Raw genomic sequence first — 57,671 nt, 5'->3', positions numbered from 1 at the left:
TTGCCGAGCGCCAGAGATAGCCCTTGCCGTCCCAGAAGGTGCCCGAGCCCTCGAACGGCATCAGCCGCGGCAGATGCTGGTCGCTGAACGGGGCGGAGCCGCCATCGACCAGGAACACCACCGGCGCCTCCAGGCCCTTGGCGGCGTGCACGGTCATGACGCGGACCTCGTCGCGCGTCTGGTCCATCTCGCGCTTGATCTCTGGTCCGGCATTTTCCAGCGTCGACAGGAAGGCTTCCAGCCCGGGCAGGCCGGTCCGTTCCTCGGCAAGGCAGAAGCTCAGGAATTCATCGAGAATATCGCCGGCTTCGGGCCCGAGCCGCGCGATCATTTTTCGGCGCACGCCGTCGCGCGCCAGCAGGCCGGCATAGAACTCGAACACCGGCTTGAAGGCGGCCTCGTTAGCCCAGACGTCGAGTTGCGCGACAATCTCCGCTAGGCGCTCGTTTTCTTCGGCGTGCTGTCGCAGCGACGCGGCCACAGACAAGCCCGGCGGCCTCTGCGCGGCAAGCGTGAACAGCGTCTCCTCCGGCAGGTCGAAGATCGGGCTGCGCAACACGGCGGCGAGCGACAGATCGTCCTGCGGCTGAAGCAGGAGATGACCGAGCGCGATCAGGTCCTTGACCGCGATGTGGCCGGGCAGGCTCAGCCGGTCGGCACCGGCGACCGGAATGTCGCGGCGTTTCAAGGCGCGGGTCAGCGCGTGAACAAAACTGTCGCGCTTGCGCACCAGCACCAGCACGTCGCCCGGGCGCAGCCGCGTGCCACGGCCTTCGATGATCTCGCTTCTGCCGATCCAGCCGGCAATCGTCGCCGCGACAGTCTCGGCAACGCGCACCGCCGGCGCGTGGGCGTGGTCGATGGCCTGCGTCCAGTCGTCGGGCTCGTCGACGACATCGGCGCCGATCGATGGCCAGACCTCGACATAGCCCGGCGCATCGGTGCGGATGGCCTTGTGGCTCAACGGATCGGGATCATGGCTGATGCCGCGCCGCACGACAGGATCGGCAAAGACGCGGTCGACGGCGGCCAGGACGTCGTCGGTCGAGCGGAACGACCAGGTCAGCTTGAGGTCGGCGAAGGTCGCCTCGGCATCGCGCACCCGGCCGGAGAACAACAACCGGCTGTCGGCGAAGGAATCCGGCGCGGCTCCCTGGAAGGAATAAATCGACTGCTTCTCGTCGCCGACGGCAAAGACCGTGCGGTGGACCCTGTCGCGCGCGCCGAAGCCGGCGAAAAATTCCTCCGCCAGCCGCTTCACCACCTCCCATTGATCCGGGCTGGTGTCCTGTGCCTCGTCGAGCAGGATGTGGTCGATGCCCTGGTCGAGCTTGTATTGCACCCAGGGGCCGGCGTCGGGCCGCGCCAGGAGGTTGACCGTGCGGGTGATCAAGTCGTTGAAGTCAAGGAAGCCGCGGCTGCGCTTCAGCACGTCGTAGCGGGCGATCAGCCAGTCGGCGATGGTCAGTGCCGCGCGTGTGCCTTCCAGCATGCGGAACAGCGCCAGCCGGTCTACGGTTTCGATGATGGCGCTTGCCGCCGAGAGATAGCGCTCGGCCAGGTCCGGCAGCCGGTCGGTCAGGGCTTTCTTGAAGGCCTTTGCCGGGTCGTAGGGATCGCCATCGGTCTTGAGGAAGGTTCTGGCCAGCAATTGCAGGCGGCGAATGGGATCGCTCTCGGCGAAAGCCTGGCGCGCATAGGGCAGGATGTTGTTCAGCACCGATCTGGCATCGGTGGATTCGGCGGCCTGGGCGAAGCCGGCGAAATAGTCGGGCAGGAAGCCGGGCAGCGGCCAGGCCGACGCTGCAATCCCTTCGGCGGTCTGGCCAGGGCGGAAATGGAATTCATCGAACAAAGGCTGGAAGCCGTCACGCCCGACCGCGTCGAGGAACTGGCGCAACCCGTCGCGCTTGCGCACGATCTCGCCGAGCAAGACGTCGAGACCGGCCTCGCCGCCGCGTTCCAGCACGGTGGCGAAGGCGTCGGCCAGATCCGGATTGCCGGCAGCCGTGCCGGAGATCATCTCACGGCGCGCGGCGGCGAAAAGCGATGCCTCCATCTGGCCGTCGAGCATCTCGAAATGGGCCGGAATATTGGCTTCGAGCGGGAACTGGTGGAGCACCGATTCACAGAAGGCGTGGATGGTCTGGATCTTCAGTCCGCCCGGCGTCTCCAGCGCCTCGGCGAACAGGCGCCGCGCCCGGCGCATGGTGTCGCGGTCGGGCCGCCGCCCCTCAAGCGCCTCGATCTTCGCGGCCAGTTCGGCATCGCCGAGCACCGTCCAGTCCGACAGTGTGGAAAAGACCCGGTTCGACATGTTGGCGGCGGCGGCGCGCGTATAGGTTAGGCACAGGATCTTCGACGGGTCGGTGCCGTTGAGCAACAGCCGGATGACGCGCTGCGCCAGCACATGGGTCTTGCCGGAGCCGGCATTCGCCGACACCCAGGCCGAATTCTGCGGATCGGCGGCGCGGGCCTGGCTGTTGGCGGTATCGCTCGGGATGGGATAGGCCTTCTTCATGCCTCCCCTCCCTCGTCGCCGGCATCGCCGCCGGCCGACCATTCGAGCACACGGGCGAGATGGTCGTAATCGCCATCTGTCTCGCCCTCGCGAAACGGCAGCGCGCGCGACAGATAGCCGGTCTGCGGGTCGGCATAGTGGATCAGCAGCTTTTCCAGCCGCGCCCAAGCCTCTTCGGCAAGATCTGCGGCGGTCCGTGGCTGGCGGTTGTGCTCGAGGATGGACTCCTCGAACACCTCGCCATTCGGCTTCAGCCTGATGAAGGCCAGCTGCGACGGCTCGCGCGCGCCCAGATCCTTGAACGCGCCACGCCGCAGCAGCGCGCCTTCCAGCGCCAGCTGCGGCGCCAGCAGCGTGTGCGCCTGCGCCTTGGAGGGCGAGGAACCCGTCTTGTAGTCCAGGATATCGGCCATGCCGCCGGCCAGCAGATCGACGCGGTCGGCATAGCCGGACAGCGTCACGCCGGACTGGCCGACGAGGGTCTTGCCGGCACGCTCCTCGGCATGGCGCCGGACCACCGCATCGGCACGCGTGCGCTCCCATTCGACGATGTTGGCGGCGAGCTTTTCGAAGCGCGGCCACCACACCGCCTCGACATCGGCCGGAAGGGCGGCGTCGGCAAAGCAGGCGCGGCCGGCGGCAATGAGATCGGCCAGCGCGTCGGCTGCGCGCGGATCGGCAACCCGCGACGAGAACAAATGCAGGATGGCGTGGAACAGCGTGCCGCGCTCGGCCGCACCGGGATCACGGATGAGCGCATCGAGCGGCATCAGGCCGAGGATACGTCTGGCATAGACGGCATAGGGATCCCGGCGCAACGTCTCGATCTCGGTGACCGAGAAATGCGTTGGGCGCACCGCCAATGGCGGCTTCGGTTGCGGCCGCGGCGCGAAATCCTGCTTTGGGCCGGTGTCGAGCGCGCGTGCCCAGGCGAGCAGTTCGTCGCCACGTCGGCGCAGGGTTGCCGCCTGGTCGTTGCCGATGAAGGTAAGCAGCCGCTGCAGCCAGCGCGACGGCACGGCGGGGGCGTCGCCGGAACGCGCCGAGCGGGCCAGAACGACGTGTCTCGCGCCCATCGCCATCTGGAAATCATGCGCGGCAAGGCCGATGCGCCGCTCCGGCGGTTCGAGATCGATGCCGGTCTTCATCAGTCGCGACATGAAGCGGTCGCTCTCCGGCTTGCGCGGCCACACGCCTTCGTTGAGCCCGCCAATGACCAGCGTGTCGACATCCTGCAAGCGCGCTTCCAGCGCCCCCCAGATGGCGATGTTCCTGTCGGTGCCTTGCGCCGGCTTGACCGTCTCGGGCGCGATCAGCGCGTCCATCACATCGGGCCACTCGCTGGCGGCGAACGACAGCGAGGCCGAAGCGGCGACCAACCCGCGCAGCAGTTCCGCGAGCTTTTCACCGGCATCGCCGGCATAGAGGTCGCCCAGGCCGCCATCGGCGGCGCGCCCGAGGCTTTCCAGGGCCACCACGCTGGCTTTAACCAGCGCGGCAAGATCGGCGTCCGCCTGGTCGCGAAACGCCGAAAGCGGTGCCAGCGCTTCCGTCAGTCGTACGAGGAGGCTTCGAGCATCCTCGATGGAGCGCACGGTGAGACGGGAAAGCCAGAAGGGCGGCCGGCTGTCATCGCCGAGGCTCGTCAGTCGGGCCTCGAACAAGTCCGGCAGCGAAACGATGTCGGGGCGGCCGGTGCCGCCGCGCAGCGCCACCAGTTCGACCAGTTCCGCCGCGTGGCGCACATCGGCGCGTTCGAGGCCGAGGCCGAGCAGCGGATGCTTGAGCAGCGACAAAAGGCCGACCGGATCGCCCTGCCGGAACACTGCTTCGAGCGCCAGCCGGAGCAGGCTGGCCGCCGGGCTGTTGGCGAGCGGCGTGCCGCCGGAATCGTCGGCGACCACGCCGAAGCGCCTGAGCTCCACCGCGACGCGCCGCGCCAGCGCGCGGTCGCCGGTGACGAGCGCGGCCCTTTGGCCGGGCTGTTCGACGGCCTGCTTAAGCGCGACGGCGATGGCGACGGCTTCGTCGCGCTCGCTGGCGGCTTCCAGCAGCGTCACGTCGGCAAAGGCGCCGGCAATATCGGACGCCGAATACCCGCTGCGTGTTTCGGCCCACAATTCCGTGGTTTCGGCCGGCCGCAGCGCCTCGCCGACAAGCGCGGCGCGAAGCGCCAGCCGCGGTTCGGCCGTGCCGAGTTCTTCGACATCGGCGCGCAGCACGCCGATCTTGCCGATCAGCCTTGCCAGGCCATATTGCGGGTGCCCAAGCACGGCCGGCCGCGTGCCGGGGGCGACAAGCGCCTGGAAGGACGCTTCGTCCAGCGTCCGGTCGAGCCCGGGCAGCACGATGGCGCCGCCGGGCAGGCGGGCGATCGCCGCAAGCAGCTCCGCCGTCGCCGGGATGGAGCCGGTGGACCCGGCGGCGATGACAGGTCCGGCCGGCGGATTGCGCCGCAGCCGCGCCGCCTCGGAGCGGATCAGCGCGCCGCGATGCGCGGCCGGATTGGAGCGGTCGCTTTCCCTGAGGAATTTCGGCCAGGCATCGGTGACGATGCCAAGGAATTCGAGCGTCACCTGCCACCAGCCGGCAAGGTTGCCAGTCACCAGATCGGCGAGCTTGGTCCAGTCGGTGCCTTCCGTCTCGATCTCGTCCATCAGCCCTGCGAGATCGCGCGCCAGCCAGATTGCGTCGGCGGTGGAGGCCGGGATGACGATTTCCTCGGCGAAAAGCTTGGCCACATGCTCCGGCAACCGGCGTTTCCAGGCACGCACCAGCGGCGTCAGCAGCAACAGGCGTTCGGTAGCCGAGATCGGCGGCGCGAGATCGATCGCCGCTGCCGGCTCGGCGTCGAACAGGGCTTCGTCCTCGTCGAATTCGCCGAGCGGGCGGACCACCGGCAGGATCGCCGAACCGCCGCCGCCGCGTGCCTTCAAACTGTCGACGAAGACACCGCGCAAGGCGCGCGCGGCGCGGCGCGTCGGCACATAGATGGTGACATCGGCCAGCGCGAGCGGATGGCCGTCGAAACGAAATCCCGGGACCAGGCGGCCGGCAAGCAGCGCCTCGGCCAGCGTCGGCAGGAACGGCGCTCCGGGGGGAATAGAGAAAACGCGGCTTGAGCCGCTCATTGCATCTCGGCTAGCGCGCCGGCGACGGCTGCTTCCGCCTGCGGGATGGCATCGGGCGTGCCGACGGTAATCCAGTGGCCGTGCATCGGCATGCCGAACAGCCGGCCGGCGGCGATGGCTTTGTCGAAATAGGCATTGAGCGAATGCGGTTCGGCCGGGACATCCTTGAACAGGCGCGGGTGGACGATCGCCGCGCCGGCATAAATCAGCCCGGCCGGATCGCCTTTCGAGCGCCGCAAGGCACCGTCCGGCGCCACCAGGAAATCGGTGCTGCCACAGTGACCTGTCGCTTGATGGAGATCCGCCAGCATCAGCAGAATATCCATTTTCGCGGCGTCCCACGCAAGGGCAAGCCGGCCGAGATTGAGCGGACCGTGGTCGATCCAGAACGTGTCGGCATTGAGGATATAGAAGGGTTGTTGGCCGAGTTCCGGCAGCGCCTTGACGATGCCGCCCGCCGAATCGAGCAGCCGGTCGCTCTCATCGGAAATGATGATCCGCGGAGCGCTGCGCGCCGCGACATGGGCGACGATCTGCTCGGGAAGATAGTGGACGTTGACCACCGCCTTGGCGACGCCGGCGGCTGCGAGGCTGTCGAGCCCCCAGTCGAGCAAGGTCTTGCCGGCGATCCTGACCAGCGGCTTGGGGATCGTATCGGTGATCGGCCGCATGCGCTTGCCAAGCCCGGCGGCAAGCACGATGGCAGTGTTCGGTCTTGTCACAGTGTTCGTTCCTTGAGCAGCCCGTGCGCATTGTAGAAATCCCGCAGGCTGGCAAGCGCCGGATGGGACAGCGCCCGGCGCAGATAGTCGCGGATGCGCGGCAGGTGCTTCAAATAATAAGGTTTGCCGTCGCGCTTTTCGAGACGCACGAAAATGCCGAGGATCTTGGAATTGCGCTGCGCGGCCATGATTGCATAGGCTTCCAGGAAGCTTGCTTCGTCGAAGGCGCCCGCCGCATGGCGCGCCGCGACATAGGCATCGAGCATTTTCTTCTCGATCTCTGGCGAGATGGTGACACGGGCATCCATGGCCAGCGAGGCGACGTCATAGGCTGCAGGCCCGATCAGCGCATCCTGGAAGTCGACGATGCCCAACCGGTCATGGCCGGCGCGGTCGTCGCGCCAGATGATGTTGGGCGAATGGAAGTCGCGCAGCATCAGCGTGTATTCGCTGCCTTGCAGCCGGTCGAAAAGCGCGTTCCATTCCCCGGCGTAGCCCGAGCGCAGATCGTCGCTTGGCGGGCCGCCCGATATCGCCGGCACATACCAGTCGACCAGTAGATCGGCTTCGATCATCATCGCGTCGCGGTCGAAGGGCGGCACCTCGTGGAAGCTGCCGGGTCCGGCTTGCAGGCGCTGCGGCCAGGTCCTGCCATGCATCATGGCCAACAGTTCGGCTGCCGCCGCATAGCGCTCGGCCACCGGCTCGCCGTCCTTGCCGAGAAACCCCTCGGAACCGAGATGTTCGAGCAGCAAAAAGCCCTGGTCCTGGTCCTCGGCATGGATTTGCGGGACGCTGACGCCACCAGCCTTCAAGGCGCGGTCGATGGCGACGAAGGCGGAGACCGACTGGGCGGTGTGGGCAATCACGGCATAGGGTTTGCCGTCGCGAACGGGCGGGCCGAGCACCAGCCGCGGCGAGTTCATCAGCACGCGCGGCTCCTGGCCGGCGAGCGTCACGATCTCGTAGGAACGGGCGGAGGCGTCGCCGATGAAATGGCGCCGCCGCGCTTCGCCCCAGCCGGCATTTTCGAGAAAACCGCGCATGGCCAGCGATCGCGCCGCGCGGTCGAAGGCAGAGCCTTGCCCCGACAGCCGCGCCAGCCGACCCTCGCCATGCTGGACGAGTTCGATCGAGAGCGTCGTCTTCGGCAGATAGCCCTCCGCCCGCTCGGGCCATTCGACCAGGGCAGCCCCTTGCGTCAGCGCTTCGTCGAAGCCGAGTTCGTCGAGCTCGGCTGCCGAGGCCAGGCGGTAGAGGTCGAAATGGTGCACCGGAAGGCGCGTGTCGTAGCTCTGCACCAGGGTGAAGGTCGGGCTCGGCACGTCCAGGCTGGCATCATCGGCCAGCGCCCTGATCAGTGCCCGCGCCAACGTCGATTTGCCGGCGCCGAGATCGCCCTTGAGCGCCAGCACGTCGCCGGCGCGCAGGGACAGCGCCAGATCCTCCCCCAGCCGCGCTGTCTGTGTCTCATCCGCGAGCAAACGCTCCAGCACAGGTCCCGTCATCGAGCGCGCTACTCGGCCGCGGCGCGGATGCCCGGCATGTCGGGGAAGGTGCAGATGACGGTGGTGCCCTTGTCCTTGCCGGTTTCGATGCGAACATTGCCGCCATGCAGTTCGACAAAGCTCTTGACGATCGACAGGCCGAGGCCGGCGCCCCGCCGGCGGCCGCCATTGGTACGCGGTTCGAAGCGGCGGAACACCGAGTCCAGCACGTCCGGCGGCATGCCGGGTCCATCGTCGTGAACGGAAAATTCCACCCCGCCCGCCAGATGGCGGCAGGCAAGCCGGATGGTGCTGGCTTCCGGCGCGTAGTTGGCGGCGTTGCTGAGCAGATTGTAGAGGATCTGGCGGATGCGGGTCTCGTCGCCGTGGAACGTCTTCGGCGCGGCAGCGGCATCGACCTCGAGCCGGATCGAATGCTCCTGCAGCCGGTCGGCGACGAGTTCCGCGGCCGCCGCGATGGTGCGGTCGACATGCACCTCGGAAATGTCGAGCTGCATGATGCCGGCATCGACGGTCGCAAGGTCGAGTATGTCGTTGACGATGGTCAGCAGCACAGACGAGGACGAGCTGACATGCTCGACATATTCGCGCTGCTTTTGATTCAGCGGTCCGGTCGTCGGCAGTGAAAGCAGTTCGGTGAAGCCGATGATGTTGGTCAGCGGCGAACGCAGTTCGTAGGACACGTGCTGGACGAAGTCGTTCTTGAGCTGGTCCGACTTCTCCAGCGCCTCGTTCTTGTCCTTCAGCGCACGTTCGACATGCACGCTGTCGGTGACGTCGACGAAGGTCATCATCACTTGCCCGTTGGGCAGCGGGATCACGGCGTAGCGCAGCACGGTGCCGTTGTTGAGCTCGCTCTGGCCGTGCCGGTCGCGGCGTTCGTCGTCGAAACCGGTGATGGCGGCGACGAAACCCGGCCACGGGCTGTCGACCGCCTGGCGGTCGCAAAGATCGCGTATGGTGGAGACGTGCACATTGGGCTTGGCGGCTTCGCCGCTCAATCCCCAGAGCGTCGCAAAGGCCGGGTTCGACAGGCGCAGCCGCCCATCGGGGCCGAACACCGCCACGCCTTCGGCGAGATTGTCGAGCGTTTCGCCCTGGACACGCACCGCGGTGCGATAGCGGCTTTCCAGGTCCATCTTCTCGGTCAGGTTCTCGAACACCCAGGTGACCCCGCCCTTGGGCTGCGGGTTGGCGACGACGCGGATGGTTTTGCCGTCGGGCAGATGCCACCAATGTTCCTGCGATTCGACCGCGCGATAGGCGCCGAGCAGGCCTTCCTTCCAGCGGCGCCATTCGGGTTGCTCGGCGATCTTGCCTTCGCTGCGTAGCCGGTCGAGCAAAAGCGCATTGTCGGGCGCGCTGTGCAGGAAGCCGCTGTCCAGGCCCCACAGTTTCTGGAACGCCTGGTTGAAGAACCGCAGCTTCTCGTCGGTGTCGAAGATGGCGACGGCGGTGTTGAGCTGGTCGAGCGTGTCGGCGTGGCTGCGCACCGTCCGCTCATATTCGCCGCGAATGGTCTCTATGGCGCTGGTGTCGGCGGCAAGGCCGGCCGAACCGTCGGCGCCGGCGAAGTCGGTCACCGCGAAGACGCGGCGGTCGCCTTCGATCACGGTGGAGAGGGACTGCTCGAAGACCGGATGCGTCTTGTGCTGGGCGTCGATCGCCTCGCGTGCCTGGCCCCCGAGGAATTCCTTGGCGTCACGCACGGCGGCTTCCGCGCTTTCGGCTTCAACCGCGTCGGCATAGGCCCGGTTGACCCATTTCAGGCGTCCATGCTCGTCGCGCAGCCATGCCGGCATCTTCAGCGCTTCGAGCAGGCCGATCATCGTGTCGTGGTCGGCGGCCAGTCGCTGGTTGTCGATCTTCAGCCGGGCCTGGTTGCGCTGGGTCTCGGAAAGCGACACAAACCGCACCAGTATGTGCGCGGCGCTCTTGCGGCCATGCACTTCGAGCGGGGCGCCGGCCTGCGATTCGATGACGAGGTCGAAGGGCCTCGCCTTTTCGCGCAAGCCCGCGATGGCGTGCTCGAGCGCCGCCGCCGAGCGCGGCATCAGCCAGCGGCCAAAGGCGAGGAAAGCCGCCCGCTCCTCCGGCGCGCCGCTTTCGACCGGCAAGGTGCCGATGAGTTCGGGTTTCTTGTTCTCCGAGGACCAGACCGCCACGCGCTGGTCGCGCAGATTGAGCAGTGCTTCCGAACGGCGCAGCGCCGCATTGATGTCGGCGACACGGCTTCTCAGTTCGACATTCTCCGCCGAGGTGCGGGCCCGTTCGCGGATGAGAACGATGGCCGACAGGAATGCGGCGCCCGTCACGCCGACGAACACGGCAAGCTGCATGACTTCGACCGTGTTGATCGACAGGCCGCCGGTGGCCACGGCGGCGTTCTCGGCATGGGCCACGGCGCTGGCCAGGGGGCCGGCCAGCGCGGAACTGGTCAGGAACAGCCCGGCGCGGGCACGCCATGAAAGGTGCCCGCCCTGAATGGTCGAGCCTATGGTCCCCGAATCGTCATGGCCGCCGGAAACGGCCGATCCCGCTCCGTGCGGGTTTTGCCCCGGCATGTCTTGGTCCTCTCCGCCGCCTGAATGCAAGACCGCCCTGATACGCGCCTCTCTTGATCCCTCTCGGGCCGGAAGCGTCGCGAATCACCCGACAATAAACCCTCGCCGAATCGGCGTGAAGGCTGATCGCGCGCAAAAATAAAGCCGGGCGAAAAGTCAATCGCCCGGCCTCAATATATGGTAGTAAATTTAGCTTTGGTTAATAGCGGTAGTGTTCCGGCTTGAACGGACCCTGCGGCGTGACGCCGATATAGGCGGCCTGTTCACCCGACAGTTCGGTCAGGCGGGCGCCGAGCTTGTCGAGGTGCAGGCGCGCGACCTTCTCGTCGAGATGCTTGGGCAGGACATAGACCTGGTTCTGGTACTGCTCGCCCTTGGTGAACAGCTCGATCTGGGCCAGCACCTGGTTGGTGAAAGACGCCGACATGACGAAGCTCGGATGGCCGGTGGCGTTGCCGAGATTGAGCAGGCGGCCTTCCGACAGGAGGATCATCCGCTTGCCGTCCGGGAAGGTGATCATGTCGACCTGCGGCTTGACGTTGGTCCATTTCAGGTTGCGCAGCGAGGCGACCTGGATCTCGTTGTCGAAGTGCCCGATATTGCCGACGATCACCATGTCCTTCATCGACCGCATGTGGTCGAGGGTGACGACGTCCTTGTTGCCGGTGGTGGTGATGACGATGTCGGCGGTCGGGGCCGCGTCTTCCAGCGTCACCACTTCAAAGCCGTCCATCGCCGCCTGCAGCGCGCAGATCGGATCGACCTCGGTGACCTTGACGCGGGCGCCCGCGCCCTTGAGCGAGGCCGACGAGCCCTTGCCGACGTCGCCATAGCCGCAGACGACCGCGACCTTGCCGGCCATCATCGTGTCGGTGCCGCGACGGATGCCGTCGACCAGCGATTCCTTGCAGCCATACTTGTTGTCGAACTTCGACTTGGTGACGGAATCGTTGACGTTGATGGCGGGGAAGGGCAGCAGGCCCTTCTTCTGCAGCTGGTAGAGCCGGTTGACGCCGGTGGTCGTCTCCTCGGTGACGCCGCGGATCGCAGCCTTCTGCTTGGTGAAGAAGCCGGGCGAAGCCTTCAGGCGCTTCTTGACCTGGGCGTAGAAATATTCCTCTTCCTCGCTCTGCGGGTTGGACAGCACGTCCTCGCCGGCCTCGGCGCGGGCGCCGATCAGGATGTACATGGTGGCGTCGCCGCCATCGTCGAGGATCATGTTGGAGAGGCCGCCGTCAGTCCACTGGAAGATCCGGTCGGTGTAGTCCCAATACTGTTCGAGGCTCTCTCCCTTGACGGCGAAGACCGGAATGCCGGCCTCGGCGATGGCAGCGGCGGCGTGGTCCTGGGTCGAGAAGATGTTGCAGGACGCCCAGCGGATGTCGGCACCGAGCGCCTTCAGCGTTTCGATCAGCACCGCGGTCTGGATGGTCATGTGCAGCGAGCCGGTGATGCGCGCGCCCTTCAGCGGCTTCTTGGCGCCGAATTCCTCGCGGCAGGCCATCAGGCCCGGCATTTCGGTTTCGGCGATATCGAGTTCCTTGCGGCCCCAGCCGGCAAGCGAGATGTCGGCGACCACATAATCCTTGCTACCCGTCATGGTAGTACTCCCTGCGAATTGTTATGCTGCGAATTGGTTGCGGATGCGCCCGCGCCGGTCGGCGCGTCGAAGGACGCGAATTTGCCGGCCTGACTAGCAGATCAGGCTCAAGACGACAATGGGATATAAAGAAATCTTTATCCCTGCATGTCTCGCGAGCATGCTTGGGCAGCGTCCGGGATCAGCATTCCTCGCCGAAGCGGGAGGCGACAAGCTGTTCAAGCGCGTCCATGACCTCGAGCGCTTCCGGCCCGCTGGCGGTGACGCGGATCGAGTAGCCCGGGCTGGCGGCCAGCATCATCAGGCCCATGATCGACGTGCCGCCAACCTTGACGCCATCCTTCTCGACATGGACCGCGGCGTCGAAGCCGCTGGCGAGCTGGACGAATTTCGCCGAGGCGCGTGCATGCAGGCCGCGCTGGTTGACGATCGGAAACTCCCGGACGATGTGGTCTTTTTCCGGGGATAGCGCGTTCATTTGCTGCTCAGAAGCTGGCTGGCGACATTGATGTATTTGCGCCCGGCGGCCTGCGCCTCGTCGAGCGCGGCGGCCATATTGTCGCCCTTGCGGATCGAGGACAGCTTGATCAGCATCGGCAGGTTCATGCCGGCGATCACCTCGGTGCGGCCGGACTCCATCACCGAAATTGCGAGGTTCGACGGCGTGCCGCCGAACATGTCGGTCAGCACGATGACACCAGCCCCGGTATCGACACGGGCCACGGCGTCGACGATGTCGCGGCGACGCTGTTCCATATCGTCGTCGGCACCGATCGCCACGGTTTCGAAATTGTCTTGTGGCCCGACGACATGTTCGACGGCATGTCGGAACTCGGTGGCCAGTTGACCGTGCGTTACAAGCACGAGTCCGATCATTCTTTGGTGGCTCCCGTCATCGCCGCTTCACAGGCGCATTTTATGCTCGCCAGCCATTCCGGGCGGCGGGAGCGCTATCTTGTCGACGCGCGGCCCGTTGACAAGCCCAAAATTGCGCCGGCCCATGCCATTTTGACGCATTGCAGCAAAAAATCCCGGGCGGATCATAGAAAAGGCATGATGGACAGGCGCGCCATCACGGCGGGCAGGGCCGTGGCGGCGTTACGCTCGGCAAGGTCGATACGCGGTACCGGGCAGCCTGCGACCGGCTCGCTGATTTCCTCCTGGAAACGGGCCATCTCTGCCTTTGGCACCAGCCTCACATGCAGGTCGATCACTCCGCCCGGTTCGAACGGCAGCGGGCGCGGCATGAACCCGGGGACTTCGGCGAGACCGGCGATAGTCGGCGGCACGCGACAGACCAGCCGCCCGGCGCGGGCCGCGGCAAGCAGCCTGTCGTCGCCGATCAGCCGCGAGAACAGCCCTCGCGCGCGGCAATGGTCCAGGAGTGTCAGCGCCAGCGTCGTCTTGCCGGCGCCGGACGGCCCGGTGATAAGGACGCCGCGATCGCCGATCAGGATCGCGGTTCCGTGAATGTTTTCAGGCTGCGCAACTGGATCAGGCACGATCCTGTCCGATCATGTTTACGGATGAAGCACTTTTCGGGATCATGCCTTTTGCGTGAAGCATGATCTCTGGACGAATGGAACCGTTCGCCCGAGAAAACCGGTTCCCGTTTTTTGCTGCGCCGGCCTCCGGTTCGGGATCATGCTTCGGCCGGCAGCGTCACGACGAAGCGCGCGCCCTTGACCTCGCCGGGCTTGGTGCCGGGGATGTTCTCGGCGGTCAGCGTGCCGCCATGGGCCTCGACAATCTGCCTGGAGATCGACAGGCCAAGGCCCGAATTCTGGCCGAACGCCTCGCCCGCCGGCCGGTCGGTGTAGAAGCGTTCGAAGATGCGGTCGATGTTGTCGGCGCGGATGCCGGGACCATTGTCGTCGACGGTCAGGATGTTGAACTTGCCGGCGCGCGCCAGCGACAGGCTGATGTGGCCATGGTCCTCGGGAACGAAGGAACGCGCATTCTCGATCAGATTGGTGACGACCTGGCCGATGCGCAGATCGTGGCCGGCGACGAAATAGCCTTTCACACCCTGCGGCAGCTTGGCGACCTTGAGTTCGATCTCGACAGCCTTCTTGTGGCGCGTGGTCTCGCGCGACACGGCGACGAGGTCGGTGATGAATTTCTTCAGGTCGACCGTTCCCGCATCTTCTCGCGCCAGTTCGGCATCAAGACGGGAAGCGTCGGAAATGTCGGTGATCAGCCGGTCCAGCCGGCGCACGTCATGCTGGATGATGTCCATCAGCCGGCTGCGCGAATTGTCGTTCTTGGCCAGCGGCAAGGTTTCCACGGCGCTGCGCAGCGAGGTCAGCGGGTTCTTCAATTCGTGCGACACATCGGCGGCGAAGCTTTCGATCGCCTCGATGCGAGCATAGAGCGCGTTGGTCATGTCGCGCACGGCGACCGAAAGATTGCCGATCTCGTCCTGCCGGTCGGAAAAGTCGGGGATTTCCTCGCGGCTCTTGACGCCGCGCCGGACCCGCACCGCCGCCGCCGACAGCCGGCGCAGCGGATTGGCGATGGTCGAGGCCAAAAGCATCGACAGGATGGCGGTGACCAGCGCCGCGATGCCGAAGACGCGCAGGATCGCCTTGCGCTCGGCGGCGACGATCTTGTCGATGTCGCCGCCTTCGGTCGACAGCATCAGGACGCCGAGGACGGCGCGGAAGCGCTGGATCGGCACCGCCACCGAAACGATCTGCTCGCCCTGCTCGGAGACGCGCACGATGGTCGACGGGCTGCCGGTCAGCGCCTTGACCACTTCCGGGAAGGCGGCGCCATTGCCGCCCGGCTGCTCGTGATAGACCGGCAGGTCGGTGTTGCGGAAGAAGTCGAAGATGAACTTCTGGACACGCTCGACAAGGTCGGGCTCTTCTTCCTCGACCGGCGGCAGATCGTAGCGCAGGATCTGGCCGCGCGAATAGAGGTGGCGCGAATCGAGCAGCAGATTGGCGTCGCGGTCATAGATGCGGGCCCGCGTGCGGGTCGGCGAGATCAGCCGCCGCAGCACCGGCGCGACACGCTCGGGATTGATCGGGAAATCGAGATTGTCTAGCTGGTCCGAGCCCGGCCCCAGGCTTTCGCCGGCCTGCAGCTCAAGCAGCTTTTCCGGGTCGATGCTGATCGAATCGGTCTCGACCGTCGCCGACGCCGCGATCGCGCCGGCGATGATCTCGCCCTGCGTCATCAGGCTTTCGACGCGGGCATCGATCAGCCCGTCGCGGAAGGTGTTGAGGTAGAGGATGCCGGTGACCAGGACAGCCAGGCCGGCAAGGTTGAGAAACAGAATGCGCCGCGTCAGGCTGGAAAAGATGTGGTGGCCGAGGAAGCGGCGCATCGGCACCGTGATCTTCGAGACGAAGGACGGCATGATGCGCGACGGCCGCCTGGCGGCGCCCGTCGGTCTTGTTCGCTGTGCTTCCACTGCCATCGAATAGCAGGCCCTGCCTAATTAGTGAGTAGCGAGTAGGCAGTAGGGAATAGAGAAGTGGCTGAGATCGCGGCAATGTGGCCGCTCGCACCATTCAAAACGGACTACTGACTATTCCCTGCTGCCTACTGCCTATTTCACGCTTCGCGGAACCGGTATCCGACTCCGTAAAGGGTTTCGATCATCTCGAAGTCGTCGTCGACGGCCTTGAACTTCTTGCGCAGCCGCTTGATGTGGCTGTCGATCGTGCGGTCATCGACATAGACCTGCTCATCATAGGCCGAATCCATCAGCGCATCACGGCTTTTTACGACACCGGGGCGCTGCGCCAGCGAATGCAGGATCAGGAATTCGGTGACGGTGAGCGTCACCGGTTCGCCCTTCCAGGTGCAGGTGTGGCGCTCCTGGTCCATGACGAGCTGGCCGCGCTCGAGCGAGCGGGCCTGCTGGCTGGGCGCCTTTGCCGCAGCCTCGCGGGCGCTGGCGCGGCGCAGCACGGCGCGCACCCGCTCGACCAGCAGGCGCTGCGAGAACGGTTTGCGGATGAAATCGTCGGCGCCCATCTTGAGGCCGAACAATTCATCGATTTCGTCGTCCTTGGAGGTCAGGAAGATCACCGGCAGGTCGGACTTCTGGCGCATCCGGCGCAAGAGCTCCATGCCGTCCATGCGCGGCATCTTGATGTCGAGGATGGCAAGATTCGGCGGACGCGCCGCCAGGCCTTCCAGCGCGGACGCACCATCCGTGTAGGTCTCGACGCGATACCCCTCGGATTCGAGGGCGATCGACACCGACGTCAGAATGTTGCGGTCGTCATCGACAAGCGCGATTGTTGCCATTTCAAGCGGCTCCCTCATGAGCTGTCCCTTCTTTCGTAGAGAAGGGGCTTTTGCAGGACAAATTAGGTACAAAATGTGGCATAGGCCTTGTCCGCTGTCACGCGCGGGGTGCCGCAGGCCACAATCCTACCTCGACATGGATTGGACGAACGAAAATCGCCAATCCTTTGGGCAACCGTGAAACTTTTCGCATATATAAACGATTTAAACAACTTTCAAATTTTTTAAATCGATTAATGATTTGATATCATTTGGCTTTTCTGGTTTTGACCATCTCAGCCCGCTCGGCGGGCGTGCCGGAAATGCGCCGGCAAAGATGCGGCAAATCGTAGAAGGGACACCAATGTCGGAAGTCGGCAAACGCAATCCTGGTTGCCCGATCGATCGTATCGGCCTGAAAACCACCGGTATGGTGCGCTATAATTTTGGCGCGGCCGCCCTTTACGAGGAGGCGATCCGGCGCGGCGAGGCCCGGCTGACCGCGCATGGCGCACTGGTCGCCGAGACCGGACAGCACACAGGCCGTTCGCCAAAGGACAAGTTCGTCGTCCGCGACGCCGACACCGAGGCGCATGTCTGGTGGGACAACAACAAGGCGATCTCGCCGGCCCAGTTCGAAACGCTGTTCGCCGATTTCCTTGCTTACGCCGCGGACAAGGATCTCTATGTTCAAGACCTCGTCGGCGGCGCCGATGCCGATCTGAAACTGCCGACGCGCGTCATCACCGAGTTTGCCTGGCACTCGCTGTTCATCCGCAATCTTCTCATCCGTCCGGACAAGGCCGAGCTCGAACAGTTCGTGTCGGAGATGACGATCATCGACCTGCCGTCCTTCCGCGCCGACCCCGCCCGCCACGGCAGCCGCACGGAAACGGTGATCGCCGTCGACCTTACCCGCAAGATCGTGCTGATCGGCGGCACCTCCTATGCCGGCGAGATGAAGAAGTCGGTGTTCACCATGCTCAACTATCTCCTGCCGCAGAACGACGTGATGCCGATGCATTGTTCGGCCAATGAGGGGCCGGCCGGCGACGCGGCCGTCTTCTTCGGGCTTTCCGGCACCGGCAAGACGACACTGTCGGCCGATCCGTCGCGCACGCTGATCGGCGACGACGAGCATGGCTGGGGTCCGCACGGCATCTTCAATTTCGAAGGCGGCTGCTATGCCAAGACGATCAAGCTGTCGGCTGAAGCCGAGCCGGAGATCTTCGCCACCACGCAGCGCTTCGGCACGGTGCTGGAAAATGTCGTGCTCGACGCCGACGGTGTGCCGGACTTCAACGATGGCCGCCTTACCGAAAACACACGCTGCGCCTATCCGCTCGACTTCATCCCCAACGCCTCGAAGACCGGGCGCGCCAATCATCCCAAAAACATCATCATGCTGACCGCCGACGCCTTCGGCGTGATGCCGCCGATCGCGCGGCTGACCCCGGCGCAGGCGATGTATCATTTCCTCTCCGGCTATACGGCCAAGGTGGCCGGAACCGAAAAGGGCGTCACCGAACCCGAAGCGACGTTTTCGACCTGCTTCGGCGCCCCGTTCATGCCGCGCCACCCCTCGGAATACGGCAATCTGCTGCGCGAGCTCATCGCCAGTCACGGCGCCGATTGCTGGCTGGTCAACACCGGCTGGACCGGCGGCGCCTACGGCACCGGCAAGCGCATGCCGATCAAGGCGACACGCGCTCTGCTGGCCGCCGCGCTCGACGGGTCGCTGAAGACAGCCGAATTCCGCACCGATGCCAATTTCGGCTTCCAGGTGCCGGTGGCGGTGCCTGGCGTCGATAGCGCCATTCTCGATCCGCGCTCGACCTGGGCCGACAAGCCCGCCTATGACCGCCAGGCGGCAAGACTGGTCGGCATGTTCGCCGTCAACTTCGAGAAATTCGAGCCGCATGTCGATGCAACCGTCATGGGTGCGGCGCCGCGCATGCAGGAAGCGGCGGAGTAATCGTCACGTCGCTCAGCACCATTGAAGGCTCGATTTCGATCGGGCCTTTTCTTTTGTCCGCCGCCGCGCCATGACTGCGGCATGCCGATCGACGACGACATCATCATATCGGGCGAAGCCGTGATCCATCCCGGAGACCTGCACGAGGATTTCATCCGCTCGTCGGGGCCGGGTGGCCAGAACGTCAACAAGGTGGCAACCGCCGTGCAACTGCGCTTCGACGCGGCCAGCGCGGCCGGCCTGTCGGAACGCGTGCGTGCCCGCACGATCAAGCTTGCCGGCCAGCGCGCCACCAAGGACGGCGTCATCGTCATCGAGGCCGGGCGCTTCCGCACCCAGGAGCAGAACCGGGCGGACGCCCGAGCGAGGCTCACGGCGCTTGTCGCCAAGGCAGCCGAACCGCCGCCGCCGCCTCGCAAGAAGACGCGCCCCTCGAAAGGCGCGGTGGAGCGGCGTCTGAAGGGCAAGGCTGGACGCGGCACGATCAAGAAGCTGCGCGGCCGGGTGGAAAACGATTAAGCACTACACCAGCCGCGTGTATAAAGCGGCTTTCCATTTCGCACCGCAGATGCGAGGTTTCGCCATTGCCACAGCAAGGGAGACCAGAGATGGGCATGTTCGATTTCGTCAAGAGCGTCGGCAAGAAACTGGGCATCGGCGGCGACGAGGAAGCCGCACCCACGGCCGACACGCTCAAGAAGGAGCTCGATTCACACAAGCTCGGCACCGATGGCGTGCAGGTCGTTGTGCAGGGCGACACGGCGGTGCTGAAGGGCGTGGTCAAGGACCAGTCGATCTTCGAGAAGGCGGTCATCGCCGTCGGCAACACGCTGGGCGTCTCCAAGGTGCAGGCCGACGAATTGCAGGTCGCGCCGGACGCCGGCACGGCAGCTGCCCCGGCCAAGGAACCGACCTTCTACACCGTCCAGAAGGGCGATAACCTCTGGAAGATCGCCGAGAAAAGCTACGGCAAGGGCCAGGGCGCCAAGAACACCGCCATCTTCGAGGCCAACAGGCCGATGCTGGCCCACCCGGACAAAATCTATCCGGGCCAGGTGCTGCGCATCCCCTGATTCGGCTGCGAGGCCGTCTCGAAACGGCTTGATCAAGCGCCGCGCATCCGAAAGGACGCGCGGCGTTTTCCATTTTTTACCAGCTGCGCTTCAGCGAGGCCGTGATGTTGCGCCCTGCCCCAGATAGCATTAGCCGCTGCAATGCAATCGGCGACGGCTTTCGGGTCGCTGTTTTCCGTTGATGGTGGCATCTTGCGGGCTCGAACCATCTCAAGGCGCGTTATTCCATGCTCGTTCTGCCCAACGGCGTCCGCCACATGCCGGCCTATCTCTCCCGCGCCGTTCAGGAGATGCTGGTCGAAGAGGTGAGAGGCATCGTCCAGCAGGCACCGCTGTTCGTCCCTGCGATGCCGCGCACCGGCAAGGAGATGAGCGTGCGCATGACCAATTGCGGCCCGCTCGGCTGGGTTACCGACAAGGAACGGGGCTATCGCTACCAGCCGACGCATCCGCTGACCGGAGAGCCATGGCCACCGATCCCGCAGGGCCTGCTCGATCTTTGGATGCAGGTGTCGGGCTATCCGAATCCCCCGGAGGCCTGTCTTATCAATTTCTACACGGCCGACGCGAAGATGGGCCTGCACCAAGACCGCGACGAGGCCGATTTCTCGGCGCCTGTCGTCTCTGTCTCGCTGGGCGACGATTGCCTGTTCAGGGTCGGCCAGACGACGCGCGACGGCGCCACCAAATCGTTCAGGCTGAAGAGCGGCGACGTCGTCGTGCTCGGCGGCGAGGGCCGTCTCGCCTTCCACGGCGTCGACCGCATCTATCCCTCGACCTCGGCGTTGCTCAAGAACGGCGGCAGGATCAATCTGACGCTGCGGCGAGTGACGAAGCCGCACGAGAACGCCTTATAGGCCGATCCCGACGCGCGTCCTACCGAGGTCGCCAGGGTCCTGGAAACAGCCGCAACTGCTTGGCAAGGCTGTCGTGCCGGGGTCGCCCGACGCCGTCACGCCTCGATTTCGAGAGCCGAAAGCGGCTTCGAGCAGCAGGCGAGGATGAAGCCGTCATCGATCTCGTGATCGAGGATGCCGCCATTGTGGCTCATCTCGACGGCGCCGGAGACTTTCTTCACCTTGCAGGTTCCGCACAGGCCGAATTCGCAGGCCGCGGGGATCCGCACGCCGGAGGAACGCGCCGTCTGCAGCACGGTCTGGCCGGCGATGCACTCGGCATCGACATCCGAAAGCGCGAAGCGGATCGGTGTTGCCTCGACGGGAACGGCAATGCCGTCTTCCCCGGGCGACGCGAACGGCGCCGGGACTTCCTCCACCGCGGGTACGGCAAAGCTCTCCTGGTGGTATTTCGTCATGTCGAAGCCGGCGGCTTCAAGCATGCCGCGCACGGCGCGCATGAAAGGATCCGGACCGCAGCAGAAGATCTCGCGTTCGCGGAAATCGGGCGCCAGCAGCGGCAGCCGGATCGCGTCGATGCGGCCCATATGGCCATACCAGCCCTCGCGGCTCGACCGCTCCTCGATCATGAAGCCGAGCGACAGGCCCGGCATATGGCCGCCGAGCAGTTCGAGCTCCTTGCGGAAGATGATCTCTTCGGCGCGCCGCGCGCAGTTGACGAAGCCGACATCGGTCCATGGCGCGCAATCGTTCAGCCAACGCAGCATGGACATCATCGGCGTCACGCCGGAACCGGCCGAGATGAACAGATATTTGGCCGCCGGGTGGCTGTGCAGCGAAAAGTCGCCGCTCGGCCCATAGGCCTTGACGTGCGAACCGGGCACAAGGTGATCGAACATCCAGCGTGTGCCGATGCTGCCGGCCTGCGCCTTCACCGTCACCGCGATCGAGAACGGCCGTGACGGCGACGACGACAGCGTATAGGTGCGCATCAGCGGTCCGTCCGACGTCGGCAGTTCCAGCGTCACGAACTGGCCCGGCTTGTAGCGGAACCAGGTCTGGTTGTCGGAGCGGAAGGTGAAGGTCTTGACGTCAGGCGCCTCGTCGCTGACGCCGATCACTTCCAGTACCTGCAGCCTGTCGTTCCAGGGCGCCATCTGATCGAGATGGCGATAGAGGCCAAGATCCGTCATCGCGTTCATCCCCAAACCTCTCAGGCGACACTGCGCAGGGCCGGCCGGCCATCTTCGGCAAGCCGTGGGCCGATGAAGGACGCGTACCATTCGACAAACTGGATCACGCCGCCCTCATGCAGCTCCGAATAGGGACCGGGCTCATAGGCTGGCGACAGAATGCCGAACGCGTTTTCCTCGACGATGCGGCGATCCTGGTCGTTGGTCTCGGTCCAGACATGGGTGAGTTCGGCAAGATCGTAGTCGACGCCCTCGACTGCATCCTTGTGCACCAGCCATTTGGTCGTCACCGCGGTCTCCGTGGCGCTGATCGGCACCACGCGGAAGGTGACGGCATGGTCGCCGAGGATGTGGTTCCAGGTCGTCGGGTAGTGGTAAAGCAGCAAGGAGCCGATGCGGTCGGCCGAGACGCTGTCGGAAAGGTTCTTCTTCACCGCCCGCTTGCCCGTCATCGTGTAGCTGACCGCATCGCGCAGCAGCGGCGCGCGGGTGGCGCGGTATTGCCCGGCCGGATCGATGCGGAACTTGCTCGGCAGCCCGGCCGCCTCGCATTTGGCCCAGTGTGCCAGCATTTCCGGATCGCTGTCGGCGCCTTGCACGCCGGTCACCGTTGGGGCTTCCGGGAAGGTCTTGCACAGTTCCGGGTGATTGCCGGCGCAATGATAGCACTCGCGGTTGTTTTCCCAGACGAGCTTCCAGTTGCCCTTCTCGACGATCGTGCTCTCGAAGGCGATCTTTGCTTCGCTGAGCCGGTGCGGCTTGAGATAGGGTTCGATCATCGCCTGCATCGGCGCGAAGTCGGCGGGTTCCTTGGCCAGGCAGATGAAGATATAGCCGGCCACGCTTTCGCAGGCGACCGGCTTCAGGCCGAACTGGCTTTTGTCGAAGCCGTCTGCCATCTGGCGGGCAAACAGCAGCCTTCCGTCCAGCTCATAGGTCCATTGGTGATAGGGGCAGACCAGCTTGGCGGCCACGCCCTTGTCGGTGTTGCAGACGCGGCTGCCGCGGTGGCGGCAGGAATTGTGGAAGGCGTTGATCTTGCCCTGCTGATCGCGCACCAGCACGACAGGGTAGTCGCCGATCTGTACGGTGGTGAAGCTGCCGGGCTTGGGCAGTTCGCAATCATGGCCGACGAACAGCCAGTCGCGATACCAGATCAGCTCCATGTCGAGCTTGAAGAAATCGGGATCGGTATAGAAGGGCTGCTCGAGCGAGAAGCCCTCTCTGCGGCCATTCAACAGCCTCAGCATATCGTTGCGCGCATCCATGTCCTGTCCCCATACTTCAAGGACTGAACTGGTGGTGATTGAGGAAGGATGAGACGCGGCTCGGCGAAAGCCGGGCACGCGCGATCCGCCTCTTGACCGCCCACCGCGATCAGTCGAGTTCAAAAATCTCGGGCTGGTTTCCGGGCTCTGGAGTGTCCTTGCGGACGGTCGCGACACCTTCCCAGGCTTTCGCCCAGTGGTCTCCCGTTGCGACTTGAACTCCACCACCGTTGCGGGGGCAGCGCCGGATTTTGACCGGCTTCCCAATTCTCCGCCCGTCGTCACGAAGCGGCACCTGAGATGACATGATCTAATCACGACAGCGTTTGCGACATCGGCATGAAAGCGACATCGTATCCATGCGGCGCGACACGCATGCGCAACGATCAGGTCACGGGCAGCGGTCACGAAAATCGTCTCCGCCGATAGCAGTACCGGCTGTCAAAATCGACCCGGAACGGGGCAAAGGAGGTTAACGGTTTCGAAAAGTGACTATTAGCAGACTCTAAAATCGAACCGAACGGTTCGTTTCTGTTGACGGTGCGTGCAGGACGGTGTGAACGATGGACCTCCGATACAGTCTGTGATGTTGCGGCTGGATTTTATTAAGTACTTGATATCGAGAAGAAAAATGCTTTGTTTGGGAGCCCTTGGCACAATTTCAAGTAGCGGATTCTTGGTCCACACGGAACAACTTCGTGATTGGAAACGGCGAACTGGCTTTCCCACATCGGGGCTGTCCGAACGACGCGATTTCAATCCCAGGACACGCCGCTAGACGGACGGAAAAAATACTGGAGTACCAAAAATGAAAAAGATTGTTCTCACTGCCGCCGCCCTTCTGGCTATTTCCGGCAGCGCCTTTGCTGGTAGCGACCACTACGGTTCGACTGCCGCCGCAGCCACGGCTGTCGACAGCTCGTACACCGCTTCGACCAAGAAGTCGGAACCGGCTGCTCAGACGCCTGCCCAGGGAGCCGATCACAACCTCTTCGGCAATAACTAACAACAGATCCCGGCTAATCGCGGGCTTTTCGCCCGCCGCTCTGGCCGACCTTGAGAAATTCAGGAGACTAACATGAACAAGATGATCCTTGCTGCCGCCGCCGTCCTGGCCATTTCCGGCAGCGCCTTCGCTGGCAGCGACAACTACGGTTCCAACGGTGCCAACCAGCCGGCCGCTGCGGTCGACCATTCCTACACGGCTTCGGTCGACAAGTCGGCTCCGGCCACCCAGGTGCCTGCTCAGCAGGGCGCCGACCGTAACCTCTTCGGCAACAACTAACAGCCGATCCCCCGGCAGCCGGTGGGTTTTGCCCGCCGCCCGGGGACTTGGAAATTCAGGAGTACTTGAAATGAAGAAGATCATCCTTGCTGCCGCCGCCGTTCTGGCGATCTCCGGCAGCGCTTTCGCCGGCAACGACAATGTTGGCTGGACCGATATCAACAAGCAGGCAGCCACCAACGTCGACACCTCGCATACGGGCGCCATCCGCGACAGCGGCTCGTTCGTCCACAAGTTGCTCAACTCGTCCGGAGGCGCCCAGAATTCGGCTCCCCAGAGCAGCGACCGCGATCTCTACGGCAGCCGTTAAAGCCGCCCCGGCAGAGCGGCGGGATAGTCCGCTGCTCGCCGCAACATAAAAATTCAGGAGTCCTAAAATGAAAAAGATTGTTCTCACCGCCGCCGCGCTTTTGATCGCCGCCGGCACCGCCTATGCTGGCAACGACAACGTTGGTGGCACCGACATCAACAAGCTGGCGACCGCCAACGTTGACACCGGGCAGACCTCTTCGGTGCGCAACACCGGCTCGCCTGTCTACAAGCTGCTCAATTCGTCGGGCGACGTGCAGCCGTCCGCTCCCCAGGGCAGCGACCGGAACCTCTTCGGCCGCTAACAGCCGAAGTTGATTTTCCAAAAGAGCGGTGGGCTTGGCCCGCCGCTCTTTTTTGTTGCCTTGACCGAGCAGAACCGGCGGCCTCAAGCCGCTTTTGCTTCCGGCTTTTGCAGCGCGAAGGAATGTCCGTCCGCATCGAAGATATGCAAGTCCTCGGCATTGGCGCTCAGCCGCAATGTCGAACCGCGCTTGACCTCGACATTGCCCGGCAGTTTGGTCACCAGCGGCAGGTCGGCGCGGCCGATATCGACATAGACCAGTTGGACCTCGCCGAGCTGCTCGACATAGTCGACTGTTCCCTCGAACAGATAGTCCGCGCCGCTGGCGATCATCAGGTCTTCGGGCCGCACGCCGAAACTGACCGCCGCGCCCTTGGCCGAGGCCGGCGTCATGATAGGCACCGTCGCCTTGCGGCCGCCGACATGGCTGACGACGGTCGGGTTGCCGGTCTTGTCGATGGTTGCCGGCAGGATGTTCATGGCCGGTGAGCCGATGAACTGGGCGACGAACAGATTACCGGGTTTCTTGTAAAGGTCCATCGGCGTGCCGACCTGTTCGACATGGCCGTCCTTCAGCACCACGATGCGGTCGGCCAGCGTCATCGCCTCGACCTGGTCGTGGGTGACATAGATCATCGTCGTGTTGGGCATCGATTCCTTGAGCTTGGCGATCTCGATGCGCGTGGCGACGCGTAACGCCGCGTCAAGGTTCGACAGCGGCTCGTCGAACAGGAACACTTTCGGATTGCGCACGATGGCGCGGCCGATGGCGACACGCTGGCGCTGGCCGCCCGACATCGCCTTGGGCAGCCGGTCGAGATATTTGGTCAATTGCAGGATTTCCGCGGCCTGGCGCACGCGGCGGTCGATCTCGGCCTTGTTCTCCTTGCCGATCTTCATCGAGAACGCCATGTTGTCGTAGACCGTCATATGCGGATAGAGCGCGTAGGACTGGAACACCATGGCGATGCCGCGCTTGGACGGCGGCACGTCGTTGACCACGTCGCCATCGATCTTGAGTTCGCCCGACGTGATTTCCTCGAGCCCGGCGATCGAGCGCAGCAAGGTCGACTTGCCGCAGCCCGATGGACCGACGAAGACGATGAACTCGCCCGATTTGATGTCGAGGTCGATGCCGTGGAGAATGTTGAGATTGCCGTAGGACTTCTTCACTTGTCTCAGATTGACATCGGCCATTGGTGTCCTCCCAGTGATTTCCTCAAAGATTTCAGTCTATGCGCCCGAACCAGGCGCCGTAGCCGCCAAGCTCGATCGAACCGGTGCTCGCCTGCCCGGAAAACCCGTGTCCCGGCAAAGGTTGCAGGGATCGGCCGCCAAGGTCAACCTTGGCCGGGTTGGCGCCCAGGTTGAAGACGCAGACAACCTGCTCATTGCCGGCGCGGCGCGTGAAGGCGACGGTGTCGCCCTCGCTTTCGATGAAGGTGATGTCGCCCTTGGCCAGGGCCGGATGGGCGCGGCGGAAGGTCATGAAGCGCCGATAGTGCTCGAGCAGCGAAGTCTGGTCGCCCTGCTGGACATTGACCGCCTGCGCCAGATGCTTGGCGGGCACCGGCAGCCAGGGTTTGGCCTGGGAAAAGCCGCCATTCTTGGCGCCGCCATCCCACACCATGGGCGTACGGCAGCCGTCGCGGCCCTTGAACTCCGGCCAGAAGCGGATGCCATAGGGGTCCTGCAGATCCTCGAAGCGCAGTTCGGCCTCGCCCAGCCCGAGTTCCTCGCCCTGGTAGATGCAGACCGAGCCGCGCAGCGACATCAGCAATGCCGAGATGACCTTGAGATAGGCGACAGGGTCGGCTTCGCCGGCGGCCCAGCGCGAGGCCGGGCGCATCACGTCATGGTTGGAAAACGCCCAGCAAGACCAGCCGTCGCTGGCGACCTTGCCAAAGGCTTCCAGCACCGAGCGCACCTTGGCGGCGCTGATCTTTTCCGGCGCCAGGAAGTCGAAGGAATAGCACATGTGCACGCGCTTGCCGCCGGCCGTATAGGCGGCCACGACGTCCAGCCCGCGCTGCGAATCGCCGACCTCGCCGACGGCGGCGGTTGCCGGATATTCGTCGAGCAAAGCGCGAAAGCGTTCGAGGAAGCCGAGGTTTTCCGGACGGCTCTTGTCGTAGAGATGGTCCTGGTAGTTGTAGGGATTGACCGCCGGCGCGGTCTGGTCGTTGCGTTCTTCCGGCGGCAGCGGCGGATTGTTCTCCAGGCCCTGACTGTGGAAGTAGAAATTGATCGTGTCGAGGCGAAAGCCGTCGACGCCGCGTTCCAGCCAGAAGCGGGTGACGTCGAGCAGCGCATCCTGGACTTCGCGGTTGTGGAAATTGAGGTCGGGCTGCTCGGCCAGGAAATTGTGCAGGTAATATTGCTGGCGGCTGGTATCCCACTGCCAGGCCGACCCCCCGAAGATCGACAGCCAGTTGTTGGGCGGCGTGCCGTCGGGTCTGGCGTCCGCCCAGACATACCAGTCGGCCTTGGAATTGCTGCGGCTCGACCGGCTTTCCTTGAACCAGGGATGGATGTCGGCCGTGTGCGACAGCACTTCGTCGATCATCACCTTGAGACCCAGCCGATGCGCCTCCGCCGTCAGCGCGTCGAAATCGGCCAGCGTGCCGAACATCGGGTCGACGTCGCAATAGTCCGAGACGTCGTAGCCGAAATCCTTCATCGGCGATTTGAAGAAGGGCGAGATCCAGATGGCGTCCGCGCCGAGCGCGGCGATGTAGGGCAGCCGTCCGATGATGCCCTTGAGGTCGCCGATGCCGTCGCCGTTCGAATCCTGGTAGCTGCGCGGATAGATCTGGTAGATCACAGCGCCCCGCCACCAGTCGCGAGCGATGGCGAGGTCGGGGTTCGAACTGGCTTTCAAAGCGGATTGCATGGTTTCAGCCTCCTTTCACCGAGCCGGCGAGCAGCCCGCGGACGAAATAGCGCTGCAGCGAGAAGAAGACGATTAGCGGCACGATGATGGTGATGAAGGCCGATGTCGTCAGGATCTCCCAGTTGCCGCCGCGAGAGCCGAGCAGCGCGTTGAGCTTGGCCGTCAACACGATCTGGTCGGGTGCCGTACCAAGGAAAACCATCGCCACCAGAAGATCGTTCCATACCCACAGGAATTGGAAGATGGCGAAGGAGGCCAGCACCGGGAAGGACAGCGGCAGCACGATCTTGACGAAGATCTCGAAATCGCTCGCGCCGTCGATGCGGGCCGATTCCATGATCTCGCGCGGCAGGCCGGCGATATAGCTCCTCAGCAGATAGATGGCGAAAGGCAGGCCGAAGCCGGTATGCGCCAGCCAGATGCCGAGATAGGTCTTCGACGGCACGCCGAAGAAAGTACCGACGCCGTTATAGAGTTTGAGCAGCGGGATCAGCGACATCTGCAGCGGCACCACCAGCAGGCCGATGATGACCGCGATCAGCAGCGCCCGGCCGGGAAACCGCATCCAGGCCAGCGCATAGGCGGCAAAGGCGGCGATCAGGATCGGGATGACCGTCGCCGGTATGGTGACGGTCAGCGAATTCATGAACGAGCGGCCGATGCCTTCCGAGAACAGCACCGTCTGGTAGTTGTCGGGGGTGAATTTCGGCGGCGCCGACGAGGCATAGTAGAGACGCTGGCCGCGGTCGCCTTCGAACGCCTTGGGCGAGGTCATGACGAAGCTGCCGTCGGCATTGACCTGCAGGGTGACGCCGTCACCTAGGTCAGCCGATGAGCCGGCCGGATATTGCGTCGGAGCGGCCGCCTTGACGCCGAAGGCGCTGATGTTGCGCTTGGCGCCATCGCCGAAGATGTTGCCCTCGAGAACGTACTTGCCGTCCTTCTGGGTCTGCGCCGTGGCGGGTGGCAGCCGCCCGGCCTCGGTCTGGCTGGAACTGGCGAATGAATTCCACCAGCCCGAGGCGACGATCTGGTCTTTGTCTCGCAGCGACGAGACCAGGATGCCGAGTGTCGGAACGGTCCAGATGGCAACGAAGACCAGCACCGCTATGTGGACGCCGAAACGGCTGGCGAAGGATTTTCCGGTCGCGACGGCCATCTCAATGTCCTCCCGTCTCTTTGTTCGCCTGGCGGATGTTCCAGACCATGATCGGGATGACCGCTATCATGATGATGATGGCGATCGTTGCGCCGCGGCCGAAATCGCCGCCGCCTCGGAACATCCAGTCGAACATCAGATTGGCCAGCACCTGGCTGTTCCACTGGCCGTTGGTCATGGTCAGCACGATGTCGAAAACTTTGAGCACCAGGATGGTGATGGTGGTCCAGACGACGGCGATGGTGCCCCAGATCTGCGGCACCATGATCTTCCAGAAGATCTGGAACGGGTTGGCGCCGTCGATGACCGCGGCCTCCAGCGTCTCTTCCGGAATGCCGCGCAACGCCGAGGACAGGATGACCATGGCAAAGCCGGTCTGGATCCAGATCAGGATGATCATCAGGAAGAAATTGTTCCAGAACGGCAGCGATATCCACACCTGCGGCTGGCCGCCGAAATGCTGGATGATGGCGTTGAGCAGGCCGATCTGCACTTGGCCCTCGCCGCGATACTCGTAAATGAACTTCCAGATCACGCTGGCGCCGACAAAGGAGATGGCCAGCGGCAGGAAGATCAGGCTCTTGGCGATCGTGCCCCACCAGATCTTGTCGGTGAGCACGGCGATGATCAGGCCGAGGAAGGTGCAGGCCGCCGGCACCACCGCCAGCCACAGCAGGTTGTTCAGGATCGAGCGCCGGAGGTCTGGATCGCGCAAAGCCCACTCGTAATTGGCGAGCCCGACGAAACTGCTGCCGCTGCGGTCGAGGAAGGAGAGCCACAGTGTCGCGATCACCGGGTAGATCAGGTAGATGGTGAGAATGATCAGCGCCGGGCCGACGAACAGCCATGGCCGCACAACGCCCTGCCGGCGCAGATTGTTGACGGCAGCCGTGCCGGTGACCCCGCGCGAAGGGAAGGTCAGGTCCAGCAGTTTGTTGGCGCCCCAGAAGTAGGCGACACAGCCGCCGACGCCGATGATGATGACGAAAATGGCCGAGAAAATCTGAGCCGCCATGGGTCCCTCTCCCTGCGCATGACCAGCCAGGCAAGCTGGGCGGTCGGATGCACCGACTTGGTGAGTCATTCGGAACAATCGAAACGCGAAGGCTTCCGGCATACGCCGCCGGTCGGACCCGGGCCGTGGCCCGGATCCTGCAGGAGGATCAGTAAGGTTCCAGCTTGCCTGTTGCGATCTACTTGATTGCGTCCCAGCTCTTCTGGATGTCGGCGGCCACGTCCTGCGCGGACTTGCCGCCGACCAGATCGATCATGCCGGTCCAGAATGAGCCGGCACCGATCTTGCCGGGCATCAGGTCGGAGCCGTCGAAGCGGACTGTCGTCGCTCCGACCAGGATCTCGCCCTGCTTCTTCAGCGCATCGCTGCCATAGGCATCCTTGTTGGCGCTCTTGAAGGGGGTGACGAAGCTCTTCTGTGCCATCCACAATTCATGCGCGAGCGGCATTTCGAGGAACTTGATGAACTCGCGCGATGCCTTGGAATCCTTGGTGATCATCACCAGCGTTCCGGCGACCTCCAGCGGCGTTCCGAGTTCCGGCTTGGTGGCGTAGGGCGGGTAGGGGAAGAAGTCCGCGTCCTGGCCGAGCTTCACGCCTTCCGGGAAGAAGGACGGGATGAACGATGCCTGATGGTGCATGTAGCACTTCGGCGGCACGGTGAAGAGCCCCTTCGGGCTGTCGCGGAAATCGGTCGCCGCCACTGCCTTGGCGCCGCCATCCACCATCTTGTCATCGGTGGCGATCTTGCCGAAGATGTCGATGGCGCTGACTACCGCCGGATCGGTGAACGGGATCTCGTTCTTGACCCACTTGTCGTAGGTTTCCGGCGGCTGCGTCCTGAGCATGATGTCCTCGACCCAGTCGGTCGCCGGCCATCCTGTAGCACCGCCGGAACCAAGCCCGATGCACCAGGGCTTGCCGCCATCGGCGATGATCTTCTTTTCGAGCTCGGCCAGTTCCTCTTGCGTCTTCGGTACCTTGTAGCCGGCCTCCTGGAAATTATCGGGCGAGTACCAGACCAGTCCCTTCACGTCGATCTTGTAGGGAAAGGCATAGAAGCCCGGCTTGCCGTCCTTGCCGGTATAGGTGCCGAGTTTGGCCCAGGAGTCGCCGGCGGCGTAGTTTTCCTTGATCCAGGCGGCGACGTCGTCGCCCAGCGGGGTCAGCACGCCCTTGGAAGCGAGGTCCTGGATCAGGCCCGGCTGCGGCAGGACGGCGATGTTCGGCGGGCTGCCGGCCTGGGTGTCGATGACGATCTGCTGCTCGTAATTTTCGGACGAGGAGTATTTCACCTCCGCGCCGGTCGCCTCGGAGAAATAGTCGAGCACCGAACGGACAAGCGTCTCATCCTCGCCGCGCCACGGCCCGAAGATGGTCAACGTCTCGCCCTTGAGGTCGACCTTCTTGAGGTCTTCAAAGTTTGCCCAGTTGAAGCGCTTGTCCTCGCCTGGCTTGAACTTCAGTTCGGCATGCGCGGGCGTATTCAGGGCGAGCGCACCAAACGCAACACCCAGCAAAAGCATTTTCTTCATCGGTATTCCTCCCAGTGGGTCACACACACCGGACGGAACCTCCATTCCGCCCGCCGACGCCGCAGGACTGTGACTCAGTCGCAAGGGAACCGCAACCTTTCGAAGAGTCTTCCAAAGCGCTTTGGCTTTTTGGATCACGCCATTGAATCATCTGAAAGTCAAGAGGCTCGGTAGCTAATCGATTTAGTTTTGCAGATTATGCCGCCGAAAAGTGCACCGCAGCATGCTTTTTTGGCAGCGCAACAGCAATTTTCGGTTCAAACTGACTCCAACCCCGACTATGGTCATCTCGATACCGTCGCGCCCCCTGTGGCGATTGGGTCGATTCAATTTAAAAGCGCTTTGAGGGAATGGAGGCCGTTGTGAACCTCAAGCAGCTCGCGCATATGCTGGCGCTTTCGCAGACCACGGTAAGCCGGGCATTGAACGGCTATCCGGAGGTCAACGAGGAGACGCGCAGGCGCGTCATGGACGCCGCTAAGCGCCATGGCTATCGCCCCAATCCCAGCGCCCGGCGGCTGGCGACCGGCAAATCCGGCATGATCGGCTATGTCCTGCCGACGGGTGCGGCCGTCGACATCGATCCGCATTTTGTCGAGTTTCTGTCCGGCCTCGGCGACTATGCCCGCTCGCACGAGCTTGACCTCGTGCTGTCCCCGGCCGACGCCGACGACCAGGAGACGACCTATCGGCGCATCGTCGCCAACCGGCAGGTCGATGCCGTCTATATCTCTTCGCCGCGGCCGCAGGACAGTCGGGTGGCGCTGGTCAGCACGCTCGGCATCCCCTTCCTCGTCCATGGTCGTTGCGAGGGCTTCGATTTCGACTATCCCTATCTCGACATCGACAATGAGGGCGCCTTCCACGAAGCGGCGCGGCTGCTGGTCCAGCTCGGCCACCGGAGGCTGGCGCTGATCAATGGCGACGACCGCGAGACCTTCGCCATCCATCGCGAGCGCGGCGTGCGCCGGGCGCTCGCTGCAAGCGGGCTAAGCCTGGGCGAACGCCATGTCTGCTCCGTGGTCATGACCGAAGAGAACGGCTATCGCGCCACCAGGCGCCTGCTCGAGGAGGGCGACGCGCCGACGGCGATCGCCTGCTCCAGCCTGATCATGGCGCTGGGTGTCGTGCGCGCGGTGCGCGACCTCGGCCTCACCATTCCCGGCGATGTCTCGCTGATCGCCCATGACGACGTCTTCCCCTGGTTGAAGCCGGAGAATTTCTCCGTGCCGCTGTCGACGACGCGCTCATCCATCCGCCTTGCCGGCGCTCGTGTTGCCGAGCGCCTGGCGGCGCGGATATCGGGGCTGGAAGAAGGCGCCCGCGGCGAGGTCTGGCCGGTCGACCTGGTGGTCAGGGGATCGGTGGCTGGCGCGCCGGCCTAGGGGTCGAAACGCAATCACTCTGAGCGACGGGGTTCGACCCGGTAATCGTGCGGAACGGTAAGCCGCCTCCCACGTTAGCGCATGACCGGCTGACATGATGAGGGTGAGAGGAGGCAAATATGGTTTCGTGGAAAGGCACTTGGCGCAATCAGTACGGCTCGGTTGTGATCATCGAAGATGATAGTGATGGCATGATCCGGGGTGTCTTCAGGACGGCGTTGCCAGACAGCAGCTTCTCCGGGATGGTGGTTCCATTCTATGGCGCCGCTCATGGAGATGTGATTGGCTTCACGTCTGCGGCGTCGGGAAAGGCGGGACCCGCGGCTGTCAGCTACACCGGCATTATTCGAGACGGCAAGATCGAGATGCTGTGGCACACGGTGGCCGGACAAGTGCTCTCAGCCGAGGCGGAAGGTGAGCCCGCAAAGCTGACCACGGTTGGAGCATGGCGAGCCTTCGGGACGAGCCTGGATACCTTTGAGCGCATTGACTGAGCGATTTCACCGGTTCGCAGCCACGTTAAACTCCAAGCGAACCTTAGTCGCTTGCCGCCCCGGCGGCCTTGATGTCCAACAAGCCGTAGCCGAAATCACTGTCTCTGCCCTTGGGGCCGAGATCCTTGGCGGTGGCTGCCAGTGCTTTCTCGATGTCATCGGCCGAGCGGTCGGGCGAAGCATGGAGGAGATTGGCGATGGCGCCGCTGACGATCGCCGCGGCGAAAGAGGTGCCGGTAACGACATCCGAGCCGGCGCCGCTTGGTGCCACCATTTCGACGCCTGGCGCCGAGATGAAGACATAGGCGCCGCGATTGGCCTGCGGCATCAGAGCGTCCTTGGCGTCGGTCGCGGTCACCGCGATGACGCCGTCGAAGGCGGCCGGATAACCATAGGGCGCCTTCGGCCCGTTGTTGCCGGCGGCGGCGACCAGCACCATGCCGAGCGCGCGGGCATTGCGGCAGGCGGCGCCGAGCAGGTCATTCTTCGGCCCGACGAAGCTCATATTGATGATGCTGACATTCTGCTCAGCCGCCCAGTCGAGCGCCGACAGGATGACGTCCATGGTCGACTTGCCGTCTTCGAAGGCGCGGGCGTGGTAGATCCTGGCGCCCGGCGCCATGCCTTCCAGCGCGCCGACGCCGGCGATCAGCCCGTCGATCGAGGTGCCATGGTCGCGCTTTTCGACCGGCACGTCGGGCATGGCGTCGAACTGCGCGGCGATGACGCCGGCCAGTGCCGGATTGGTGTCGTCGATGCCGGTATCGATGACGGCGACGCGCACGTTTTGACCGCTCGCCTGTTTGGCATCGAGCGCGATGCGGTCAAAGGCATAGTTGACGATGCCGGCGGCCTGCTGCAGCGAGTAGATGTGGTTCGGCTCGCGCCGCTGCGTGCGGCCGTCGGCGGCAAGCTGCGCCAGCACGACGCCGACGGGGCGACCATCGGGAATACCGAAGCGTACCAAAGTGGTGCCGAGCAGGCGTGACTGGCGCTGCGAGCGCACGTCGAGGCCGAAGGAGGCGGCGATCTGCTGCACGGCGCCGGCATCGCCGTCGACCGTCACCAGCACCTCGTCGGGCACGAAGTCGCCGGCCACGGCGTGCGGCGGCTGGACGGCGACGAGATCGGTCGGCGAGACGATCGGCCCGCCGGCCGGAGGGCCGGCCCGATTGTTGCCGGGTGGCGTGACCGGTTCCGGCGTCGGCACCGGTGCCGGAGGCGCGACCGGATTGGGAAATAGGTCGACGATCAAGGCGGGAAGAAAGACGGCCGCCGCCTGGGCAGGACCCGCACCGCCGGCATTGTCGCCGGCACTGCCGTCCCTGGCGCAGTCGGCGCCGGCCGCGTTGGTGCCGTTTCGGCAGTCGATTTTCGTCTGGTCGCTCTTGGCGGCATTGGTCTGTGCCCACGCAGGCACGGCGGTGATGGTCATCACCGCCGCCAGGATTGCCGCAAATCGAAGGGCCGCCTCAGCCGCCATCAACCGGTTTCCTTCCCTCGACCACAGTGTCGGCGAATGGCTGGGCTGCAATAAGGCCAAGCTGCTTGGCATAGTCGGCTGGGTTGGCGGCGGGAATGCCGATCCGGAACACGCCGTCTGCGGTCGGTCCACCGATGACCTTCAGCCCGTTGCTGCCGAGGAATGCCGAAATGTCCGACATCTTCGCATCCGGTCTGAATTTGACCAGGGCGAACGGCATTTTTGCCAGATCGTCTTGCGCGCCGGCAATCTCGAAATCCTTGCCCTTGCCGCCGGGCTGCACCAGGGACTGCACCGCGATCAGCGCCAGCAGGACCGCAGCCGCCGCCCAGGCGACGCCGACCGGCACCGCCATGAAGCGGCCCCAGGCCTGCGCCAGCCAGGACGAGCCAGCCGGCTTGCGCGCAGGTCCGGTCTCGGCATCGAGCGCTTTGGCGAAGCGGCTGAGCGCATCGGCTGGCGGGCGGATTGCTTCATTGGCGGCCGATGTGCCGGAGAATTCGGCCTCGGCCTCGCCAAGGGCTGCCATCGCCGCCGGATCGGTCGCCAGCCACTCTTCGACGGCTTCGAGGTCGGAGCCTTCCAGCGAGCCGTTCAGGTAGAACGGCAGCAGCGTTTCCATTTCGTCGCGACGCGACATTTTTTCAGCGGCGCTCATGGCCACCCCCTGTCGTAACCGGCGGCCTTGAGGGCCTCGCCGAGTTTCTTGCGGGCGTAGAACATCCGGGTCTTGACCGTCGCGACCGGGATGGCGAGCACCTCGCCGATCTCTGTCACCGACTGCCCGTGATAATAGGCAAGGTCGATCACCGTGCGGTGTTCTTCGGGCAAGGCGTCGATGAAGCGGCGCAAGGCGACGGCCTTGTCCTCTTTCATGGTGACGATTTCCGGCGTGTCGGCGCTGTCCGGCACCGCGGCCGCCGCCTCGTCGTCGATCCAGTCTTCCTTCTTCTTGCGCAGCAGCGACAGCGCCTTGAACCGGGCGATGCCAAGCAGCCAGGTCGAGACTTCGGAGCGCCCTTCGAAGCCCGGCGCCTGGCGCCACAGCTCAAGGAACACCTCGTTCGCGATATCGTCAGCCATCATTTCCGATCCCGTCTGGCGCGCCACGAAGCGGTAGACCCGCGCGTGGTGACGCATGAACAGGAGCCGCACGGCGGCACGGTCGCCCTTCGCGACCCGGTCGACAAGCGCGCGATCTGTCTCCGTCGCTGCCGTCATGGCCGGTCGAGCCGCCTGGCTCCTGTCCGCTCTGTCGCTGATCGGTCCAAAAAGGTTCATCCTCCGCCAAGGAATTTGCGGAGGCTAAACGAAGAAAGGGGCGGTTGCCAGAGTATCTCCCTTCTCCCCGTCTCTATACGGAGAGAAGGTGCCGGTAGGCCGATAAGGGGCGGCGCCGAAGGCCCTTCGCAGGCTCAGGGCGTTCGAAACTCGAAAAGCCAAGCAATTGGCTTTTCGTTCGCTGCGCGAACCGCTTCTCACCTCAAGAAAGGCTTCGCCTTCATCGTCGCCGGCACCGGTACGCCGAGCCGGCTCAGCACCGTCGGCGCCAGCTGCAACTGGTCGAGCAGCGTATCGGCCTCAGGCCCTTGGCCTTGTCCGAAATAATACAGCGCGAAATCCTGCATCTCGTCATCATGGCCGCCATGGTGGCCGCGGTCGGTCTGGCCATGGTCGGCGGTGACCATCACCTCGTAGCCGGCCGCGATCCAGCCCGGCAGGAAGGCGGCCAGCATGCCATCCATCGCATAGACCGCATGGTCCATCTCGTGGCAGCCATGGCCGAAGCGATGGCCCATGGAGTCCAGTGTGCAGGTGTGCAGGATGCCGTAGTCGATGCCGTGGCGTTTGGTCAGCATGGTCAGCGTCGCGAACAAATCGACATCGCTCGGCGTCATCTGGTTGCGGGCGTTGTAGCCGGTCATGGTGTGGAAGCGGCCATGCGTGATCGGCCCGCCTGGCTCGTCATATTCCATGTCCTCGACCAGGTCGAACGGGTAGGAGCGGAAGAATTCCGACCAGTAGGAATGGGTGACCGCCCCGGTCTTGCCTCCGGCCTTGCTGACTTCCGAGAAGATGTCGGGCTGCGCGACTCGGAACCGATTCTCGTTGGAGAGGATGCCATGCACCTGCGGCGACACGCCGGTGTGGATCGAGGCATAGCAGCAGGCCGAGGTCGACGGCAGCACCGAGCGCATCTTCCAGACCCGCGCCTCGCCCGATTGCACCCAGCCTTCGAGATTGCCCATCAGCCGGCGCCAGTTGCGAAAGGGAACGCCGTCGAGGATGATCAGCAGAAGCTTGGATTTGAGCGCCATGGGCTGCTCCATGAGGTTTGGCAGTTGAAACGGGAACGCCGCGTGCCATTTCGGGCACACGGCGTTCTTACACGTGAATCAGACAGGCAGGGTCCGGCTAAGCGTTGAGCCAGCACTCACCAAGCGCGTAGCCATCCATCATCTCGCCGATTGGGCTCTTGGCAAAGCCGCCGATCTTGTTGGTGGCGGCCGCGTCGATGAACTGGTTGAAGAACGGCACGATCAGGCCGCCCTCGTCGCGCATCAGCACCGCCATGTCGTGGTAGATCGCCTTGCGCTTGGCTTGGTCGAGCTCGCCGCGCGCCGCAAGCAGCATCTTGTCGAATTCCGGCCGCTTGAAGCGCGTGTCGTTCCAGTCGGCGGTCGAGACGTAGCCGGTGGAATACATCTGGTCCTGCGTAGCGCGACCGCCCCAGTAGGAGAGCGAGAAGGGCTGCTTGTTCCAGACTTCCGACCAGTAGCCGTCGCCGGGCTCGCGCTTGATCTCGATCTTGATGCCGGCCTTGGCACAGGACTGCTGATAGAGTTGGGCGGCGTCGACGGCGCCGGGGAAGGCGACATCGGAAGTGCGCAGCAGGATCGAGCCGCTGTGGCCCGACTTCTTGTAGAGAGCGGCCGCCTTTTCCGGGTCGAACTTGCGCTGTTCGATGTCGGTCGAAAACAGCGGGTAGGCTTCGTTGATAGGGAAGTCGTTGCCGACCGAGCCATAGCCGCGCAGGATCTTCGTCAGCATCTCCTCGCGGTCCATGGCGAGTTTCAGCGCCATGCGCAGGTCGTTGCTGTCGAACGGCGCGGTGTCGCAGAACATGTTGAACGGGTAATAGCCCTTGCCCGACACGTTCTCGATGCTGACGCCGGGGATGCGCTTGACCAGGTCGACGACCTTGGGCTCGACGCGGTTGATCATGTGCACCTGACCGCCCTGCAGCGCGGCAAGCCGCGCGGTGGCGTCATTGATGACGACGATCTCGATCTGGTCGGCATGGCCTAGTCTGTCGCCTTGCCAGTAATTGGCGAAGCGCTCACCGCCATGGCGCACGCCCGGCTGGTTGACGGTGACCTTGTAGGGACCGGCGCCGATGCCGGCATTGGGATTGTCCTTGCCGCCATTCGGCTGGATGACGAGGTGGTAGTCGGCCATCAGATAGGGGAAGTCGGCGTCGGCATCGCCGAGCGTGACGATGACTTCCTTGCCGCTTGCCTTGACGCCCTTGATGTTCTTGAGGATGCCGAGCGCCCCGGATTTGGACTTTTCGTCTGCATGGCGCTCGATGGTGGCGACGATGTCTTCCGCTGTGACGGTCTTGCCGTTGTGGAACTCGATTCCGTCGCGCACCTTGATCGTCCAGGTCTTGGCATCCTTGGAGGCGCCGATCTCTTGCGCGATCATATTGGTCAGGCTGTTGTCGGGCATCAGCCGGACCAGATACTCGCCCCACTGCTTGCCGAAGCTGTAGGTGACCTGGCTCAGGTTCAGCGCGGGGTCGAGGCTGTTGGTCGACTCGCCGCCCTGCAGGCCGGCCTTGAGGATGCCGCCCTTGACCGGCGTCTGTGCGAAGGCTTTCCCGGCCAGCGTCGTTGCCAACGCCGCCGACACACCCAGTGCCGCCGTGCGGCCAAGGAAGTCGCGCCGCGATATCCGGCCCTGGCCGGCGAGATCGGCGAGATGGTCGAGTTCCGTCTTCATGTTCCTACCCCTTGTTGAAAAACAACGTCACGGGCAGCGCCCGTCCGGAAGGACGTGTGACGCTTTCGTGTTGCATCTGGATGACGACAGCCGCCCGACCAGCAGGTCGTTAGTTCCCCGCGCTGGCCATGCGCCGCCCCTTGATCGCCTTTTCCAGCCAGCCGATCTCCATCTCCGGGACCGACGACAGGAGAAGGTCGGTATAGGCGTCGAAGGGCGGCGTCAGCACCGTGCTCTTGGAGCCGTAGCGAACCACCTCGCCGCGGTACATCACCGCGATCGAATCGGCGATCGACTTCACCGTGGCAAGGTCGTGGGTGATGAACAGGTAGGCGACGCTTTCCTCCTTCTGCAGCCCAAGCAGCAGTTCGAGTATGCCGTGCGCCACCAGCGGGTCGAGCGCCGACGTCACCTCGTCGCAGATGATCAGCTTCGGCTTGGCGGCGAGCGAGCGGGCGATGCAGACGCGCTGCTTCTGGCCACCTGAAAGTTCCGCCGGATAGCGGTCGATGAAGCCCTTGCCCATTTCGATCTTGTCGAGCAGTTCGGCGACCCGGGCGTCGCGTTCCCTGCCGCGCATGCCGAAATAGAATTCGAGCGGCCGGCCGATGATGGTGCCGACGGTCTGGCGCGGGTTCATCGCCACGTCGGCCATCTGGTAGATCATCTGCAGCTGGCGCAGATCTTCCTTCGGCCGGTCGGCGAGCCGGTTGGCGAGCGGCCGCCCGTCGAAGGTGACCGTGCCTTGCTCGGGCGGCAAAAGGCCGGTGATGGCGCGCGCCAGTGTCGACTTGCCGGAACCGGATTCGCCCACCACGGCCAGCGTCTGGCCGGGGTAGATGTCGACCGACACGTTCTTCAGCACCTTGACGTGGCCGCCGCCATAAGCGGCGGTGACGTTCTTCACCGACAGGAACGGCGTGGCGCCGGGGCTCTGCTCCTGATGCTCGATCTCATGCACCGAGACCAGCGCGTTGGTGTACTCCTGGCGCGGCTCCTTGATGATCTGGCGGGTATCGCCCCATTCGACCAGCCTGCCATGGCGCAGCACCATGATCTCGTCGGAGACCTGGGCGACGACGGCAAGGTCGTGGGTGATGTAGAGCGCCGCCACATGCGTGTCGCGGATGGCGTCCTTGATCGCCGCCAGCACGTCGATCTGCGTCGTCACGTCGAGCGCCGTTGTCGGCTCGTCGAAGACGATCAGGTCGGGTTCCGAGCACAGCGCCATTGCCGTCATCACGCGCTGCAGCTGGCCGCCCGAGACCTGGTGCGGAAAGCGTTCACCGATGGTTTCCGGGTTCGGCAGGCTGAGCTTCTTGAACAGCGCGACGGCGCGCTTTTCGGCCTCGGCGCGTGTCGCCGTGCCATGCAGCAGCGTGGCTTCCACCACCTGGTCCATCAGCCGGTGCGCCGGGTTGAAGGCGGCCGCCGCCGACTGCGCGACGTAGCAGACCTCGCGGCCGCGCAGTTTACGGAAACCTTCCTTGCCGCCCTTCAGGATATCGCGGCCGTTGAGGATCACTTCGCCGCCGGTGATGCGCACGCCGCCACGGCCATAGCCCATCGACGACAGGCCGATGGTCGACTTGCCGGCGCCGGACTCGCCGATCAGGCCCAGCACCTTGCCCTTTTCCAGCGTCAGCGAGACATCGTGCACCAGCACGATGGTCTTTGGCGCTTCGCCGGGCGGGTAGACCGTGGCCTCGATGCGCAGGTTCCTGATATCGAGCAGCACGCCTGGCTTGGGTTGTCCGGGCTTCGCGTTGCTGTCAGCCATCACCCGCGTCCTCCCTTCAGGCTTGTCGTGCGGTTGAGGATCCAGTCGGCAACAAGGTTGACCGAGATGGCGAGCGCGGCGATCGCCCCCGCCGGAATGAGTGCCGCGGCAATGCCGAAGACGATGCCGTCCTTGTTCTCCTTGACCATGCCGCCCCAGTCGGCGTCCGGCGGTTGCACGCCAAGGCCGAGGAAGGACAGCGTCGACAGGAACAGTACCGCATAGATGAAGCGCAGGCCAAGTTCCGAAACCAGCGGCGACAGCGCATTGGGCAGGATCTCGCGGAAGATGATCCAGGCGCTGCCTTCGCCGCGCAGCTTGGCGGCCTCGACATAGTCCATGACGTTGATGTCGACGGCGACCGCGCGCGACAGGCGGTAGACGCGGGTCGAGTCGAGAATGCCCATGACCAGGATCAGCGTCACCAGGTTCGTCGGCAGCACGGAGAGCACGACCAGGCCCATGATCAGGGTCGGGATCGACATCAAGAGGTCGACGAGGCGCGACAGGATCGTGTCGAACCAGCCGCCGAACACCGCCGCCGAGAAACCGAGTATGGCGCCGAGCGAGAAGGACAGCGCGGTGGCCAGCACGGCAATGAACAGGGTGATGCGCGCGCCGTAGATCATGCGCGATAGCAGATCGCGGCCGAGATTGTCGGTGCCCAGCCAATGCGCGGCCGACATTGGTTCCCAGACGTCGCCGACGATCTCGGCATTGTCGTGCGGCGAGATCCATGGCGCGAAGATCGCCGCCAGCACGAACAGGGCGGTCAGCACCAGGCCGATCAGGGCAGGGATGGGGATGCGTCTTATATCGAGCATGCCCGCCCCCTCACTTCGGATGCCTGAGCCGCGGATTGGCGACGATCGCCGCAATGTCCGCGATGATGTTCAGGCTGATATAGACGGCGGCGAAGATCAGGCCGACCGCCTGCACCACCGGCACGTCGCGCTTGGTGACGTGGTCGACCAGATACTGTCCCATGCCTGGGTAGACGAAGATCACCTCCACCACGACAACGCCGACGATGAGATAGGCGAGGTTGAGCATGACGACGTTGATGATCGGCGCGATGGCATTCGGGAAGGCATGCTTGCGGATGACGGCGAAGGCCGAGAGCCCCTTGAGCTCTGCCGTCTCGACATAGGCCGACTGCATGACGTTGAGGATGGCGGCACGCGTCATGCGCATCATGTGGGCGAGCACCACCAGCGTCAGCGCCGTCGCCGGCAAGGCGATCGCCTGCATCCGCTCGCCGAAGGGCATGCCGTCATAGACGGTCGAGATGGCGGGGAACCATTGGTGCTGAACCGCGAAGTAGAAGACGAGCAAGTAGCCGATGAAGAATTCCGGGAAGGAGGTCGAGGCGAGCGCCAGCCCGGAGATCAGCTTGTCGACCCAGCCATTGCGGAAACGCACCGCTATCAGGCCGAGCGTTATGGCCAGCGGGATGGCGACGATCGCCGCCCAGAAAGCGAGGAACAGCGTGTTCCACAGCCGGCCCTTGATCGAGGTGGCGATGTCCTGGCCGCTCGACATGGCGGTGCCGAGGTTGCCGGTCAGCACGCCGCCGAGCCAGTGGAAATACCTGACATAGGCCGGATCGTTGAGACCGAGCTGTTCGCGCAGATTGGCGAGCGACTCCGGCGTCGCCGATTGTCCCAGAATGGCTTGCGCGACGTCGCCGGGCAGGATTTGCGTGCCGGCGAAGATCAGGACCGAAATGGCCAGCAGAAGGAGGATGCCCAGCGCGATGCGCTGGGCAATTAGCTTCAGGATGGGTGAGGACATCTCCGCAAAGCCGGACTCAGGCTTGCAGCCAGCACTTCGCCAGGGCGTAGCCGTTCATCAATTCCTGGTGCGGATCGTCCACCCAGCCATCGACCTTGGCGCCGGTGGCGTCGATGAACTGGTTGAACATCGGCAGGATCAGACCGCCTTCGTCACGCACCATGACGGCCATGTCGTGGTACATCTGCTTGCGCTTGGCCTCGTCGAGCTCGGCGCGCGCCGCCAGCACCAGCTTGTCGAAGTCCGGGCGCTTGAAACGCGTGTCGTTCCAGTCGGCGGTCGACAGATAGGCGGTCGAGTACATCTGGTCCTGCGTCGAACGCCCGCCCCAGTAGGAAGCGCAGAAGGGCTGCTTGTTCCAGACCTCGTTCCAGTAACCGTCGCCGGGCTCGCGCTTGAGCTCGATCTTGATGCCGGCCTTGGCCGCGCTCTGCTGGAAGAGCTGCGAGGCGTCGACCGCGCCGGGGAAGGCGACGTCCGAGGTCCTCAGCAGCACGGTGCCGTCATGACCGGACTTCTTGTAGTGGAACTTGGCCTTGTCGGGATCGTACTTGCGCTGCTCGATTTCGGTGAACAGCGGATAGGACGCGTTGATCGGGAAGTCGTTGCCGAGCGAACCATAGCCGCGCAGCACCTTGGTCAGCATCTCTTCGCGGTCGATGGCGAGCTTCAGCGCCATGCGCAGGTCGTTGTTGTCGAAGGGCGCCGTGTTGCAATGCATGATGAAGACATAGTGACCCGGACCCGCATGGTTGCGGATGGTCACGCCCGGCACGCGCTTGATCAGGTCGACGATCTTCGGCTCGACGCGGTTGATCATGTTGACCTGGCCGCCCTGCAGGGCCGCCGTGCGCGCCGTCGCGTCGTTGATGACGATGACTTCGATCTGGTCGGCATGGCCCATCTTGTCGCCCTGCCAGTAATTGGCAAACCGTTCGGCGCCATGGCGCACGCCGGGCTCGTTGGTCTTGACCACATACGGGCCGGCCGAAATGCCGGCATCCGGCTTGTCCTTGCCGCCATTGGGCTGGACGATCAGGTGGTAGTCGCTGAGCAGGTAGGGAAGGTCGGCATTGGCCTCCTTCAGCGTCAGCACCACTTCCTTGCCGCTGGCCTTGATGGTGGCGATGCCCTTCATGTAGCCGAGCGCGCCTGACTTGGACTTCTCGTCCGAGTGGCGCTCCAGCGTGGCGGCCACGTCCTCGGCGGTCACGGTCTTGCCGTTGTGGAATTCGACGCCATCGCGGATTTTCAGAGTCCAGGTCTTCGCGTCGTCGGATGAGCCGATCTCTTCGGCGATGCGGTTCTCGAGCTTGCCGTCCGGCGACAGCTCGACGATCATTTCGCCCCAGCACTTGCCGAAGGCGAACGGCACCTGCGTCATCATCAGCGCCGGATCGAGACTGTTGGTGGATTCGCCGCCAACCAGGCCGGCCTTCAGCGTGCCGCCCTTGACCGGGCCTGCCGCGCGCGCAGCACTTGAAAGCAGCGAGTTGGCGAAGGGCGCGGCGATGCCGAGCGCTGCCGCCCGGCCGAGAAAATCACGACGGCTCAGCTTGCCTGCAGCAACGCGCCGGCTCAGGAATTCCAGTTCGTTCGACATTTTAAGTTCCTCACTCTGTTGGTTCGACTCTGCGGTCGATTTTTGTTGTTAATTCTCCCTGAATAATGAGGGTAAGCTAATGCCGTAAGCAAGACCGAATGCGACATGCCGTGGCGTAAATCGTACGTCGCATTTGGACCAAGGGCGTCAGCGCTCAAACAAGCGCACGTGGAATTTTCTCCTCGAAATTGCGCTCGAAGACGATTTTTTCGCCCTCATAGGCCTCGATTCTGGCGCTGACGATAAAGTTTTGTGCGTCCGATCGCATCTCGGCCCATATCTCGGTTCGCACCGACCATCCATTTCGCGACAGTGTCTGTGTCCAGTGTGTTTTCCCAGAGGCTGACAATGGATTGTCAGGATGGATAGCCCAGGTCTCGCGGGCGATGCTGCCATTGACCAGGCCGTGGTCGAGATCGCGCACCTCGCCGAAATCATCCGCAATGGAAAGCGTGATGATTCCGGTCTTTTCGTCGCGATCGACATGGCGTTCGGAATTCGCTGCACGGGTCGTCTCGGTCGCCCAGGGCGCAGCACCTTCCGGCTCGGCGAACGTCGCTTCGTCGCCTTTCGCCAGCGGGCGCAGCGGCAAGGCAAGCGTCGCCGCCGACAAGCTCAACTGCACCGGCTCCGGCGACGGCCAGATCATAGGCCAATAGGCGTTCGACACGGCGACGCGCAGGCGGTGGCCGGCCGGCACGCGGTAGGCGCATTGATCGAGCACGACGCGCGCCGACACGGTCTCGCCCGGCGCCAGCGCCTGCGGGAATTCGTGCGAGTCGCGATGCGTCAAATTGAGCACGCCATAGGAGATCAGTTCGGAAGCGCCGTCGGGATGGACGTCGCAGAGCCGCACCGCGATGTTGGCCTGCGGGCGATCGGAAGCGAACGTGACCTCGACTTCCGGCGCGCCGACAATGTCGATGGTCTCGGCGAGTTCCGGTTGGTCGAAACACACCGACAGTGCGTCGTCGGGACGCTGGTCGCCCGGCAATTCCGGACCGAAGGTGAACGGAAAATATTCGCCGCCGGCGAGCCCACAATTCTGCGGCGAGGCGACAATGGCTGGTTGGCTCCCCTTGGGCAGCAGTTCGATGGCCTGGGTCTTGATCGCGGGTGACGGCCATTGTTGCTCGGCCACCCAACGGCCGGGCCGCTCGGAGTGCCAGCGCGCCGGGCGCACGCTGTCCATCACATAGGCGCGGTAGGCGGGATCGTCCTCGACGCCGGTCTCGATGCCCTTCAGCCAATGGTCCCACCAGCGTAGCGCCTCCTGCAGGAAGCCGATGGCCGGCTGGGGGCCGGCATAGTGCGGGTATTTGTGGATCCAGGGGCCGACAATGCCCTTGACCGGCGCCTCGATGTTGGTGACGAGGTGCGAGATCGTGTTGCGATAGCCGTCATGCCAGCCGCCGATCGACAGAACGGCGGCCTTGACGGCCGAAAAATCCTCGCAGATCGAGCCGCGCTTCCAATAGGCGTCGCGATGCTGGTGGCCGAGCCACAGCGGCAAAAGGAAGGGCTGGTTCTCCAGCCGGGTCAGCCACAGATCGCGCCATCTGTTGTCGCCGGCGATCAGCGGGTCCGGCGGCCGCGACGAGTAGGAGAGCATGGTCGAGGCCCAGCCGAAATTCTCGATCAGCAGGCAGCCGCCCTTGTAGTGGATGTCGTCGGCATAGCGGTCGACCGTCGAGCACAGGCTGATCACCGCCTTCAGCGCCGGCGGCTGTTTGGCTGCAACCTGCAGGCAGTTGAAGCCGCCCCAGGAGATGCCCATCATGCCGACATTGCCGTTGCACCAGGGTTGAGCCGCCGCCCAGGCGATCACGTCGCAGGCGTCCTGCAATTCCTGCTCGGAATATTCGTCATCCATCAGCCCTTCGGAATCGCCATTGCCGCGCATGTCGACGCGGATCGAGGCGTAGCCGTGGCCGGCGAAATAGGGATGCGTCAGCTGATCGCGAAAAATGGTGCCGTCACGCTTGCGGTAAGGCAGGTGCTCGAGGATGACAGGCACCGGATCGTCGCCGGCATCCTCCGGCATCCACACCCTCGCGGACAGCCGGCAGCCATCCGGCATGATGATGCCCATATCTGGGAATTCAACGACCTTGCGGGGAAATTCGGTGACGGTTTTCATGGGTGCGCATAACGCCCCGAGGCGCCGCAAGTTTCAATCGCCATTCGCGACTGGAGCAGCGAATTATGCGACCTGTGCCGTTACCGCAATTCGTCCAGCAATTCGGGGTGTCTTTCCAGCAACGTCATCAGTTGGATGGTCGGGCCGCTAGGCTCGATCAGGCCTCTTTCATACTTGTCGAAGGCATTCTCGCCGACCTTGAACAGCGATCCCGCCTCGCGCTGTGACAGTTTGAGCTTTGTGCGCATCCGCCGGATGGTTGCTGGAGCGGGAACGCCGTCGATCTTTTCCTTGAGGGCGCGAAGAGCCGCGTCGACGGCAGTCATGTCGTCTCCAACATGCACACCTTCGCCCTGCGAAGCCGGATAGTAACCTGGCAGGTCGACAATCATGCTCTCGCCCTTATAGGTCACGGTGAATGGACGCACTTGACGCGTCAGGGTTTCCCCGGTTTCGGGGGAAATCATCGTTTCACTTCCTTCTCTTGTCGCCATGGTCACTTCTCCTTGAACGACATGACCGTGAACTCCGTCACACCATCTGCCTGGAATTTTACATAGAGAACCGCGTCGCGCGCAGGCACGTGGTAGACATCCTGCCAGATCCGATGATCCGCGAAAGTCGTCATCGACTTCACGAACATCTTGCGTGTCATGCTGTCGATCACTTCGACAATGCCGGCGCGATCAAAACCAAGACCGAGAGCGTCCCGCAGCGCGGATGTTGTGATTGCTAGCGTGTCCACGGACCCCAACGCCGTCTTGATCGCATCTAGATCGTAGGTGGGGTTTGCGTTTTTCCATGCTGCAATATGCCACCATAAAGGGGGCAATTCAAGGTGGATGATCCTGCGGCCGAAGGTTAGTTTAGTGGAATATCGTTCTCGCTCTTGCTCGCCTGGTAGGCGCCGGACAGCTCGTCGTAGCGTGCCGAGATATTGCCGATGCGTGTCTCCAGCCGCTGGCGTTCCGCCTCGGGCAGCGCCCGCACCATCCTGCGGATGGAAAAACTCTTCCAATAGGCATTCTGGGCATTGTAGCCGCCTGGGTCGAGAGTGAAGACCTCTTTCAGGATCTTCAGGTCGTGCGGGATTGCAAAACTGTCGCGCGAATCCTCGTGGCTGAAGAGGTAGTAGAAATTGTCGAAGCCGGTCCAGGTGATCGCCGACAGACAGAGCGAGCAGGGCTCATGCGTGGCGATGAACAGCGCGTCCTTGGTGTCGACCCGCTCTGCCCTAGGCATCTCGTAAAACCGCTTCAGGCAGTGCACCTCGCCATGCCAGAGCGGATTTTCGATCTCGTTGTTGGTTTCGGCCAGCACCAGCGAGCGGTCGTCCTTGCGCAGGATCGCCGCACCGAACAGCTTGTTGCCATGGGTAACGCCCTCGGCCGTCTTCGGCACGATATCGTGCTCGATGACGTCGAGCAGGCGGTCGATCAAAGAAATGTCGGTCATGGGGATCAAAAGCTTTCAGGGAGATGGATCTCGTAGGCGTGCGAGAAATGGAATTCTTCGAGGTTCGAGCCGTCGCCGCCGCGGTCGACGATCAGGAAATCCTGTGGCTCGCCAAGCGGCGTCAGCACGCCGTGCCAGAGATTGCGCGAATAGTTGATGCCTTGTCCGGGCGCGGTGATGAAGGCGTGGGGTTCGCCCGGCCCCTCCTTGCCGTCATGGCAGACGACGACCAGGAACGGACGCGGCGACAGCGGAATGAAGGCCTGGCTGCCGAACGGATGCCGCTCGACCATGGTCAGTTTCAGCGGCAGTTCGTAAGGCGTGCCGCGCACCATCGAGATCAGCACGCGCGCGCTCGGTCCCGTCGCCTCGGCGGTCGCCAGATCATGGTAGCGCTCGGCCTTGCCGCCATTGATCGGGTAGTGGTTGTCGCCGCCCATGTCGATCACATCGCCGAAGGGGGCAAAGGCCTCCCGGGTCAGCGGCCTCGCGACGATGCGGGTCACCGCGCGCGACCGCCGATGCCGGCCCCGCCGAGCTTGGCGTGCCGGTTGACGTCCTTGTAGAGCAGGTAGCGGAACTTTCCTGGGCCGCCGGCATAGCAGGCCTGCGGGCAAAAGGCGCGCAGCCACATGTAGTCGCCCGCCTCGACCTCGACCCAGTCCTGGTTGAGGCGATAGACCGCCTTGCCTTCCAGCACGTAGAGCCCGTGTTCCATGACATGCGTCTCGGCGAAGGGAATGACGGCGCCCGGCTCGAGCGTGACGATGGTCATATGCATGTCGTGGCGCAGATCGGCGGGATCGACGAAGCGTGTCGTCGCCCAGCGGCCTTCGGTGCCCGGCATCGGCGACGGCGCGACCTCCTGCTCGTTGGTGAAGAAGGCTTCCGGCACGTCGAGACCGTCGACCACGTCGTAGGCCTTGCGGATCCAGTGGAAGCGGACCGGCGCCTTGCTTTCATTGCGAACGGTCCAGCCGCTCGCCGGCGGCAGGAAGGCAAAGCCGCCGGGCCGCAACACATGCTTCTTGCCGGAAAGCAGAACGGTCAGTTCGCCCTCGACCACGAACAGGGCGCCTTCTGCGCCAGCGTCGGGCTCCGGACGGTCGCTGCCGCCGCCGGGCTCCACCTCGACAATGTATTGCGAGAATGTCTCGGCAAAACCGGACAGTGGCCGCGACAGGATCCAGACGCGGGTCTTGTCCCAGAACGGCAAGGCGCTGGTGACGATGTCCCGCATCACGCCCTTGGGAATGACGGCGTAGGCCTCGGTGAAGACGGCGCGGCCTGTCAGCAATTCAGATTGGCCGGGATGGCCGCCATGCGGTGCGTAGTAGGTGCGCTCTGGCATCCTGATCGTGTCCATGGGTTCAAACCTATTGCGGTAGCATGTCTCTGAGGCGGAGCAGCGCGATGCGCTCGACCTGTTTGCAGGCGGTCTCGAATTCGACGCCGCGGCTGTTGCCGATGCGCGCCTCGAACTCGGCGAGGATTTCCTCCTTGGTCTTGCCCTTCACCGCGATGATGAAGGGGAAACCGAAGGTGGTGACATAGGCGGCGTTGAGCTTGGAGAACAGTTCGCGCTCCTTGTCGGTCAGCGCGTCGAGGCCGGCGGAGGCTTGTTCCCTTGTCGATTCCGCCGTCAGCCGCCTGGCCTTGGCCAGCTTGCCGGCAAGGTCGGGATGGGCGTTGAGCACGCCCAGCCGCTCGGTCTCGCTGGCTGAACGGAAGATGCGGCAGAGCGCATTGTGCAGGCCGCCGGCTGTATCGTGCGCCGGGCCCAACTCCAGCTCGTAGGCCCGCTCGGCGATCCAGGGCGAATGCTCGAACACGCCGCCGAACGTGTGAACGAATGTCTCGAATTCCATCTTCGACGGGCGCAGCGCAGCCGGCTTGTAGGGATGGTTCTCCTGCCAGTGCTTGGCGATATCGATGCGCCGCGCCAGCCAGACCTTGTCATGCGACTTCACATAGTCGACGAAGCGCTTCAACGCCGCCACCCGGCCCGGCCGCCCGACGAGGCGGCAATGCAGGCCGATATTCATCATGCGCGGCTGCCCGGCCTGACCCTCGGCATAGAGCGTGTCGAAACTATCCCTGAGATAGGCGAAGAACTGGTCACCCGAATTGAAGCCTTGCGGCGTGGCGAAGCGCATGTCGTTGGTGTCGAGCGTATAGGGAATGATGAGCTGCGTGCCGCCGGCATGCTCGAACCAGTAAGGCAGTTCGTCGTCATAGGTGTCGGAGACGTAGTCGAAGCCGCCTTCTTCGGCCACCAACCGCACCGTGTTGACCGATGTGCGGCCCGTGTACCAGCCGGTCGGGCGCTGCCCCGTCACCTCGTAATGCAGTTTGATCGCCGCTTCGAGGTCGCGGCGCTCATCCTCGGCGCTATGATCGCGGTAGTCGATCCACCGCAATCCGTGCGAGGCGATCTCCCACCCGGCGTCCTGCATGGCCGTGACCTGGTCGGGTGAGCGGGCAAGTGCCGAGGCGACGCCATAGCAGGTCACTGGAACTTGCGACTCGCTGAACAGGCGCAGCAGCCGCCAGAAGCCGGCCCGCGCGCCATACTCGTAGATCGATTCCATGTTCCAATGGCGCTGTCCCACCCAGGGCGCGGCGCCGACGATCTCCGACAGGAAGGCTTCCGACGCCTTGTCGCCATGCAGCACGCAATTCTCGCCGCCCTCTTCGTAATTGACGACGAATTGCACGGCGACATGCGCCCCGCCGGGCCATTTCGGATCCGGCGGATTGGCTCCGTAGCCGCGCATGTCTCTTTCGTAACGCATTGCCCCTCCTGCCGGACACTGCCGGAAGTTGTGATCAGGATAGTCGAAAGGGTTGCCGCCGCATTCCCTTGAAATTTTTGAAAGTGTTTTTGTGCCGCTCCGCTCGACCGGGACTTATGCATCGCCTTTAATTGGCGCACAATTCATTGCTTTGTTCGACTGTATCGGGAATGGGAGGCGCCAGTGGCAGAAACGTCGAAAGCCGGCGGCGGACGTCTGACGACGCATGTCCTCGATACCGCGACTGGCAGGCCGGCGGCTGGGGTGTCGATCGCGCTCTATCGTCTTGACGGTTCGGCCAGGACGCATCTGAAGACAGTCGCGACCAATATCGACGGCCGTTGCGACGCGCCGCTGCTGGCGGGCGCCGAGTTCCGCGCCGGCGAGTATGAGCTGGTGTTCGCGGCCGGCGACTATCTGCGCGGCCAGGGCACAGAACTGCCGGAGCCGGCTTTCCTTGACAGCGTGCCGATCCGTTTCGGCATGGCGGAGGCAGTGCACTATCACGTGCCATTGCTGATCTCGCCCTATGGCTATTCGACCTACAGGGGGAGCTGAGGCATGGCCAAGATCAAAATCCGCAACGAAATCCGCTTCATCCTCAATGGCAGGGATGTCGTGCTGTCGTCGGTGGCGCCCGACGCGACCTTGCTCGACTGGCTGCGGCTCGACCGTTCGCTGCGCGGCACCAAGGAGGGCTGCGCCGAGGGCGATTGCGGCGCCTGCACCGTTCTGGTCGGCAAGCTTTCGGCCGGCGGTCTGATCTACGAAAGCGTCAATGCCTGTATCCGTTTCCTCGGTTCGCTCGACGGCACCCATGTAGTGACGGTGGAACATTTGCGTGGTCAGCCCGGCCAGTTGCATCCCGTCCAGCAGGCGATGATCGATTTTCATGGCTCGCAATGCGGCTTCTGCACGCCGGGCTTCGTCATGTCGCTCTATGGTTTGTGGATGAAGTCGCCGGATCCATCGAACGCGGCGATCGAAAAGGCCTTGCAAGGCAATCTCTGCCGCTGCACCGGCTACGAGGCCATCATGCGCGCCGCGCACGCTATCTCTAGCTATGGCAAGGCGGCGAAGGATCCGCTGGCGGCGGAGCGCAAGGCGATCACCGCGAGGCTGGAAGCCTTGCGGGACGGCGCGCGGGTCGAGATCGGTTCGGCCGGGGCGCGGCTTATCGTGCCGGCCAATGTCGACGATTTCGCCAATGTGCTCGACCAGGAACCCGGCGCCACCATCGTTGCCGGCTCGACCGATGTCGGCCTATGGGTGACCAAGCACATGCGCGACATCTCTCCGGCGGTCTTCATCGGCAATCTCGATGGGCTGTGCACCATCGCTGAAGACAAGGGCGTCATTTCGATCGGCGCCGGCGTCACCTACAGCGAGGCCTTTTCGATGCTGGCCAAACGCATCCCGGCGCTCGGGCCGCTGTTCGACCGCATCGGCGGCGAACAGGTGCGCAACATGGGCACCATCGGCGGCAACATCGCCAACGGCTCGCCGATCGGCGACACGCCGCCACCCTTGATCGCGCTCGGCGCGCGCCTGACGCTGCGCAAGGGCAAGAAGCGGCGTACGATCCCGCTGGAAACCTTCTTCATCGCCTATGGCAAGCAGGACCGGCACCCGGGCGAGTTCGTCGAGGCCGTGCACGTGCCCGTGCCGGCCAAGGGCGAAAAATTTGCCGTCTACAAGATCACCAAGCGCCGCGACGAGGATATCACCGCTGCCCTCGGTGCCTTCTTGCTGACCCTGGCGAAGGACGGCACGGTTGCCGATGTGCGCATCGCCTATGGCGGCATGGCGGCGACGCCGAAGCGGGCGTCTTTTGTCGAAAGGGCGCTGCTCGGCAAGCCATGGACCGAAGAGACGGTCGAGACGGCGATGGCGCAATACGCCAGGGATTTCACCCCGCTCACCGACATGCGGGCGTCAGCCGAATACCGGGCGCTGGCGGCCAAGAACCTGTTGTTGCGCTTCTTCGTCGAAACCTCCGGCACCAGGGCGCCTTTCCAGGTGTCCCGCAACGAGGCGGCATGATGAACAAGCACGCCACATCAAATCTCAAGGCTGAGAAGATCGTCGGCGGCGTCGCCACCGATCAGCGGCATGATTCCGCCCACAAGCATGTCAGCGGCACCGCCGTCTACATCGACGACATGCCGGAACCGGCCGGCACGCTGCATGGCTGCCTCGGTCTCTCGGCCGCCGCGCATGCCACCATCACCCGCATGGATCTTTCGGCGGTGCGCGCTGCTCGCGGAGTCGTCGATGTGCTCACGGCAAAGGATGTGCCGGGCGAGAACGACATTTCGCCGACCGGCCGGCACGATGAGCCGGTGCTCGCCGACGGCAAGGTTGAGTTCTTCGGCCAGCCGATCTTCTGCGTCATCGCCGAAACCCGCGAACAAGCGCGCCGCGCCACCAGGCTGGCCAAGGTCGAATACAAGGAATTGCCCTTCGTCACCGACATCGGCAAACTCGATCCGAGGAAGGACAAGCTCGTCACGCCGCCGCTTACCTTGAAGCGCGGCGATGCCGCCGCTGCGATCAAGGCGGCGCCGCGCCGGCTGAAGGGAAAGATGCGCGTCGGCGGCCAGGAGCATTTCTATCTCGAAGGCCATATCGCCATGGCCGTTCCGGGCGAGGATCAGGACGTCACCATCTATTCCTCGACCCAGCATCCGAGCGAAGTCCAGCACATGGTGAGCCATGCGCTCGGCATACCCAGCAATGCCATCACGGTGGAGATCCGCCGCATGGGCGGCGGTTTCGGCGGCAAGGAAACGCAGGGCAACCAGTTTGCCGCGCTCGCGGCCATCGCCGCCAAGAAACACCATCGCGCCGTCAAGATCCGGCCCGACCGCGACGACGACATGATCGCCACCGGCAAGCGCCATGATTTCCTCGTCGACTACGAAGTCGGCTTTGATGACGAGGGCAACGTTCTCGGTGTCGATTTCATGTTCGCCGCGCGTTGCGGCTTCTCGTCGGATCTGTCGGGCCCGGTGACGGATCGCGCGCTGTTCCATTGCGACAACACCTATTTCTGGCCCGCCGTGCACGCGCAATCGGCGCCGCTCTACACCAACACCGTGTCGAACACCGCCTTCCGGGGCTTCGGCGGTCCGCAAGGCATGGTCGGCGCCGAACGCGTCATCGACGAGGTAGCGTTCGCGGTCGGCAAGGATCCGCTCGAGATCCGCAAGAAGAATTTCTATGGCACCACCGATCGCAACATCACGCCCTACCACCAGACGGTCGAGGACAACATCATCCAGCGCATCGTCGCTGAACTCGAGGAGAGCGCCGGCTATGCGCGGCGGCGGCGCGAAATTTCAGCCTTCAACGCCAACAGCCGTTTCGTCAAGCGCGGCCTGGCGCTGACGCCGGTCAAGTTCGGCATTTCCTTCACCGCCACGCACTACAACCAGGCCGGCGCGCTGGTGCATGTCTACACCGATGGTTCGGTGCATCTGAACCATGGCGGCACCGAAATGGGGCAGGGGCTCTACCTCAAGGTGGCGCAGGTGGTGGCGGAAGAATTCCAGATCGATCTCGACCAAGTGAAGATCACCGCGACCACCACCGGCAAGGTGCCCAACACCTCGGCCACAGCGGCATCGTCCGGGTCAGACCTCAATGGCATGGCGGCACAGAATGGCGCTCGCCAGATCAAGGACCGGCTGACCGATTTCGCTGCCGAGAAACACCAGGTGCCGCGCGATCAGGTGCTGTTCCTGCCCAACCGGGTGCGCATCGGCAACCAGGAGATCGCCTTCGCCGATCTCGTCAAGCAGGCCTATATGGCGCGCATCCAGCTCTCGGCCGCGGGCTTCTACAAGACGCCGAAAATCCATTGGAACCGCGACAAGGGCGAGGGCCGCCCTTTCTACTATTTCGCTTACGGCGCCTCCTGTTCGGAGGTTTCGGTCGACACGCTGACCGGCGAATATGTGGTCGAGCGCACCGACATCCTGCACGAAACCGGCCGCTCGCTGAACCGCGCCATCGACCTCGGCCAGATCGAGGGCGGCTTCATCCAGGGCATGGGCTGGCTGACGACCGAGGAATTGTGGTGGGACGAGAAGGGCCGGCTGCGCACCCATGCGCCGTCGACCTACAAGATTCCGCTCGCCTCCGACCGGCCGAAGATATTCAACGTCACTTTGGCCGACTGGCCGGAAGCGAGCGAGCCGACGATCCACCGCTCCAAGGCGGTCGGCGAGCCGCCCTTCCCGCTAGGCATGTCCGTGCTGCATGCGCTGTCGGATGCGGTGGCCAGCGTCGCCGATCACAGGATCTGTCCGCGCCTTGACGCCCCGGCGACGCCGGAGCGTGTGCTGATGGCGATCGAGCGGCTGAAAGGCGAGGCGAAGGCCTGAATCCGGCAAAACGTGCAATTCAGGTCGAAAAACCCTATGTTTCCTGCACGGGAATGCGAATGATGAATTCGAAAGTGCAAAGCCTGAAAGACTTCCTGGCTGGCCCAGGCCGCATCGCCTTGGCCGAAGTGGCCGGCACCAAGGGCTCGACGCCGCGCGAGAAGGGCGCCTTCATGCTCGTCTCGCGGGAGGCGATCTTTGGCACGATCGGCGGTGGCCAGCTCGAATATATGGCGATCGACAAGGCGCGACAGATGGTGGCGTCGTCACCTCCCCGCAAGCCGCAGGGCCAAGAAGCCCGCATCGAGGTCGATGAAGTCTGCGCGACACTGGACGTGCCACTCGGGCCGGAGATTGGCCAATGCTGTGGCGGGCGCGTCGAGGTGTTGATCCGGCTCGTCGACGTCGATCTCGCCGCCGAACTGGTTGCAGCGGCGCAAACCGAAGAAGCGCATCTACCGCATGTCTATATCTTCGGCGGCGGCCATGTCGGCCAGGCGCTGGCGGCGGCGATCGCGCTCCTTCCCGTGCACGGCGTCGTCATCGAGACGCGGGCCGAGGCGCTGGAAGGCATGCCGCAGACCGTCGAGACGCGGCTGACGCCGATGCCCGAGGCCGAAGTGCGCAACGCGCCCGCCGGCACCGGCTTCGCCATCCTCACCCATGACCATGCGCTGGATTTCCTGATCGTCTCCGAAGCGCTGAGACGCGACGACGCCGCCTATGTCGGCATGATCGGCTCGAAGACCAAGAAAGCGACGTTCAGGAACTGGTTCCTGAAATCGGCCGAAGGCACAGAAGCGGAATTTGCCCGTCTCGTCTCGCCGATCGGCGGCGACGCCGTCAAGGACAAGCGCCCTCAAGTCATTGCAGCACTTGCGGCCGCCGAGATCATGACGGCGCTGGTCGTGCATACGGCTGCGTCAAACGCCGATCATCAGGTGCCGCAGCACAGGGTGCTCGCCGGTTAGTCACGGCTGCTCAGCGGCTTGTCCGTTTTTCAATCGCGGGAAATATCCGTTTGCTATATCCACCCGGCGTTGCGGCATGAGGTGTGGAGGCATGAGCGTTCTGAAAATCGCGGCTTTTTCGGATGGCAACACCGGCGGCAATCCTGCCGGGGTGTTGATAGGCGATGTCTTGCCCGATATGGCCGAGATGCAGCGTCTGGCAGCGGAAGTCGGGTTCTCTGAAACGGCCTTTGCCGCCAGGCAGGGAGATAACTGGCGGGTCCGCTATTTCTCGCCGGAATCCGAAGTGCCTTTCTGTGGTCACGCGACGATCGCCTTGGGAGCCGCGTTGGTCCGGCAGTTCGGTGATGGGATTTTCCCGCTGAAACTCAACCGGGCGAACATCACTGTCGAAGGGTTCCGCGACGGTGCGACCATCGCCGCGGCGTTGCAGTCGCCGCCGACACGCAGCAAGCCGGGGCCGCCGACGCTGATTGCGGAGGCGCTGGCGCTGTTCGGTTATGCCGCGGCCGATCTCGATCCGGCCATTCCGCCGGCGCTGATCCACGGCGGCGCCGACCATCTGGTCTTGGCCCTTGGATCGCGCAAGGCACTGGCCGCGATGCGCTACGAGTTGAAAGCCGGACAGGCCCTGATGCGTCGCGAAGGGCTGGTAACGATCCTGTTCGCCTATGCCGAAACGCCACGATTGTTCCACACGCGCAATCCTTTTGCTTCAGGTGGCGTCTATGAGGATCCGGCGACGGGCGCCTCGACAGCTGCCTTTGCCGGCTATCTGCGCGACATTGGCTGGCCGCATGGCGGCGCGATCGATGTCGTGCAAGGCGAGGACATGGGCATGCGGTCGCGTCTGCATGCCGATATTCCGCCTGAGATCGGCAGCTCGGTCAGGGTTTCTGGCACGGCCCGGGTGATGGACGAAGCATAGAAGTCTCCAGCTCACGCCGGCCGCTTCAAGCCCAGATGCTCTCGCAGCGTGTTGCCGTCATATTCATTACGGAACAGGCCGCGCCGCTGCAGTTCCGGCACCACCAGCGTGGCAAAGGCATCGAGCTCGCCCGGGAACCAGGACGGCATGACATTGAAGCCGTCCGCTGCCCCGCCCTCAAACCGCGCCTGGAGTTCGTCGGCGACCTGCGCCGCTGTCCCGACAATGCGCCAATGGCCCCGCGCGCCGGCGAAATGGCGGGCCAGCTGGCGGATGGAAAGGCTGTCGCGGCGCGATTGCTCGACGACCAGAGCCTGCCGGCTTTTCATCCCCTCGCTGTCAGGCAATTCGGGCAGCGGTCCGTCGATAGGATAGTGCCAGAGATCGGAGATGCTGAGATAGCTGGACAGCAGTGCCACGCCGACATCGTCCGGAATCAGCTCCTGCAATTCCTCATGTTTCTCCCGGGCCTCGGCCTCTGTTTCGGCCACCACGGGTGAGACGCCGGGCATGATCTTGATGTCGTCAGGCTCGCGTCCATAGGCGGCCATGCGTCCCTTGAGATCGTTATAAAAGGCCTTGGCCTCCTCGAAGGTCTGCGCAGCCGTGAACACCACATCGGCGGTGCGGGCGGCAAGGTCACGGCCGACATCCGAGGCGCCGGCCTGCACCATGACCGGTGCGCCCTGCGGCGAGCGCGGCAGGTCGAGCGGATCGCGCACCGAAAAACTCTGGCCGTCATGGCCGGGAGCCTTGCCGTGCCATAGCCCGGTGACCACTTCGGCGAATTCGCGCGCCCGCTCGTAGCGGTCGGCATGCGGTTTGAGGCCCGTCGAGCCGAAATTGGCGGCTTCGATGGGGCTGGCTGATGTCACCAGGTTCCAGCCCGCCCGGCCGCCGCTCAGATGGTCGAGCGACAGGAAGGTTCGCGCCAGCCCGTAGGGCTCGTTGTAGCTTGTCGAGGCCGTGGAAACGAGGCCGATGCGGCTGGTCTGCACGGCCAGCGCCGACAGCAGACTGATCGGCTCGAAGCCGATCGACCGCGACGTCTGACTGGCGATGCCGACATTGGCCTCGCGCAGGCCAGCGGCATCCTCGCAGAAGATCATGTCGAACTTCGCCGCTTCCGCCGTGCGCGCCAGCTGGATGTAGTGGTCGATGTCGATGCCTGCCCTCACATGCGCCTTCGGGTGGCGCCAGGCGGCGATGTGGTGACCCGTCGCCCACAGGAAGGCGCCGAGCTTCATCTGCGCGGTCATCGGTCACCTCCGCCGGCAAGTCCAAGATGCGAGCG

The 57,671-nt window shown here is 64.0% G+C and carries 51 protein-coding genes and 1 riboswitch (2 of these 52 only partly in view); of the genes, 15 read left to right on the top strand and 36 right to left on the bottom strand.

The window, feature by feature from the left end:
- The 11 genes from addA to FJ546_RS05850 all read right to left on the bottom strand — a co-directional run.
- On the bottom strand, positions 1–2,521 hold the 5' portion of the coding sequence (gene addA, locus FJ546_RS05905; RefSeq protein ID WP_140888483.1) for a double-strand break repair helicase AddA. It extends 992 nt beyond the left edge of the window; 2,521 of the gene's 3,513 nt are visible here — the first part of the coding sequence; its start codon is at positions 2,519–2,521; the stop codon falls past the left edge of the window.
- Positions 2,518–5,652 carry a double-strand break repair protein AddB gene (addB, locus tag FJ546_RS05900; protein WP_140888482.1) on the bottom strand — a complete coding sequence of 1,045 codons (3,135 nt, stop codon included), beginning with the start codon at positions 5,650–5,652 and terminating at the stop codon, positions 2,518–2,520. The genes addA and addB overlap by 4 nt, the downstream gene beginning before the upstream one ends.
- Positions 5,649–6,374 (bottom strand): nucleotidyltransferase family protein, encoded by a 726-nt coding sequence (locus tag FJ546_RS05895; protein ID WP_281405642.1) that lies wholly within the window; start codon positions 6,372–6,374, stop codon positions 5,649–5,651. The genes addB and FJ546_RS05895 overlap by 4 nt, the downstream gene beginning before the upstream one ends.
- Positions 6,371–7,882, bottom strand: a complete 1,512-nt coding sequence (tsaE, locus tag FJ546_RS05890) for a tRNA (adenosine(37)-N6)-threonylcarbamoyltransferase complex ATPase subunit type 1 TsaE (RefSeq protein ID WP_140888481.1) — start codon at positions 7,880–7,882, stop codon at positions 6,371–6,373. The genes FJ546_RS05895 and tsaE overlap by 4 nt, the downstream gene beginning before the upstream one ends.
- Before the next feature lie 8 nt (positions 7,883–7,890).
- The gene (locus tag FJ546_RS05885; protein ID WP_140888480.1) at positions 7,891–10,446 is read right to left on the bottom strand and encodes a PAS domain-containing sensor histidine kinase; all 2,556 of its coding nucleotides are present in this window, start codon (positions 10,444–10,446) and stop codon (positions 7,891–7,893) included.
- A gap of 199 nt (positions 10,447–10,645) precedes the next feature.
- Positions 10,646–12,046 carry an adenosylhomocysteinase gene (gene ahcY, locus FJ546_RS05880; protein ID WP_064985125.1) on the bottom strand — a complete coding sequence of 467 codons (1,401 nt, stop codon included), beginning with the start codon at positions 12,044–12,046 and terminating at the stop codon, positions 10,646–10,648.
- A gap of 181 nt (positions 12,047–12,227) precedes the next feature.
- Positions 12,228–12,524: an HPr family phosphocarrier protein gene (locus tag FJ546_RS05875; protein ID WP_010912938.1), complete on the bottom strand. Its 297-nt coding sequence runs from the start codon at positions 12,522–12,524 to the stop codon at positions 12,228–12,230.
- The gene (locus FJ546_RS05870; RefSeq protein WP_010912939.1) at positions 12,521–12,922 is read right to left on the bottom strand and encodes a PTS sugar transporter subunit IIA; all 402 of its coding nucleotides are present in this window, start codon (positions 12,920–12,922) and stop codon (positions 12,521–12,523) included. The genes FJ546_RS05875 and FJ546_RS05870 overlap by 4 nt, the downstream gene beginning before the upstream one ends.
- A 164-nt stretch (positions 12,923–13,086) precedes the next feature.
- Positions 13,087–13,548, bottom strand: coding sequence for an HPr kinase/phosphorylase (locus FJ546_RS05860; RefSeq protein ID WP_140888479.1), 462 nt, complete (start codon positions 13,546–13,548; stop codon positions 13,087–13,089).
- Positions 13,549–13,688: 140 nt separating this feature from the next.
- A complete protein-coding gene (locus FJ546_RS05855) occupies positions 13,689–15,473 on the bottom strand; it encodes a sensor histidine kinase (RefSeq protein ID WP_140888478.1) in 1,785 nt (594 codons plus the stop codon).
- A gap of 137 nt (positions 15,474–15,610) precedes the next feature.
- The gene (locus FJ546_RS05850) at positions 15,611–16,312 is read right to left on the bottom strand and encodes a response regulator transcription factor (RefSeq protein WP_010912942.1); all 702 of its coding nucleotides are present in this window, start codon (positions 16,310–16,312) and stop codon (positions 15,611–15,613) included.
- A 343-nt stretch (positions 16,313–16,655) separates the two neighbouring features.
- Here FJ546_RS05850 and FJ546_RS05845 point away from each other — a divergent pair, with 343 nt between their 5' ends.
- The 4 genes from FJ546_RS05845 to FJ546_RS05830 all read left to right on the top strand — a co-directional run bounded on the left by FJ546_RS05845 (position 16,656) and on the right by FJ546_RS05830 (position 20,196).
- Positions 16,656–18,266, top strand: a complete 1,611-nt coding sequence (locus FJ546_RS05845) for a phosphoenolpyruvate carboxykinase (RefSeq protein ID WP_140888477.1) — start codon at positions 16,656–16,658, stop codon at positions 18,264–18,266.
- Positions 18,267–18,347: 81 nt separating this feature from the next.
- On the top strand, positions 18,348–18,785 hold the full coding sequence (arfB, locus tag FJ546_RS05840) for an alternative ribosome rescue aminoacyl-tRNA hydrolase ArfB (protein WP_140888476.1): 438 nt from the start codon (positions 18,348–18,350) through the stop codon (positions 18,783–18,785).
- Between the two features lie 89 nt (positions 18,786–18,874).
- Positions 18,875–19,339: a peptidoglycan-binding protein LysM gene (gene lysM / locus FJ546_RS05835; RefSeq protein ID WP_140888475.1), complete on the top strand. Its 465-nt coding sequence runs from the start codon at positions 18,875–18,877 to the stop codon at positions 19,337–19,339.
- 227 nt (positions 19,340–19,566) lie between these two features.
- Positions 19,567–20,196, top strand: coding sequence for an alpha-ketoglutarate-dependent dioxygenase AlkB (locus tag FJ546_RS05830; protein ID WP_140888474.1), 630 nt, complete (start codon positions 19,567–19,569; stop codon positions 20,194–20,196).
- Positions 20,197–20,291: 95 nt separating this feature from the next.
- Here the strand turns inward: FJ546_RS05830 and FJ546_RS05825 are convergent, their stop codons facing one another.
- The gene (locus FJ546_RS05825) at positions 20,292–21,389 is read right to left on the bottom strand and encodes a hybrid-cluster NAD(P)-dependent oxidoreductase (RefSeq protein ID WP_140888473.1); all 1,098 of its coding nucleotides are present in this window, start codon (positions 21,387–21,389) and stop codon (positions 20,292–20,294) included.
- 20 nt (positions 21,390–21,409) lie between these two features.
- On the bottom strand, positions 21,410–22,657 hold the full coding sequence (locus FJ546_RS05820; protein WP_140888472.1) for an aromatic ring-hydroxylating dioxygenase subunit alpha: 1,248 nt from the start codon (positions 22,655–22,657) through the stop codon (positions 21,410–21,412).
- 113 nt (positions 22,658–22,770) lie between these two features.
- A riboswitch (cobalamin riboswitch) is annotated at positions 22,771–22,971 on the bottom strand.
- 494 nt (positions 22,972–23,465) lie between these two features.
- Here FJ546_RS05820 and FJ546_RS05815 point away from each other — a divergent pair.
- The 4 genes from FJ546_RS05815 to FJ546_RS05800 all read left to right on the top strand — a co-directional run bounded on the left by FJ546_RS05815 (position 23,466) and on the right by FJ546_RS05800 (position 24,556).
- Positions 23,466–23,663: a DUF680 domain-containing protein gene (locus FJ546_RS05815; protein ID WP_140888471.1), complete on the top strand. Its 198-nt coding sequence runs from the start codon at positions 23,466–23,468 to the stop codon at positions 23,661–23,663.
- 72 nt (positions 23,664–23,735) lie between these two features.
- Positions 23,736–23,942: a DUF680 domain-containing protein gene (locus FJ546_RS05810; protein WP_140888470.1), complete on the top strand. Its 207-nt coding sequence runs from the start codon at positions 23,736–23,738 to the stop codon at positions 23,940–23,942.
- A gap of 70 nt (positions 23,943–24,012) precedes the next feature.
- Positions 24,013–24,252 carry a DUF680 domain-containing protein gene (locus FJ546_RS05805; RefSeq protein WP_140888469.1) on the top strand — a complete coding sequence of 80 codons (240 nt, stop codon included), beginning with the start codon at positions 24,013–24,015 and terminating at the stop codon, positions 24,250–24,252.
- A 67-nt stretch (positions 24,253–24,319) separates the two neighbouring features.
- A complete protein-coding gene (locus tag FJ546_RS05800; protein WP_140888468.1) occupies positions 24,320–24,556 on the top strand; it encodes a DUF680 domain-containing protein in 237 nt (78 codons plus the stop codon).
- A gap of 83 nt (positions 24,557–24,639) precedes the next feature.
- Here the strand turns inward: FJ546_RS05800 and ugpC are convergent, their stop codons facing one another.
- The 5 genes from ugpC to FJ546_RS05775 form a co-directional block, all read right to left on the bottom strand.
- Positions 24,640–25,752 (bottom strand): sn-glycerol-3-phosphate ABC transporter ATP-binding protein UgpC, encoded by a 1,113-nt coding sequence (gene ugpC, locus FJ546_RS05795; protein ID WP_140888467.1) that lies wholly within the window; start codon positions 25,750–25,752, stop codon positions 24,640–24,642.
- Between the two features lie 31 nt (positions 25,753–25,783).
- Complete coding sequence (locus FJ546_RS05790) at positions 25,784–27,448, bottom strand: alpha-glucosidase family protein (protein ID WP_140888466.1); 1,665 nt, start codon at positions 27,446–27,448, stop codon at positions 25,784–25,786.
- A gap of 4 nt (positions 27,449–27,452) precedes the next feature.
- The gene (locus FJ546_RS05785; RefSeq protein ID WP_140888465.1) at positions 27,453–28,607 is read right to left on the bottom strand and encodes a carbohydrate ABC transporter permease; all 1,155 of its coding nucleotides are present in this window, start codon (positions 28,605–28,607) and stop codon (positions 27,453–27,455) included.
- A 1-nt stretch (position 28,608) separates the two neighbouring features.
- Positions 28,609–29,622 (bottom strand): sugar ABC transporter permease, encoded by a 1,014-nt coding sequence (locus FJ546_RS05780; RefSeq protein ID WP_140888464.1) that lies wholly within the window; start codon positions 29,620–29,622, stop codon positions 28,609–28,611.
- Between the two features lie 178 nt (positions 29,623–29,800).
- Positions 29,801–31,156 carry an ABC transporter substrate-binding protein gene (locus FJ546_RS05775; RefSeq protein WP_140888463.1) on the bottom strand — a complete coding sequence of 452 codons (1,356 nt, stop codon included), beginning with the start codon at positions 31,154–31,156 and terminating at the stop codon, positions 29,801–29,803.
- A 362-nt stretch (positions 31,157–31,518) separates the two neighbouring features.
- On the opposite strand from FJ546_RS05775, the gene FJ546_RS05770 reads away from it, so the two are divergent.
- Complete coding sequence (locus FJ546_RS05770; RefSeq protein ID WP_140888462.1) at positions 31,519–32,541, top strand: substrate-binding domain-containing protein; 1,023 nt, start codon at positions 31,519–31,521, stop codon at positions 32,539–32,541.
- Between the two features lie 119 nt (positions 32,542–32,660).
- Positions 32,661–33,035 carry an avidin/streptavidin family protein gene (locus FJ546_RS05765; protein ID WP_140888461.1) on the top strand — a complete coding sequence of 125 codons (375 nt, stop codon included), beginning with the start codon at positions 32,661–32,663 and terminating at the stop codon, positions 33,033–33,035.
- 43 nt (positions 33,036–33,078) lie between these two features.
- Here the strand turns inward: FJ546_RS05765 and FJ546_RS05760 are convergent, their stop codons facing one another.
- The 16 genes from FJ546_RS05760 to puuE all read right to left on the bottom strand — a co-directional run bounded on the left by FJ546_RS05760 (position 33,079) and on the right by puuE (position 50,090).
- A complete protein-coding gene (locus FJ546_RS05760) occupies positions 33,079–34,518 on the bottom strand; it encodes a S8 family serine peptidase (protein WP_140888460.1) in 1,440 nt (479 codons plus the stop codon).
- Positions 34,508–35,176, bottom strand: coding sequence for an anti-sigma factor (locus FJ546_RS05755; protein WP_140888459.1), 669 nt, complete (start codon positions 35,174–35,176; stop codon positions 34,508–34,510). Before FJ546_RS05755 ends, FJ546_RS05760 begins: the two co-directional genes overlap by 11 nt.
- Positions 35,173–35,739, bottom strand: a complete 567-nt coding sequence (locus FJ546_RS05750) for a sigma-70 family RNA polymerase sigma factor (RefSeq protein WP_140888458.1) — start codon at positions 35,737–35,739, stop codon at positions 35,173–35,175. Before FJ546_RS05750 ends, FJ546_RS05755 begins: the two co-directional genes overlap by 4 nt.
- Positions 35,740–35,996: 257 nt before the next feature.
- Entirely contained in the window at positions 35,997–36,836 is an 840-nt protein-coding gene (locus FJ546_RS05745) for an alkaline phosphatase family protein (RefSeq protein ID WP_140888457.1), read from the bottom strand.
- Positions 36,837–36,933: 97 nt separating this feature from the next.
- Positions 36,934–38,523 (bottom strand): ABC transporter substrate-binding protein, encoded by a 1,590-nt coding sequence (locus FJ546_RS05740; RefSeq protein ID WP_140888456.1) that lies wholly within the window; start codon positions 38,521–38,523, stop codon positions 36,934–36,936.
- Between the two features lie 109 nt (positions 38,524–38,632).
- Positions 38,633–40,303, bottom strand: coding sequence for an ABC transporter ATP-binding protein (locus FJ546_RS05735; protein ID WP_140888455.1), 1,671 nt, complete (start codon positions 40,301–40,303; stop codon positions 38,633–38,635).
- Entirely contained in the window at positions 40,303–41,127 is an 825-nt protein-coding gene (locus FJ546_RS05730) for an ABC transporter permease (RefSeq protein WP_095789423.1), read from the bottom strand. Before FJ546_RS05730 ends, FJ546_RS05735 begins: the two co-directional genes overlap by 1 nt.
- Before the next feature lie 10 nt (positions 41,128–41,137).
- Positions 41,138–42,097: an ABC transporter permease gene (locus FJ546_RS05725; RefSeq protein WP_140888454.1), complete on the bottom strand. Its 960-nt coding sequence runs from the start codon at positions 42,095–42,097 to the stop codon at positions 41,138–41,140.
- Between the two features lie 16 nt (positions 42,098–42,113).
- A complete protein-coding gene (locus FJ546_RS05720; protein ID WP_140888453.1) occupies positions 42,114–43,700 on the bottom strand; it encodes an ABC transporter substrate-binding protein in 1,587 nt (528 codons plus the stop codon).
- 154 nt (positions 43,701–43,854) lie between these two features.
- The gene (locus FJ546_RS05715; protein ID WP_140888452.1) at positions 43,855–45,840 is read right to left on the bottom strand and encodes a CocE/NonD family hydrolase; all 1,986 of its coding nucleotides are present in this window, start codon (positions 45,838–45,840) and stop codon (positions 43,855–43,857) included.
- A gap of 80 nt (positions 45,841–45,920) precedes the next feature.
- A complete protein-coding gene (locus tag FJ546_RS05710) occupies positions 45,921–46,334 on the bottom strand; it encodes a type II toxin-antitoxin system MqsA family antitoxin (protein WP_095789426.1) in 414 nt (137 codons plus the stop codon).
- 2 nt (positions 46,335–46,336) lie between these two features.
- Complete coding sequence (locus tag FJ546_RS05705; RefSeq protein ID WP_281405641.1) at positions 46,337–46,672, bottom strand: type II toxin-antitoxin system MqsR family toxin; 336 nt, start codon at positions 46,670–46,672, stop codon at positions 46,337–46,339.
- A 29-nt stretch (positions 46,673–46,701) separates the two neighbouring features.
- Positions 46,702–47,295 (bottom strand): nucleoside deaminase, encoded by a 594-nt coding sequence (locus FJ546_RS05700; protein WP_140888451.1) that lies wholly within the window; start codon positions 47,293–47,295, stop codon positions 46,702–46,704.
- Between the two features lie 5 nt (positions 47,296–47,300).
- Positions 47,301–47,801, bottom strand: a complete 501-nt coding sequence (locus tag FJ546_RS05695; RefSeq protein ID WP_140888450.1) for an ureidoglycolate lyase — start codon at positions 47,799–47,801, stop codon at positions 47,301–47,303.
- Positions 47,798–48,661: a bifunctional allantoicase/(S)-ureidoglycine aminohydrolase gene (locus FJ546_RS05690; RefSeq protein ID WP_140888449.1), complete on the bottom strand. Its 864-nt coding sequence runs from the start codon at positions 48,659–48,661 to the stop codon at positions 47,798–47,800. The genes FJ546_RS05695 and FJ546_RS05690 overlap by 4 nt, the downstream gene beginning before the upstream one ends.
- 10 nt (positions 48,662–48,671) lie before the next feature.
- Positions 48,672–50,090 (bottom strand): allantoinase PuuE, encoded by a 1,419-nt coding sequence (gene puuE, locus FJ546_RS05685; RefSeq protein WP_140888448.1) that lies wholly within the window; start codon positions 50,088–50,090, stop codon positions 48,672–48,674.
- 183 nt (positions 50,091–50,273) lie between these two features.
- On the opposite strand from puuE, the gene uraH reads away from it, so the two are divergent.
- From uraH to FJ546_RS05660, 5 genes are all read left to right on the top strand, one after another.
- Entirely contained in the window at positions 50,274–50,648 is a 375-nt protein-coding gene (gene uraH, locus FJ546_RS05680) for a hydroxyisourate hydrolase (RefSeq protein ID WP_140888447.1), read from the top strand.
- Positions 50,649–50,651: 3 nt separating this feature from the next.
- Entirely contained in the window at positions 50,652–52,133 is a 1,482-nt protein-coding gene (xdhA, locus tag FJ546_RS05675; RefSeq protein ID WP_140888446.1) for a xanthine dehydrogenase small subunit, read from the top strand.
- Positions 52,133–54,478, top strand: a complete 2,346-nt coding sequence (gene xdhB / locus FJ546_RS05670; protein ID WP_140888445.1) for a xanthine dehydrogenase molybdopterin binding subunit — start codon at positions 52,133–52,135, stop codon at positions 54,476–54,478. Before xdhA ends, xdhB begins: the two co-directional genes overlap by 1 nt.
- Before the next feature lie 62 nt (positions 54,479–54,540).
- Positions 54,541–55,449, top strand: coding sequence for a xanthine dehydrogenase accessory protein XdhC (gene xdhC, locus FJ546_RS05665; RefSeq protein ID WP_140888514.1), 909 nt, complete (start codon positions 54,541–54,543; stop codon positions 55,447–55,449).
- 91 nt (positions 55,450–55,540) lie between these two features.
- Positions 55,541–56,377, top strand: a complete 837-nt coding sequence (locus tag FJ546_RS05660; RefSeq protein WP_140888444.1) for a PhzF family phenazine biosynthesis protein — start codon at positions 55,541–55,543, stop codon at positions 56,375–56,377.
- Between the two features lie 11 nt (positions 56,378–56,388).
- Here the strand turns inward: FJ546_RS05660 and FJ546_RS05655 are convergent, their stop codons facing one another.
- Together FJ546_RS05655 and FJ546_RS05650 are read right to left on the bottom strand one after the other, a co-directional pair.
- Entirely contained in the window at positions 56,389–57,636 is a 1,248-nt protein-coding gene (locus tag FJ546_RS05655; RefSeq protein WP_140888443.1) for an LLM class flavin-dependent oxidoreductase, read from the bottom strand.
- Positions 57,633–57,671, bottom strand: partial view of an LLM class flavin-dependent oxidoreductase gene (locus tag FJ546_RS05650; protein ID WP_140888442.1) — the 3' portion only. 939 nt of this gene lie beyond the right edge of the window; only the last 39 of its 978 coding nucleotides appear in the window; its start codon lies off the right edge, out of view; the stop codon is at positions 57,633–57,635. The genes FJ546_RS05655 and FJ546_RS05650 overlap by 4 nt, the downstream gene beginning before the upstream one ends.

The sequence above is a fragment of the Mesorhizobium sp. B2-4-19 genome, assembly GCF_006441315.1.
Lineage (GTDB): Bacteria > Pseudomonadota > Alphaproteobacteria > Rhizobiales > Rhizobiaceae > Mesorhizobium.
Note: the sequence above shows the minus strand (reverse complement) of the source record. Positions and strands in the feature narration are given on the sequence as shown.

Coding starts and splice junctions, on each gene's coding strand:
- FJ546_RS05790 (WP_140888466.1), bottom strand. CDS start 27,448: ATGCAATCCGCTTTGAAAGCCAGTTCGAACCCCGACCTCGCCATCGCT.
- FJ546_RS05690 (WP_140888449.1), bottom strand. CDS start 48,661: ATGGACACGATCAGGATGCCAGAGCGCACCTACTACGCACCGCATGGC.
- FJ546_RS05810 (WP_140888470.1), top strand. CDS start 23,736: ATGAACAAGATGATCCTTGCTGCCGCCGCCGTCCTGGCCATTTCCGGC.
- FJ546_RS05715 (WP_140888452.1), bottom strand. CDS start 45,840: ATGAAAACCGTCACCGAATTTCCCCGCAAGGTCGTTGAATTCCCAGAT.
- lysM (WP_140888475.1), top strand. CDS start 18,875: ATGGGCATGTTCGATTTCGTCAAGAGCGTCGGCAAGAAACTGGGCATC.
- tsaE (WP_140888481.1), bottom strand. CDS start 7,882: ATGACGGGACCTGTGCTGGAGCGTTTGCTCGCGGATGAGACACAGACA.
- FJ546_RS05775 (WP_140888463.1), bottom strand. CDS start 31,156: ATGAAGAAAATGCTTTTGCTGGGTGTTGCGTTTGGTGCGCTCGCCCTG.
- FJ546_RS05700 (WP_140888451.1), bottom strand. CDS start 47,295: ATGACCGACATTTCTTTGATCGACCGCCTGCTCGACGTCATCGAGCAC.
- xdhA (WP_140888446.1), top strand. CDS start 50,652: ATGGCCAAGATCAAAATCCGCAACGAAATCCGCTTCATCCTCAATGGC.
- addB (WP_140888482.1), bottom strand. CDS start 5,652: ATGAGCGGCTCAAGCCGCGTTTTCTCTATTCCCCCCGGAGCGCCGTTC.
- FJ546_RS05815 (WP_140888471.1), top strand. CDS start 23,466: ATGAAAAAGATTGTTCTCACTGCCGCCGCCCTTCTGGCTATTTCCGGC.
- ahcY (WP_064985125.1), bottom strand. CDS start 12,046: ATGACGGGTAGCAAGGATTATGTGGTCGCCGACATCTCGCTTGCCGGC.
- FJ546_RS05745 (WP_140888457.1), bottom strand. CDS start 36,836: ATGGCGCTCAAATCCAAGCTTCTGCTGATCATCCTCGACGGCGTTCCC.
- FJ546_RS05785 (WP_140888465.1), bottom strand. CDS start 28,607: ATGGCCGTCGCGACCGGAAAATCCTTCGCCAGCCGTTTCGGCGTCCAC.
- FJ546_RS05830 (WP_140888474.1), top strand. CDS start 19,567: ATGCTCGTTCTGCCCAACGGCGTCCGCCACATGCCGGCCTATCTCTCC.
- FJ546_RS05750 (WP_140888458.1), bottom strand. CDS start 35,739: ATGACGGCAGCGACGGAGACAGATCGCGCGCTTGTCGACCGGGTCGCG.
- FJ546_RS05740 (WP_140888456.1), bottom strand. CDS start 38,523: ATGAAGACGGAACTCGACCATCTCGCCGATCTCGCCGGCCAGGGCCGG.
- puuE (WP_140888448.1), bottom strand. CDS start 50,090: ATGCGTTACGAAAGAGACATGCGCGGCTACGGAGCCAATCCGCCGGAT.
- FJ546_RS05885 (WP_140888480.1), bottom strand. CDS start 10,446: ATGCCGGGGCAAAACCCGCACGGAGCGGGATCGGCCGTTTCCGGCGGC.
- FJ546_RS05720 (WP_140888453.1), bottom strand. CDS start 43,700: ATGTCGAACGAACTGGAATTCCTGAGCCGGCGCGTTGCTGCAGGCAAG.
- FJ546_RS05735 (WP_140888455.1), bottom strand. CDS start 40,303: ATGGCTGACAGCAACGCGAAGCCCGGACAACCCAAGCCAGGCGTGCTG.
- xdhB (WP_140888445.1), top strand. CDS start 52,133: ATGAACAAGCACGCCACATCAAATCTCAAGGCTGAGAAGATCGTCGGC.
- FJ546_RS05725 (WP_140888454.1), bottom strand. CDS start 42,097: ATGTCCTCACCCATCCTGAAGCTAATTGCCCAGCGCATCGCGCTGGGC.
- FJ546_RS05710 (WP_095789426.1), bottom strand. CDS start 46,334: ATGGCGACAAGAGAAGGAAGTGAAACGATGATTTCCCCCGAAACCGGG.
- FJ546_RS05655 (WP_140888443.1), bottom strand. CDS start 57,636: ATGACCGCGCAGATGAAGCTCGGCGCCTTCCTGTGGGCGACGGGTCAC.
- FJ546_RS05805 (WP_140888469.1), top strand. CDS start 24,013: ATGAAGAAGATCATCCTTGCTGCCGCCGCCGTTCTGGCGATCTCCGGC.
- ugpC (WP_140888467.1), bottom strand. CDS start 25,752: ATGGCCGATGTCAATCTGAGACAAGTGAAGAAGTCCTACGGCAATCTC.
- FJ546_RS05765 (WP_140888461.1), top strand. CDS start 32,661: ATGGTTTCGTGGAAAGGCACTTGGCGCAATCAGTACGGCTCGGTTGTG.
- FJ546_RS05755 (WP_140888459.1), bottom strand. CDS start 35,176: ATGAGCGCCGCTGAAAAAATGTCGCGTCGCGACGAAATGGAAACGCTG.
- FJ546_RS05870 (WP_010912939.1), bottom strand. CDS start 12,922: ATGATCGGACTCGTGCTTGTAACGCACGGTCAACTGGCCACCGAGTTC.
- FJ546_RS05780 (WP_140888464.1), bottom strand. CDS start 29,622: ATGGCGGCTCAGATTTTCTCGGCCATTTTCGTCATCATCATCGGCGTC.
- FJ546_RS05875 (WP_010912938.1), bottom strand. CDS start 12,524: ATGAACGCGCTATCCCCGGAAAAAGACCACATCGTCCGGGAGTTTCCG.
- xdhC (WP_140888514.1), top strand. CDS start 54,541: ATGAATTCGAAAGTGCAAAGCCTGAAAGACTTCCTGGCTGGCCCAGGC.
- FJ546_RS05845 (WP_140888477.1), top strand. CDS start 16,656: ATGTCGGAAGTCGGCAAACGCAATCCTGGTTGCCCGATCGATCGTATC.
- FJ546_RS05760 (WP_140888460.1), bottom strand. CDS start 34,518: ATGGCGGCTGAGGCGGCCCTTCGATTTGCGGCAATCCTGGCGGCGGTG.
- FJ546_RS05820 (WP_140888472.1), bottom strand. CDS start 22,657: ATGGATGCGCGCAACGATATGCTGAGGCTGTTGAATGGCCGCAGAGAG.
- FJ546_RS05800 (WP_140888468.1), top strand. CDS start 24,320: ATGAAAAAGATTGTTCTCACCGCCGCCGCGCTTTTGATCGCCGCCGGC.
- FJ546_RS05660 (WP_140888444.1), top strand. CDS start 55,541: ATGAGCGTTCTGAAAATCGCGGCTTTTTCGGATGGCAACACCGGCGGC.
- FJ546_RS05825 (WP_140888473.1), bottom strand. CDS start 21,389: ATGACGGATCTTGGCCTCTATCGCCATCTCGATCAGATGGCGCCCTGG.
- FJ546_RS05850 (WP_010912942.1), bottom strand. CDS start 16,312: ATGGCAACAATCGCGCTTGTCGATGACGACCGCAACATTCTGACGTCG.
- FJ546_RS05855 (WP_140888478.1), bottom strand. CDS start 15,473: ATGGCAGTGGAAGCACAGCGAACAAGACCGACGGGCGCCGCCAGGCGG.
- FJ546_RS05730 (WP_095789423.1), bottom strand. CDS start 41,127: ATGCTCGATATAAGACGCATCCCCATCCCTGCCCTGATCGGCCTGGTG.
- arfB (WP_140888476.1), top strand. CDS start 18,348: ATGCCGATCGACGACGACATCATCATATCGGGCGAAGCCGTGATCCAT.